This window comes from Pseudomonas sp. PGPPP1 (genome assembly GCF_002255865.1).
GTDB classification, from domain to species: Bacteria; Pseudomonadota; Gammaproteobacteria; order Pseudomonadales; family Pseudomonadaceae; genus Aquipseudomonas; species Aquipseudomonas cremoris.
In genome coordinates this window covers 111,084-168,754 of the sequence record NZ_NKIG01000003.1, presented here as the reverse complement: position 1 = coordinate 168,754, position 57,671 = coordinate 111,084, and the positions used below count along the sequence as shown (strand labels likewise).

Here is a 57,671-nt window from a genome sequence, read left to right as displayed (position 1 = left end):
CCAAGACACTGTTGACCGCGCGCAACAATGAAACCCAGGTTGTCTCCGGGCTTATCCGCACCGCAGACGTCGATGAAGGATCGGGTTTGCCGTGGTTGAGCCAGATCCCGTGGCTCGGCAATAAGCTGTTCGGCACCAATCAAAATACCCAACAGAAAACCGAGATCATCCTGCTGCTGACACCCAGGATCGAACGTAACCTGGACCTGCCGATCTCGCAGATCAGCACGTTCCACAGTGGTACCGAGGCGCGGAGTTCGACGGAGGGCATGATCCTGCGGGACACCACCGAGAAAATGATCCTCAAACCCCTAGGCGGTGATCCGACACCGGCGATACCGCCGCCGATGCAGCAGCCGGATGCCAACTGGGCACCACTGCCGCCGCCGTTGCCGGACTTGGTGCCTAAGCCCGCGCCGCCACCCCAGACACAATGAAGATCAAGTGTGGGAGCTGGCTTGCCTGCGATAGCGGAAGCGGAGGGTCAGCTTGCACAGCCTTAGCTGATACACCGCTATCGCAGGCAAGCCAGCTCCCACAGGACTACGGGGCGTTTTCAAGTCAGCGCACCACGCCCTCTTCCACCAACAACTTGAGAATCGCCTGCGCCCCCTCCTCCGGGCTCACACCCTTGAGCACTTGCCCACCGCCACCGCTGGCCTTGGCCGTCGCGGCTTTCATCCGATCCGCGCCGCTCTTGGCCTTGATCACCTTCAACCGCTTGGGCCGAGGCTTGGCCGGTTGCAGCACGGCGCCGGTGAACAACTCATCCTCTTCAATCACAACCTCATGCGCCGCCAACTCACCGCGTTGCGCCGGGCCGTAGGCGCTCTGCCTTGGCTTGGGCGCGGCATTGTCCACCGTCGCCAGAAACGGCAAGCGCACCTTCAAGCGCCGGCGTTGACCACGCGGCAACGCTTGCAGCACATGGGCCACGCCGCCGTCGATGGACTCCACCTGCGCCAGCCCGACGATCAGCGGCCAGCCCAATTGCTCGGCGAGCAAGAACGGCAACATGCCCGAACCTTCGCCGGTTTCCGCCTGGCTGCCAGTCAGCACCACGTGGGCGCCGGCTTCGCGCAGATAATCACCGAGTACCGGCAACGCATCGCTGCCCGCCGGTTGTTCCAGTACGTGCAGTTGCGGCAAACCCATGCCCAGATAACTGCGCAGGGTCGGTTCATTTATGTTGCCAGCATGCAGCACCTGCAACTTATCCCCAGCCAGTTGCAAACCCAGCTCCACCGCGCGCGCATCCTGCTCGGCACGGCGCGGGCGCCCGGAAGTTGGGTGGGCGCCGATGGACACCAGGCTGATGACATTCGTGGTCATGGTCATATCCTCAGGCCGCATCGCGCTTGGCGCCGTTGCGGTAGGTTTCCACCGCCGCGATCAAGGCTTGCAGAATCGCGGCGCTTTCGCCGATCACCGACAGGTCGGCACGCTTGATCATGTCGCAGCCAGGGTCCAGGTTGATCGCCACCACCTTGTCGCAGGCACCGATGCCTTGCAGGTGCTGGATCGCCCCGGAAATACCCACGGCCACATACACCCGCGCCGTGACCCAGGTGCCGCTGGCACCGACCTGGCGATCACGGGCCATGAAGCCGTCGTCCACCGCCACTCGCGAGGCGCCTTCTGTGGCGCCGAGGGCGGCGGCGGTCTGGTGGAACAACGCCCAGTCCTTCACGCCGTTGCCGCCGGAGAAAATGAATTCCGCTTCGGCCATCGGGATTGCCGCCGGGTCTACCGCCACCGCACCGAGATCCTCGATACGCGGCAAGCTGCGCGCCAGGGCTGTGGACAACTCCACGGGCAGCACTTCGTGACGGGTTTCGCTGACCGGCTCGGCGCATTCGGCGGCGGCCAGGATCAAGCGTGGCAGAGGGCGAGCCAAGTCTTCCTGGCCCGCGCCAGCGCGACCGATACACTCGTCACCCTTGATTTGCCAGACACGCGTGGCCGGACGCTCTTTGAGGCTGGCAGCAAAACGCCGTCCCAGCTCACCGCCACCGCTGCGACTGTCCGGCAGCAACCAGTGGCGCGGGTTGAACTGGTTATCCACAGCGCGCAAACCTTGCACGCGTTGCTCTGGTGAATAACCGTCGAACTCGTGGCCGTCCAGCACCAGTAGCCGGTCGACGCCAGCGGTGGCAAACGCGCTCTCCTTGTGTTCGCCAAACACCACCGCCAACACCGCACCGTCGCTGCCCGCCAACTGGCGAGCCAGGCCGAGCAAGTCGCGGTCGTGGCTGCTCAAGCGGCCACCGACCATGTCCGGCACCACGTTGATGTAGAACGCAGGGGCTGCAAGCTGATGCAACGGCAGCAAGACTTCCACCGCCGCCGTACGCTTGGCCGCGCCACCTTGCTGAGCGCCACTGCGGTCGATGCGCTTGATGCCATTGGGGCCGATAAAACCGACACCATGTACGTTCTTGCGTATGACGCCGTTAGGCCCCATCCAACTGTGTTGTACCGGCTGCATCGCCGCGTGCAGCGGGTGCAGACGGTTGCGGGCGATCCATTCGGCCCGTGGGTCGCGGCGGATAATGTCGCTCATCAGTGCACCTCCGCAGGTTCGCGTTTCAACGGGGCTTTGGCCGGCGGGGCGTCTTCCAGCAAGGCGTCGGCCACCAGTTCGGCGATGTCCTTGATCAACGGGCGCGGTTCGACCACGCCTTCGAGCATCGCCGTACATTGCGGGCAACCCACCGCCACCAGCTCAGCGCCGGTTTCGCGGATGTCTTCCATGCGCATGTCCGGAATACGTTGCTTGCCGGGTATGTCAGTGATCGGCGCACCGCCACCGCCACCGCAGCAGCGCGAACGGAAGCCCGAGCGTTGCATCTCCTTGACCTCGATACCCAGCGCCCGCAGCACTTGGCGCGGCGCCTCGTATTCGCCGTTGTAGCGGCCCAGGTAGCACGGGTCGTGATAGGTCACGCTGTTGCCCTTGTGCTGGCCCAGGTTCAGCGCGCCCTCGTCGATCAGCTCGGCCATGAAGGTGCTGTGGTGCTGCACGAGGTAGTTGCCGTTGAAGGCGCCGTATTCGTTTTTCAGCACATGGAAACTGTGCGGGTCGCAGGTGACGATGCGCTTGAAGCTGTACTTGGCCAGGGTCTGGATATTGCGCGAGGCCAGCAACTGGAATGTCGCTTCATCGCCCAGGCGGCGGGCCACGTCACCGCTGTCGCGTTCTTCCAGGCCGAGCACGGCGAAGTCGACACCGGCAGCCTTGAGCACTTTGACGAACGCACGCAGGGTGCGTTGGTTGCGCATGTCGAAGGCACCGTCGCCGACCCAGAACAGTACGTCGCAGCTGCCCTTTTCGCTGAGCAACGGCAGGTTCAGATCCGCCGCCCAGTTCAACCGGCCACCGGGTGCGAAGCCGCCAGGGTTGTCGGTGGCGATCAGGTTTTCGAGGACTTCGGCGCCCTTGTTCGGGGTGGCGCCTTTTTCCAGGGTGAGGTGGCGGCGCATGTCGACGATGGCGTCCACGTGCTCGATCATCATCGGGCATTCTTCGACACAGGCGCGGCAGGTGGTGCACGACCATAGGGTCTCGGCGTCCACCAAACCATTGACGATGGGTTGATGCGGATTGCCGCTGTGTTCGCCAATCGCTTTGCCTGGATAGGGGCTACCGGCGAACTTGGCGTCAGTGCCGCCGGCCAAGCCGACGACCATGTCCTGGATCAGCTTTTTAGGATTCAGCGGCTGGCCTGCAGCAAACGCAGGGCACGCGGCCTCGCACTTGCCGCATTGCACGCAGGCGTCAAAACCGAGCAGTTGGTTCCAGGTGAAATCCTTGGGTTTTTCTACGCCCAGCGGTGCGGTTTTGTCGCTGAGATCCAGCGGCTTCAAACCGGTGGAACGGCCACCCCCAAAGCGTTCGGCGCGGCGGTGCCAGGCCAGGTGCAGGGCACCGGCGAAGGCATGTTTCATCGGACCGCCCCAGGTCATGCCGAAGAACATCTCGGACACACCCCACAACACGCCGACACTGAGCAATGCAGCCAGCAGCCAGCCGCCGAAGTCCTCCGGCAGAATTCCGGCCACCGGCAAGGTCACCAGGAAGAAGCTCACCGAAAACGCCATCAGGCTTTTCGGCAGGCGCATCCACGGGCCTTTGGACAGCCGCGCCGGCGGGTTACGACGGCGCAGGTAGACGAAGGTGGCACCGACAAACATCAGCACCGAAGCCAGCAGCAAGGCATAGCCGAGGATGCGGTTATGCAGGCCGAAACCGTGTACCAGGATCGCCAGCAACGCCGACAGCACAAAGCCCAAGGCCGTGGCCACGTGGGTGTTGGCGATGTATTTGTCGCGGGCGACCACGTGGTGCAAGTCGACCATGTAGCGCTTGGGCATGGCCAACAGGCCGCCCAGCAGGTCGACCTTGGATGCACGGCCACGGCGCCACATGTTCACCCGGCGCAGGGCGCCGAGGACGGCAAGGCCCAGGGCGGCAAACAGCAGGATGGGAAGAAGGGTGTTCAGCATGGTGAAGCTCCCAAAGACCTCGGGTCTTGCACGGGTTCATGTTGTGGTAAAGAGCTTGTCTGTAGTGAGCGGGCTTGCCCCGCGCTGGGTGGCGAAGCCGCCCTAAAACCAGGTACCTCGGTTTATCTGAAACCCCGCGGCGTCTAGTTTGGGGTGGCTTCGCCACCCAGCGCGGGGCAAGCCCGCTCACTACAGTTACAACCTCCCATCACAGGGATGCAGGCAAGCCGTCAGAAATCCTTGCAAAGGCGCAGGGCGTCGTAGATCGCAGCGTGGGTATTACGCTGCGCCACGCAGTCGCCGATGCGGAACAGCAAGTAGCCATCCCCCGCCTCGCTCAGGCACGGTTGCGGCTTGATCGCGAACAAGGCTTCAACGTCGATCTGGCCCTTGTTGCGCGAACCCTCCTTGAGTGCGTAGTAGATGGCTTCGTCAGGACGCACGCCGTTCTCGACCACCACCTGATCCACCACCCGCTCCTCTTTGGCGCCGGTGTATTCGTTCTCCAGCACCGCCACCAGCTTGTCGCCTTCGCGGTAGACCTTTTCCAGCATCATGTCGCCGGTCATGATCACTTCCTTGGGGTACATGCTGCGGTAGTAAGTCGGGAACGACGTACCGCCGATGGCCACGCCGGGCTTGATGTCGTCGGTGACGATCTCCACCTGGCTGCCTTTGTCCGCCAGGAAATCCGCCACCGACATACCGGTGAATTCGCAAATGGTGTCGTACACCAGCACGTTCTTGCCCGGCGCTACCTTGCCGTCGAGCACGTCCCAACTGCTGACCACCAGGCCTTCAGCCGCGCCCCAGTGTTCGTTTTGCTCGATGAACGGATGCCCACCCACTGCCAACACGACCACGTCCGGACGCAGGTCCTGGATGGTGTCGGCGTCAGCGGCGACACCCAGTCGCAGGTCGACTTTCAGGCGTGCCAGCTCCAACTGGAACCAGCGCGTGATCCCGGCGATCTGGTCGCGTTGCGGTGCCTTCGACGCGGTGGTGATTTGCCCGCCGATAAACTCTTTCTTTTCGAACAGGGTCACGTCGTGGCCGCGCTCGGCCGCCACGCGTGCTGCCTCCATCCCGGCTGGGCCTGCGCCCACCACCACGACTTTGCGCTTGGGACCGGTGGATTTTTCGATGATGTGCGGCACGCCCATGTATTCACGGGAGGTCGCGGCGTTCTGGATGCACAGCACATCCAGCCCCTGGTACTGGCGGTCGATGCAGTAGTTGGCGCCGACGCATTGCTTGATCTGGTCGATCTGGCCCATCTTGATCTTGGCGATCAGGTGCGGGTCGGCGATGTGCGCACGGGTCATGCCGACCATGTCCACATAACCGCCTTCCAGAATGCGCGTGGCCTGGTTCGGGTCCTTGATGTTCTGCGCGTGCAGCACCGGAACCTTGACCACTTCCTTGATGCCCGCCGCCAGGTGCAGGAACGGCTCCGGCGGGTAGCTCATGTTCGGGATCACGTTGGCCAGGGTGTTGTGGGTATCGCAACCCGAGCCCACCACGCCGATGAAATCGAGCATGCCGGTGTCGTCGTAGTACTTGGCGATCTGCTTCATGTCCTCGTGGGACAGGCCGTCCGGGTGGAACTCGTCACCGCACAGGCGCATGCCTACGCAGAAATCGTCACCGACTTCGGCGCGCACGGCCTTCAATACTTCCAGGCCGAACTTCATGCGGCCTTCAAAGGTGCCGCCCCATTCGTCAGTACGCTTGTTGACCCGTGGGCTCCAGAACTGGTCGATCATGTGCTGGTGCACGGCGGACAGCTCCACGCCGTCCAGGCCACCGGCCTTGGCGCGCCGTGCGGCCTGGGCGTAGTTGCCGATCACGCGCCAGATCTCTTCCGGCTCGATGGTCTTGCAGGTAGCACGGTGCACCGGCTCACGCACGCCAGACGGCGACATCAGCGTTGGCCAGTTGAAACCGTCCCAACGCGAGCGACGGCCCATGTGGGTAATCTGGATCATGATCTTGGCGCCATGCTTGTGCATGGCGTCGGCCAGGTTCTGGAAGTGCGGGATGATGCGGTCGGTGGACAGGTTCACCGAGCTCCACCATTCCTGCGGGCTGTCGATGGCCACCACCGAGGAACCGCCACAGATTGCCAGGCCGATACCGCCCTTGGCTTTCTCTTCGTAATACTGAACATAGCGCTCAGTGGTCATGCCGCCGTCGGTGGCATACACCTCGGCGTGAGCGGTACTGAGCACGCGGTTGCGGATGGTCAGTTTGCCGATCTGGATCGGCGCAAACATTGCTTCGAAAGCCATGGCACGGTCCTCGGCTTACAACGGCTTGACGGTGAACAAACCGTCATCGTGGCCCTCTTCGGAGCCTCCGTAGACTTGTTCGGCGACGGTGCGGATCTTGCTGCCGCGGGCTTCGAGAATCTGGTCCATGGCGCCGGCAAACCAGCCGGTGAACATGTAGTCCACTTTGCGCCCGACCTTGCCGTACACGTAGACAAACGCCGAGTGCTCCAGCTTGACGCTGCAGGTGCCTTTGTCGAGGTCGATGTCCTGGATCTTGAACAAGCCCCAGCCGCGTTGCGACAGGCGTTTCATGTAGTGCTCGAACACCGCAACGCCTTCAAGGCCGTGGCATTCAGCTTCTTTTTCACACCAGTGCCAGGCGGACTTGTAGCCGGCCTTGTAGAGGATCTCGGCGTAGGCGTCGGCGCCCAGCACTTCTTCAATCCCGATGTGGTTGTTGACGAAGAAATGGCGCGGCACGTACAGCATCGGCAGGGCGTCGGAGGTCCAGACACCGGTCTCGCTGTCGACTTCGATAGGTAATTGCGGGGCGATCTTGGCCATGGAAACTTAACTCCAGAAAATTTGTTGTAGTGATAGTCCGCAGTAATGCGGTGGCTTATTCGCCCCAGACGTCCTTGAGGACGTTCACCCAGTTCTCGCCCATGATCTTGCGCACCACGCGCTCGCTGTGGCCGCGCTTGAGCAGGGTCTCGGTGAGGTTGGGGAACTCGCCCACGGTGCGGATGCCCAGTGGGTTGATGATCTTGCCGAAGCTGGTCAGGCGGCGGGCGTAGCCCTTGTCATGGGTCAGCATTTCGAAGAAATCCTGGCCATGGCCCTGGGTAAAGTCGGTACCAATGCCGATCGCGTCTTCGCCGACGATGTTCATGGTGTATTCGATGGCTTCGGCGTAATCGTCGATGGTCGAATCGATACCTTTGGCCAGGAATGGCGCAAACATGGTCACGCCGACAAAACCGCCGTGGTCCGCAATAAACTTAAGCTCTTCATCGGATTTGTTACGCGGGTGCTCTTTAAGCCCGGACGGCAGGCAGTGGGAGTAGCACACCGGTTTTTTCGATTCGAGGATGACTTCTTCGCTGGTCTTGGAACCGACGTGGGACAGGTCGCACATGATGCCAACGCGGTTCATCTCGGCGACGATCTCACGGCCAAAACCCGACAGGCCGCCGTCGCGCTCGTAGCAACCGGTACCGACCAGGTTCTGGGTGTTGTAGCACATCTGCACCACGCCCACGCCGAGCTGCTTGAAGATCTCGACGTAGCCCAGTTGGTCCTCAAACGCATGGGCGTTCTGGAAGCCGAAGATGATGCCGGTCTTGCCTTGTTCCTTGGCTTTGCGGATGTCGGCGGTGGTTTTCACCGGGATCACCAGGTCGCTGTTTTCACGGATCAGGGTCTGGCTGGCCACGATGTTATTGATAGTGGCCTGGAACCCTTCCCACACCGACACGGTGCAGTTGGCAGCGGTGAGGCCACCTTTGCGCATGTCCTCGAACAGGTCGCGGTTCCACTTGGCAATGATCAGCCCGTCGATAACGATGCTGTCGGCGTGCAATTCGGCTGGGCTCATCAGGCGTCCCCTTATTGGCGATTCATGCGCCGAATCGTCTGCCGGCGCTTTGGGGCCAGCATATGCCCAGGGGCAACCCGAGCCGGGTGCAAAAACGACAGGGGAATTGCCGAAAGCGTCAATCCGCGACAAAGGGCATCAAGACACGTCTGACTCGCGGCTGTTCTTTGTCTTACGCTTGAGCCAGAATTCCGCATCACCTGATATGAGACGGCGCAATGAAATCGATTTTCCTGGCTTTGGCACTCATCGCAACCACCGCGCACGCGGCCGAAGACACCGACAGCACGCCGTGCGATGGCATTGAAAACGACAAGCAAACCCTGGAATGCGCCACTTACAACAGAACCACCGCCGAGCAACTGCTCAAAGATAACTATCAAGGCCTGCTGGAACGCACGGCCTCGACCTACGGCAGCGACAAGACCAAGCTCGCCGACATTACCGCTCGTCTGAAGGATGCCCAGCAGAAATGGGAAAAATTGCGCGACGCCGACTGCGCCGTAGACACCTTCCCAGCGGTGAATGGCACCAAGGCGTATGCGATTGCGCAGAATGACTGCCTGGCGCGGATGAGTGATGAGCGGTCGGAGTTTTTGGAGTCGATTGGCCAGGAATAAGCGACAATCCACGCCACTTTCTTTCTGAACCAAGGCCATTCATGACTATTTGCGGCATCGAAATCAAAGGCAGCGAAGCCATCATCGCTGTCGCCTCCCTGGACAACCAGGCGCTGAGCCACGTCGCCCTGGTCACCAAGAAAATCGCCCTGGACGATGACGATGAAGCAGCCAACGTCAAAGCCTTTGCCGCCCAGGTGAAGGCGTTTGTGCAAGCCAACGCCATCGAACGCATCGCCATCAAGAAACGCAGCAAAAAGGGCGAGTTCGCCGGCGGCCCAACCACGTTCAAGATTGAAGGCGTGTTTCAGTTGCTCGACGGTGTGGAGGTGACGCTGCTGTCGCCGCAGACGATCAATGCGCAGAACAAGAAGCACAACTTTGAGCTGCCGGCGACACTGAACAAGTATCAGCATGAGGCTTACAAAGCGGCATGCTCGGCCCTGCTAAAAAAATAAGCCACACCGAGTATCCAGTGTGGGAGCTGGCTTGCCTGCGATAGCATTCTTTCAGCCAACATATTCGGTGCCTGACACACCGCTATCGCAGGCAAGCCAGCTCCCACATTTGATCTGTGTCGCTCTCGAAATGCGGGTTCAAACCACCTCCCGTCGCCGGTCCTCCCGCGGACACTTCGCAAATCTCGCCCGGTAACTGCGGGTGAAATACGACGGCGACTCAAACCCGCAGGCAATGCTCACCTCCAGCACGCTCAGGTCGCTCTGGCGCAACAACTGTCGGGCTTTTTCCAGGCGCAGGCCGAGGTAGAAGTTGCTCGGGGTGTCGTTCAGGTGCAGGCGAAACAAGCGTTCCAACTGGCGGCGCGTGACTTTGATCGCTTCGGCCAGGGCCAGGGTGGTCAGGGGCGGCTCGGTGTGTTGTTCCATTTCGCCGATCACTTGCACCAATTTTTTGTTGTTGATGCCGTAGCGCGTGGCGATCTGCATGCGCTGGTGGTCTTTGCGTGGGCGGATGCGGCCGAGTACGAATTGTTCGGAAACCTGGATCGCAAGCTCAGGGCCGTGGGCCTGGGCGATCAGGTCGAGCATCAGGTCGATGGAGGCGGTGCCGCCGGCGCAGGTGATGCGGCGGCGGTCAATCTCGAAGAGTTCCTGGGTCACCGTGAGGTGCGGATAGGACTCCTTGAACGCATCGATGGCTTCCCAATGCAGGGTAAGCCTGTGGCCATCGAGCAATCCGGCTTCGGCAAGGACGCAGGCGCCGGTGTCGATGGCGCCGAGGGTGACGCCGTCGTGATCAAGGCGGCGCAGCCAGTGTTCCAGCGCCGGCGTGGCGAACTGCAAAGGCTCAAAGCCTGCGACCACCAATAATGTCGCGCCCTTTTTCAGCGGTTCCAACGCCGCATCGGCGTTGACCGACATGCCATTGCTCGCCAATACCGCGCCGCCATCGGCACTCAGCACATGCCAGCGGTACAACTCGCCACGAAAGCGGTTGGCCACCCGCAGCGGCTCAAGGGCGGAGATAAAGCCAATGGCCGAGAAGCCCGGCATCAGCAAAAAATAGAAATCCTGGGACATGGTGGCGCTCTCGTCAGGCGGGCAGCGTGGCACTGTGATACTCCCGTTCTCGGGTGGATTCAAGGGGGCAGGTCGCTGCAGTGCAAAAGCGGGTCGCCGCCGTGCGTTTTGTCACCCTCCAAGCTGCGTAACGTGGGGCCACGGTGCACAAAGACGCCGGAAACCACAATAACGACCTGCCGAGGGAACCACCATGAACCGACTGATCAGCCGCTGTGTGCTCGCACTCAGCGCCAGCGCCATTTTGAGCACAAACGTACTGGCCGCCGACGCGGCGTCTTGCCAGAACGTGCGCATGGGCGTGGTGAACTGGACCGACGTGATCGCCACCAGCGCCATGACCCAAGTGTTGCTCGACGGCCTCGGCTATAAGACCAAACAGACTAGCGCGTCCCAGCAAATCATCTTCGCCGGCATCCGCGACCAGCGCCTGGACTTGTTCCTCGGCTACTGGAACCCGCTGATGACCCAGACCATCACCCCGTTTGTCGATGCCAAGCAAGTCAAGGTCCTCGACAAACCGAGCCTGGAAGACGCGCGCGCCACCCTCGCCGTGCCGACTTACCTGGCGGACAAGGGCCTGAAAACCTTCGCCGATATCGCCAAGTTCGAAAAAGAGCTGGGCGGCAAGATCTATGGCATCGAGCCGGGCTCGGGCGCCAATACCCAGATCAAGGCGATGATCGCCAAGAACCAGTTCGGCCTGGGCAAGTTCCAGCTGGTCGAGTCCAGCGAAGCCGGCATGCTGGCCGCCGTTGACCGAGCCGTGCGCCGCAAGGAAGCCGTGGTGTTCTTCGGCTGGGCGCCGCACCCGATGAACGTCAACGTCGCCATGACCTACCTCACCGGCAGCGACGACGCCCTGGGCCCGAACGAAGGCATGGCCACCGTGTGGAGCGTGACCGCGCCGAACTACGCCGAGCAGTGCCCTAACGTGCACAAACTGCTGACCAACCTGACCTTCACCGCCGCCGATGAGAGCCGGATGATGCAGCCGCTGCTGGATCACAAGGACGCTATCGAGTCCGCCAAGCAGTGGCTCAAGGATCACCCACAAGACCAGCAGCGCTGGCTGGAAGGCGTGACCACCTTCGACGGCAAACCGGCTGCGGCCAACCTGCAACTGACCAGCAAATAACCTGATTCGAACCACCGTTTCGCAGTCGCTCCTGGCTGCGAACGGCACCCCTACGCCCGCCTGTAAGGAACCGCCTCATGAACCACGACGTCATCATCACCTGCGCACTCACCGGTGCTGGCGACACGACCAGCCGAAGCCCACACGTGCCGGTCACTCCCAAACAAATCGCCGCCGCTGCGGTAGAAGCCGCCAACGCCGGCGCCACCGTTGTGCACTGCCATGTACGCGACCCGCAAACCGGCAAGTTCAGCCGTGACGTCGCGCTGTACCGCGAAGTGATGGAGCGCATTCGCGAAGCCGACATCGACATCATCGTCAACCTCACCGCCGGCATGGGCGGCGACCTGGAGATCGGTGGCGGCGAAAACCCAATGGAGTTCGGCCCCAACACCGACTTGGTCGGCCCGCTGACCCGCCTGGCTCACGTCGAAGAATTACTGCCGGAAATCTGCACGCTGGATTGCGGCACTCTGAACTTCGGTGATGGCGACACCATTTACGTGTCCACCCCGGCCCAACTGCGTGCTGGCGCCAAGCGCATCCAGGAGCTGGGCGTGAAAGCCGAGCTGGAGATCTTCGACACCGGCCACCTGTGGTTTGCCAAGCAGATGATCAAGGAAGGCCTGCTGGACGACCCGCTGTTCCAACTGTGCCTGGGCATCCCATGGGGCGCACCGGCCGACACCACCACCATGAAAGCCATGGTCGACAACCTGCCAGCCGACGCCGTGTGGGCCGGGTTCGGCATCGGCCGCATGCAAATGCCAATGGCGGCGCAAGCAGTGCTGCTGGGCGGCAACGTGCGGGTGGGGCTGGAAGATAACTTGTGGCTGGACAAGGGCGTGCTGGCAACCAACGGGCAGTTGGTGGAACGCGCCAGTGAAATCCTCAGCCGCTTGGGTGCACGGGTCATGACCCCGGCTGAGGGGCGCATCAAGATGGGCCTGACTAAACGCGGATAAACATGTGGGAGCGGGCTTGCCCGCGATTGCGGTACACCCGCCACTGAATACATCACTGGTACACCGCTATCGCAGGCAAGCCAGCTCCCACATTTAGATTGGCTTCCACATTGAATCACTGAACCCCTTAGGAATGTCGCCATGAGCTTTATCACCGAAATCAAAACCTTCGCCGCCCTGGGCAGCGGTGTCATCGGCAGCGGCTGGGTATCCCGCGCCTTGGCCCACGGCCTGGATGTCGTCGCCTGGGACCCCGCGCCCGGTGCTGAAGCTGCCCTGCGCAAACGCGTCGCCAACGCCTGGGGCGCGCTGGAAAAACAAGGCCTGGCACCCGGTGCCTCCCAGGACCGCCTGCGCTTTGTCGCCACCATTGAAGAGTGCGTGAAAGACGCGGATTTCATCCAGGAAAGCGCTCCGGAACGCCTGGAGTTGAAACTGGAACTGCACAGCAAGATCAGCGCAGCGGCCAAGCCGAATGCGTTGATTGGCTCGAGCACCTCGGGCCTGTTGCCGAGTGAGTTCTACGAGGGCTCGACCCACCCTGAGCGCTGCGTGGTCGGCCACCCGTTCAACCCGGTTTACCTGCTGCCATTGGTGGAAGTCGTGGGCGGCAAGAACACCGCGCCAGAAGCCATTCAGGCAGCAATCAAGGTGTATGAATCCCTTGGCATGCGCCCGTTGCATGTACGCAAGGAAGTCCCTGGTTTTATTGCCGACCGCCTGCTGGAAGCGCTGTGGCGTGAGGCGCTGCACCTGGTGAACGACGGCGTGGCAACCACCGGTGAAATTGACGACGCCATCCGCTTTGGCGCAGGCCTGCGCTGGTCGTTCATGGGCACATTCCTGACCTACACCCTGGCGGGTGGGGATGCGGGCATGCGGCACTTCATGGCGCAATTTGGCCCGGCGTTGCAGCTGCCGTGGACCTACCTGCCGGCACCGGAGCTGACTGACAAGCTGATTGACGATGTGGTCGATGGCACCAGCGATCAACTGGGCACACACAGCATTTCGGCGCTGGAGCGCTATCGTGATGATTGCCTGCTGGCGGTGCTGGAGGCGGTGAAGACCACCAAGGCAAAACACGGTATGGCCTTCGCTGAATAACCGCTGTTGATCCCTGTGGGAGCTGGCTTGCCTGCGATAGCGATGCAAGATGCACTACCTCTAACGCAGGCAAGCCAGCTTCCACATTTTTAACCGAGTACTGACCATGCCTGCACTGACGACCTACACCACAGCCATCCAACCCGACTGGGTGGACTACAACGGCCACCTGCGCGATGCGTTCTACCTGCTGATCTTCAGCTACGCCACCGACGCCTTGATGGACACCCTCGGCCTCGACAGTGAGAACCGCGAAGCCAGCGGCCATTCACTGTTCACCCTGGAGCTGCACCTGAATTACCTGCACGAGGTAAAACTGGGTGCCGAAGTCGAGGTGCGCACTCAACTGATCGACCATGACGCCAAGCGCCTGCACCTCTACCACAGCCTGCATCTGGTGGGCGATGAAAAGGAGCTGGCGGGCAATGAGCAAATGCTGTTGCACGTTGATCTCGCTGGCCCGCAAGCAGCCCCGTTCACCGAGGCGACCCTGCAACGCCTCACCGCCATCACTGCCGAGCAAACCGACCTGCCGCGCCCTGCCCTGCTCGGCCGCGTCATCGGCATAAAAAAAGCCCCGATCAAGCCGTGACAGGATCGGGGCAGAGTGCTTTGTGTGAGCCTGACATCCCGAGGGTGACCAAACCTTCAAGTTGCTTGCTTAGGCTTCAGTGTGCCCATTACCGCCGTCGGTAAATGGCCCGAAAACGACATGCTCATAGCCATCTGAGGCATCCACGCAATCTGCCCTTGCCGACCCGTTGAGTGGCTACCAGAATCCCAGTCAAACCCCGCTCCCTTCACCAGGATAAACGTCATGATGCATGCGGATTTGATTGACCAGGATGACCTGCTGAGCCAACTGCGCTCGCTGGGTTTCGAGGTGTCCAGCGGTGCCACCGCCGAGCAGGCTTGCGAGTGCGCTGTACGCGGTTTGAGCGCGGCGCGGGCCAAGGCGCTCAAGGGCATGGTTGAACAGATGTACACCGGTAGCGCGACGATTTTGCCGGCTGTGCGTCAGGCGATCGACAAGCAGTTGTTGCCGGCTTTGGTGCAGTTCAAGCAGAACTCTGGGGCCTGATAGACCACTATCGCAGGCAAGCCAGCTCCCACATTTTGATGGGTGAACACCGGCCAATTGTGGGAGCTGGCTTGCCTGCGATGAGGGCCACTCGGTCTACAGCCTTACACTGGCAAATGTCGACTCATTGCGCGCCTGGCTCAACGCCGACAACGGCCCCGACAACGGTGACAACACCAGTGCCTGCGGAATCGGCATCATCGCCACCTGCTGCGTGGTATTGGAGCCCACACGCTCATCGCGCGGCGGAATGCCGAAGTATTCGCGGTAGCACTTGGAGAAGTGCGGCGTGGACACAAACCCGCACACCGACGCCACTTCAATGATCGACATCGGCGTTTGCTTGAGCAACTGCCGTGCACGGATCAGGCGCAGCTTGAGGTAGTAGCGCGACGGCGAGCAGTGCAGGTATTTCTGGAACAACCGCTCCAGTTGGCGACGCGACACGGCGACGTACACCGCCAGTTCGTCCAGGTCGATCGGCTCTTCCAGATTGGCCTCCATCAGCGCGACGATTTCCTGCAGCTTCGGCTGGTTGGTGCCGAGCATGTGCTTGAGCGGCACACGCTGGTGATCCTGTTCGTTGCGGATGCGTTCGTACACGAACATCTCGGAGATCGCCGCCGACAGTTCACGCCCGTGATCGCGGCTGATCAGGTGCAGCATCATGTCCAGCGGCGCGGTGCCACCGGAGCTGGTGAAACGGTTACGGTCAAGGGTAAACAGGCGGGTGCTCATGGCCACGCGCGGGAAGGCTTCCTGCATCGACGCCAGGCATTCCCAGTGCACGCTGCAATCAAAGCCGTCCAGCAAACCGGCGCAGGCCAGGGCCCAACTGCCGGTGCACACAGCGCCCAAACGGCGGGATTGACGCGCCTGGCTTTGCAGCCACGACACATGCTCACGGGTCACAGTCCGTTGGATACCCACGCCACCGCAGACGATCACGGTGTCCAGGGCCGGGGCTTTGTGCATGGAGGCATCGGGGGTGATTTGCAGACCGTCGCTGGCCCACACCTGGTTGCCGTCGACACTCAGGGTTGTCCAGCGATACAACTCGCGGCCGGACAGCTGATTGGCCATGCGCAGCGGTTCGACTGCGGAGGCCAGGGAAATCAGCGTGAAATTGTCCAGCAGCAAAAAGCCGATGGATTGAGGCGCACGGTTCTGGGGTTGGGCCCCGGAGTTGAACGACGTCATCGCGGTATCTCCTCACACAAAGCGGGTGATGGCCTCAGGCGAGGCTCTTGTTATTGCGCTCTTCATCCCAGCAAGGCGAGAGGCTTTGAAATTGATAGAGCAAATGCCATGCCTAAAATTGAATGGCCGTCCAATAACTCCTAAAAACGACCTTATGACGCGTCTATATAAGCCCGCGCGGGAAGTACGGGATATGCCTGGAAATGGACGTAGGAACAGCCCCACTCAAGGGGTGTGAGCAGATCGGTAGCACTTGTGGGAAGGCGCTTTGGGGGCGTAGGAGAAGTCTGTCACCGCTGGCACAGGTGACGGGTGGTTGGGCGGGAAATCGTTCGCAAGCTACTTATCTATTTGCGACGCGCCAAAAGGTGGCGCGTTTGGGTTGGGGTGTTCACTTTATGAGCAGTGTTGTCTGGACCATTGCTATCGCAGGCAAGCCAGCTCCCACAGTTGGAATGCTTTCCCCTGTGGGAGCTGGCTTGCCTGCGATGGCAGTGTCACTGACTCAACACTCAACGGCGCTAACCGCCAACCCACCCCGCGATGTCTCTTTGTACTTGTCGTGCATATCCGCGCCGGTATCGCGCATGGTGCGGATTACCCGGTCCAGGGAGATGAAATGCTGACCATCACCGCGTAGCGCCATCTGCGCCGCGTTGATCGCCTTCACCGCCGCAATCGCGTTGCGCTCGATGCACGGCACTTGCACCAACCCGCCCACCGGGTCGCAGGTGAGACCCAGGTTATGCTCCAAGCCGATCTCGGCGGCATTGCACAGTTGTTCCGGCGTGGCGCCAAGGATCTCGGCCAAGCCGGCAGCGGCCATGGCGCAGGCCGAACCCACTTCACCCTGGCAGCCGACTTCGGCACCGGAGATAGAGGCGTTCTTCTTGCACAGGATGCCCACCGCTGCTGCGCCGAGCAGGTAGTCGACGACATTGGCTTCGGTGACTTCTTCGCTGAACTTCATGAAGTAATGCAGCACCGCCGGAATAATCCCCGCAGCACCGTTGGTAGGCGCTGTGACCATGCGCCCACCCGCGGCGTTTTCTTCGTTGACCGCCAGGGCGAACAGGTTGACCCATTCCATGGCGCTCAAGGTCGAGCCGATCACATTGGGTTTGTTCAGTTCCTGCAAGCTGCGATGCAACTTGGCGGCGCGGCGCCTTACATTCAGGCCGCCGGGCAGGATGCCTTCGTGCTTGAGGCCCTGTTCCACGCAGTCTTGCATGGCGTGCCAAAGCTTCATCAGGCCGCTGCGGATTTCCTCTTCGCTGCGCCAGACCTTTTCATTGGCCAGCATCAACTCGGCGACGCGCAGGTTGTGGGTCTTGCACAACTGCAGCAGCTCTACCGCGCTGGAAAAATCATAGGGCAATACGGTGCGGTCCATATCGGCCACGCCGCTTTGCGCCTGGGCTTCATCCACCACAAAACCACCGCCCACCGAATAGTAGGTGTCGCGGTGCAGTTCGCCGTTATCGTCGAACACCACCAGGGTCATCGCATTGGGGTGAAACGGCAGGTTTTCGTCGAGCAGACGCATGTCCCGTGCCCATACAAACGGCACCGGCAAACGCCCATCCAACAGCAATGTGTCGGTCTCGCGCAGCGTGTGAATACGCAGGCCGATTTGTGACGGATCGATTGCGTCCGGCCACTCGCCCATCAGGCCCATGATGGTCGCAGTGTCGCTGCCGTGACCGATGCCGGTGGCCGACAGCGAGCCGTAAAGCTGAACTTCGACGCGCCGCACTTGTTCCAACAACTCACGCTCACGTAAACCTTGAACGAACAACGCCGCGGCGCGCATGGGGCCGACGGTGTGAGAACTCGAAGGCCCGATGCCGATCTTGAACAGGTCGAAAACGCTGATAGCCATTGCGGTAGAACTCCTCGATAAGCACGGCCAGGCTTGAACGAGGTGCTACGCTCAGATCGCCCAGATGGCGGCATCATCAGCCTTTTATCAGCCATCACGGCGTCTCACACCGACGCAACCATGCTCACTAACGCCGCTGCCGTACGAACGGGCGTTTTGGCCGTTTTTAGCGGTGCAGATGGGTAAAAACTGCAGTTTTGCCTTTGGAAAAATCTGTAAGCGACGTCACCGACACTGGATACGACCATCCCTGTACTGGATACGACGCCCCCTGTAGGCGTCAGATTTTCACTGGTACATGATCAGTCTCGACTCGTTTGCAAGGCACCGTGCCAGAGCTGTCGTCGCACACTCCAACCGCAACACTTATAAAGCGCGGCGAATGCCGCCAGAAAAAACACAGGAGTCTACCCCTATGAAAGGTTCACCCTCGTTGTTGTTGGCCGCCATGCTGAGTCTGCCAGTCCTGGCGAACGCTGCAGAACCGGCACAATGTCAGACCGTCAACTTCTCCGATGTCGGCTGGACCGACATCACCGTCACTACCGCGACCACCAGCGAAGTCCTCAAGGGCCTGGGCTACAAGCCACGCACCACGATGATTTCGGTACCGGTGACTTACAAGTCCCTGGCCGACGGCAAGAACATGGACATCTTCCTCGGCAACTGGATGCCGACCATGGAAAACGACATCAAGCAGTACCGTGATGCCGGCACCGTGGAAACCGTGCGCGCCAACCTGGAGAACGCCAAGTACACCCTGGCGGTCCCTGAAGCGCTGTACAACAAAGGCCTTAAAGACTTCGCCGATATCGCGAAATTCAAGGACGAACTCGGCGGCAAGATCTACGGTATCGAGCCGGGTAACGACGGCAACCGCACCATCCAGACTCTCATCGACAAAGACGCCTTCGGCCTGAAAACCGCTGGCTTCAAGGTGGTCGAATCCAGCGAAGCCGGGATGCTCTCGCAGGTGGAACGCGCCTCCAAACGCGACCAGGCCATCGTGTTCCTCGGCTGGGAACCGCACCCGATGAACACCCGCTTCAAGATGAAGTACCTGACCGGGGGTGACGATTCGTTTGGCCCCAACTACGGCCAGGCCACCATCTATACCAACGTGCGCAAGGGCTACACGCAAGAGTGCAGCAACGTTGGCCAACTGCTGAAAAACCTGTCGTTCACCCTGAACATGGAAAGCACCCTGATGGGTAAGGTCCTGGACGACAAACAGAAGCCTGACGTCGCCGCCAAGGCGTGGCTCAAGGCCAACCCGCAAGTGCTCGACACCTGGCTCGCCGGTGTCACCACCGTTGATGGCAAACCTGGACTGGACGCCGTAAAAGCCTACCTCGCCAAGTAATCCGTTGTCCCCGGGGCGGTGCGCTGCCCCGGGATGTTTTCCCTCTTCGCATGTGGACATTCACTACCATGCTGACTGAACAGAAAATCCCACTAGGCCAGTACATCGCTGCCTTCGTCGAATGGTTGACCCAACACGGCGCCAACTACTTCGACGCAATCGCATCGACCCTGGAAACGATGATCCACGGCGTGACGTTCGCGCTGACCTGGTTCAATCCGCTGGCATTGATCGGTCTGATTGCGCTGCTGGCTCACTTTATTCAACGCAAATGGGGCCTGACCGTGTTTGTCATCGCCTCCTTCCTGCTGATCCTGAACCTGGGGTACTGGCAGGAAACCATGGAGACCCTGGCGCAAGTGCTGTTCGCCACCCTGGTCTGCGTGGTCATCGGTGTGCCGCTGGGCATTGTTGCCGCGCACAAACCGTTGTTCTACACCATGATGCGGCCGGTGCTCGATCTGATGCAGACCGTACCGACCTTCGTCTACCTCATCCCTACCCTGACCCTCTTCGGGCTGGGTGTGGTGCCTGGGTTGATTTCCACGGTGGTGTTCGCGATTGCCGCGCCGATCCGCCTGACCTACCTGGGTATCCGAGACGTTCCCCAAGAGCTGCTCGACGCCGGCAAAGCCTTCGGCTGCTCGCGCCGTCAGTTGCTCTCGCGCATTGAACTGCCCCACGCCATGCCGAGCATCGCTGCCGGTATTACCCAATGCATCATGCTGTCGCTGTCGATGGTGGTGATCGCGGCCCTGGTGGGCGCCGACGGCCTCGGTAAACCCGTGGTCAACGCGCTCAACACCGCTGACATTGCCCTGGGCTTTGAAGCGGGCCTGGCAATCGTCTTGCTGGCCATCATGCTCGACCGCATCTGCAAACAACCCGACGCCAAAGTAGGGGGTGATGCATGAGCATTATCCGATTCGACAAGGTCGACGTGATCTTCTCCAAAGACCCACGCGAAGCGCTCAAGCTGCTGGACCAGGGCATGAGCCGTAACGAGATCCTGAAAAAAACCGGGCAGATTGTCGGCGTTGAAAAAGCCAGCCTGGATATCGAGAAAGGCGAGATCTGCGTGCTGATGGGCCTGTCGGGCTCCGGCAAGTCGAGCTTGCTGCGTTGCATCAACGGTCTCAACACCGTCAGCCGTGGGCAGCTGTTTGTGGAGCATGAAGGTCGCCAGATCGACATCGCGTCCTGCACGCCCGCCGAGCTGAAAATGATGCGCACCAAGCGTATCGCCATGGTGTTCCAGAAGTTCGCCCTGATGCCGTGGCTGACGGTGCGCGAAAACATCAGCTTCGGCCTGGAGATGCAGGGCCGCCCGGAGAAAGACCGCCGCAAGCTGGTGGATGAAAAGCTTGAGCTGGTGGGCCTGACCCAATGGCGTAACAAGAAGCCCGACGAGCTGTCCGGCGGCATGCAGCAGCGTGTCGGCCTGGCCCGTGCGCTGGCGATGGACGCCGACATTTTGCTGATGGACGAACCCTTCTCGGCCCTCGACCCGCTGATCCGCCAAGGCCTGCAGGACGAGTTGCTGGAACTGCAACGCAAGCTGAGCAAGACCATCGTTTTCGTGAGCCACGACCTTGATGAAGCCCTCAAGCTGGGCAGCCGAATCGCAATCATGAAAGACGGCAAGATCATCCAGTACAGCGTGCCGGAAGAGATCGTGCTGAACCCGGCGGACGACTACGTGCGCACCTTCGTCGCCCACACCAACCCGCTGAACGTACTGTGCGGTCGCAGCCTGATGCGCACCCTGGACAACTGCAAGCGCGTCAACGGTTCGGTGTGCCTGGACCCAGGTGGCGACTCGTGGCTGGACCTGGCCGAAGGCAACACCATCAAGGGTGCTCGCCAGAATGGCGCAGTGATGAACTTGCAGAACTGGGCACCGGGACAAGCGGTGGAAGGTTTGGGCCGGTTACCGACGCTGGTGGATTCGAATATCGGCATGCGTGATGCGTTGCAGATTCGGTATCACACCGGGAATAAGTTGGTGTTGCATGACAACAACCAGGTGGTGGGGATCTTGGGAGACAGTGAGCTTTACCACGCCCTGCTAGGCAAAAACCTGGGCTAGCCACAAACCCCACTGGAGAAACGGGGTCCAGGTGGGAGCTGGCTTGCCTGCGATAGCTGTAGTGAATTCACCAAAGCTATCGCAGGCAAGCCAGCTCCCACATTTGGTCTCTATTTTGACAGTGAGGAAAGCGGCGCCAGTGAGGGCGCCGCTTGCTTCAACTATCAGCTATAGACCCGGCCAAGGAGCTGCCGATGGCTTTCAAACTGATCGAGCACGTCCCGGGTGATCTGTTCCTGGGCAAAGCCCATCAGGTCGTATTCCTGAGGACCGTTGTGCAGGTAGACCTCGGCCCGGTAGTAACGGGTGCGCTCTTCCTCGGGCAGGTCAGTCGGTGCCGACGAGTAAGCATCCAGGCTCACTTCGTAGACAAACGGGTTGCCCTCTTCCATCTCGATGCGCACACCGATGCAGCGCTTGGATTTACCGAGCAAGGTCTGCACTTCCAGCCCCTGGTCACGCAGCGCAACAGCCGCCTCTTCCAACGCCGGCGTTACGTGCTTGTCCATGAAACGCTGCACCGTGCCCTGGCTCGGTTGCAGGTCCAGCGCGGTCAAGCGCTCGCTGAAACCACGACGGCCACGCTCGGCCAGTTGCGCCTGCTCCTGTTCGATGGCCACGTCTTGGCGCATCGCCTTGTGCAAACCGAACATGAAGAAGATCAACACCACCGAGAACGGCAGCCCCGCCAGCACCACCATGGTTTGCATGGCTTCGAAGTTGCCGGCAAACAGCAGGCCGATGGTCACCAGGGTGATCACCGCCGACCAGAAGATCCGCAGCCAGTGCGGCGCATCTTCGTCCACGTTGCCGCCTTTGCAGGAAAGATTGGCCATCATCACCGCGCCGGAATCCGCCGGGGTCAGGAACAGCACGAAGCCCACAAAGATCGACACGCCGATGACGATTTTCGACGCCGGGTAATGCTCAAGCAGTTGGTAGATGGCCATCGACGGCTGTTCCAGCGCCGTCTTGCCCAACTCCACCGCACCGTGGTTGAGCACCAGGTCCAGGGCAGAGTTGCCGAAGATCGACAGCCACGCCAGGGTGAAGCCCAGCGGAATCAACAACACGCCCGCCACCAGTTCACGCACGGTGCGACCACGGGAAATACGCGCGATGAACATGCCCACGAATGGGGCCCAGGAAATCCACCACGCCCAGTAGAACAGGGTCCACAGGCCCATCCAGCGTTCGGTCTTGTCGGCGTCGCCTTCGTACACATACAGGTCGAAAGTTTTCAGCACGATCCCGTTGAGGTAGTCACCGGTGTTCTGCACCAAGCCGTTGAGCAAATGCAGGGTCGGGCCAAACAGCAGCACAAAGATCAGCAGGCCGCTGAACAGCACGATGTTGAGGTTGGACAGACGGCGAATGCCGTTCTCCACACCCGACACGGCGGCGATGGTCGCCACGGTGCTCATCACGATGATCACGATCAGCAGGTTGGTGTTGCTGTGCTCCATGCCGAACAGGTTTTCAAGCCCGGACGACACTTGCATCGAACCAATCCCCAGGTTCGTCACCAGACCCAGCAGCGTCACGAACATGCCAAAACCGTCCACCGCGTGGCCGGCCGCGCCTTTCACCCAACGCTCGCCCACCAGCGGGTACAGCGCCGAACGCAAGGCCAGCGGCTGGTTATGGCGGTACGCAAAGTACGCCACGGCCAGGCCGACCAGGGCGTAGATCGCCCAGCCGTGCAGGCCCCAGTGCAGGAAGGTCAGTTGCAGCGCCTGGCGGGCGGCGCCATTGCTGGCGGGTGCGCCTTCAGGCGGGTTGAAGTAGTGGTCCAACGGCTCCGATGCACCGAAGTACAGCAGCGAGATGCCGATGCCCGACGAGAACAGCATGCCGGCCCAGGCGCCGTAGCTGAAGTCCGGGGTGTCGTCCTTGCTGCCCAGTTTCAGCTTGCCGTACGAGGAAAACGCCAGGCCCACCACGAACACGAGGTAGGCGGCGATGACCACCATGTAGTACCAGCCGAAGCTTTTCGAAAGCCACGCCTGTGCGACGCCGAGCATGCGCCCGGCCTCCTGCGGGGCGATGATCAGAATGGCAGTCAACAACAGAATCAACGCGGTGGAGGTGTAGAACACCCAACCGTTGACCCGCACCTTTTCTGGCGGGGTCTTTATAAGAGAGGCAGAACTCATGGCGCAGATGCTCCGGGCAGTGCGAGAGAGAAACACAAGGCAGCGGTTATCCCGGGACATCGCTTTATGGGCAGGCGACGGACGGGTGTTATAAAGACACCCCGAAAAACCTTGCCCCCCTACCGAACCAGTAGATAGGGCGTTTCAAGGGTTTTTGCAGGTGTCATTTGTCGCGGCTCCCAGGTAGGAAACATCTGTAGGCAGCGACCATTTGTCGCAGATCTTATTCTTTGTTGATTGAACGTTCAATCAAAACAAAATAGACTGGCCATCAAGCCGACGGACGTTCATCGCCTGTCGGCAGGCCTAAGGAGAGGTGCTACATGCCCAAGGTCGGTATGCAACCCATACGCCGCCAGCAATTGATCGAGGCCACTTTGACGGCCATCGATCAGGTCGGAATGGGAGATGCCAGCATTGCGCTGATCGCCCGTTTGGCCGGCGTCTCGAACGGCATCATCAGTCACTACTTTCAGGACAAGAACGGCCTGATCGCAGCGACCATGCGGTACTTGATGAATGTGCTGATCGAGAACGTCCACGAACGCAGGCTGGCCCTTACGGACGACAGCCCACGTGCGCACCTTCAGGTGATCATCGAGGGCAACTTCGACGCCAGCCAGGTCAACGGCCCGGCTATGAAAACCTGGCTGGCCTTCTGGGCCACCAGCATGCATCACCCGTCATTGCACCGGTTGCAGCGGATCAACGATCAACGTCTGTATTCCAACCTGTGCTGCCAGTTCCGCCGAGTGCTGCCGCTGCCGCACGCACGCAAAGCAGCCCGAGGCCTGGCGGCCCTGATCGACGGTTTATGGTTGCGCGGCGCCCTGTCGGGAGACGCTTTCGACACGGCACAGGCGCAACGGATCGCTTACGAATACATGGATTTCCAATTGGCCAAGCAGGTGAGTTAGAGCACACATAACCGCTCAACCCCTGAACTGCTGTCGCTCAGTGTTGCCACACCCTTATGGCCCACTGTTCGGCGGTTAACGCCAACCACTTATGCACTTGCGAGGACTTTATGGCCCGTTTCGACCTGCAAAAACTCTACATTGACGGCGGCTACAGCGACGCTGGCAGCGATGCCACTTTCGACGCCATCAACCCGGCTAACGGTGAAGTTCTCGCCCAAGTGCAACGTGCTACTAAAGAAGACGTTGAACGCGCCGTGGTCAGCGCCGAAAAAGGCCAGAAAATCTGGGCCGCCATGACCGCCATGGAGCGTTCGCGCATCCTGCGTCGTGCCGTCGACATCCTGCGCGAGCGCAACGATGAACTGGCCGCCCTGGAAACCCTGGACACCGGCAAGTCGTTCTCCGAAACCAAATACGTCGACATCGTCACCGGCGCCGACGTGCTGGAATACTACGCAGGCCTGGTGCCAGCCATCGAAGGCGAGCAGATCCCACTGCGCGACACGTCGTTCGTCTACACCCGCCGCGAGCCGCTGGGCGTTGTCGCCGGTATCGGCGCATGGAACTACCCGATCCAGATCGCCCTGTGGAAATCCGCGCCAGCCCTGGCCGCCGGTAACGCAATGATCTTCAAGCCAAGCGAAGTCACCTCGCTGACCACCCTGAAACTGGCCGAGATCTACACCGAAGCCGGCGTACCGGCTGGCGTGTTCAACGTATTGACCGGCAGTGGCCGTGAAGTTGGCACCTGGCTGACCGAGCACCCGCGCATCGAGAAAGTCTCGTTCACTGGCGGCACCGACACCGGCAAGAAAGTCATGGCCAGCGCGTCGAGCTCTTCGCTCAAAGACGTGACCATGGAACTGGGCGGCAAGTCCCCGCTGATCATCTTCGACGACGCCGACCTGGATCGCGCCGCCGACACCGCGATGATGGCCAACTTCTACAGCTCCGGCCAGGTCTGCACCAACGGCACCCGCGTGTTCGTGCCCAAGCACCTGCAAGCGGCGTTCGAAGCCAAGATCGTTGAGCGTGTTGCGCGCATTCGCGTGGGCAACCCAGAAGATGAAAACACCAACTTCGGCCCGCTGGTCAGCTTTGCCCACATGGAAAGCGTGCTGGGCTACATCGCCAAGGGCAAAGAGCAAGGCGCACGCCTGCTGTGCGGCGGCGACCGTCTGACCGATGGCGACTTCGCCAAAGGCGCCTTCGTGGCCCCAACGGTGTTCACCGACTGCACCGACGACATGGTCATCGTGCGTGAAGAGATCTTCGGCCCAGTGATGAGCATCCTCACCTACGAGACCGAAGAAGAAGTGATCCGCCGCGCCAACGACACCGACTTCGGCCTGGCCGCAGGTCTTGTGACCAAGGACCTGAACCGCGCCCACCGCGTGATTCATCAGCTGGAAGCGGGTATCTGCTGGATCAACGCCTGGGGCGAGTCCGACGCGAAGATGCCGGTCGGTGGCTACAAGCAATCGGGTGTGGGCCGTGAGAACGGCATCAGCTCGCTGAACAACTTCACCCGCATCAAATCGGTACAGGTTGAGCTGGGCGATTACGCCTCGGTGTTCTAACACCCCGAGCCCTGTATTGCCTGTGAGTGCCCTATCGCAGGCAAGCCAGCTCCCACATTTGGAATGCATTCCCCTGTGGGAGCCGGGCTTGCCCGCGATGAGGCCCGACCTGACCATCTCAAAAGAGGGTGCATCCAATGTCCCAAGAATACGACTACATCATTGTGGGTGCCGGCTCCGCCGGTAACACCCTGGCGACCCGTCTGACCGAAGACGAAGGCGTCACCGTTTTGCTGCTGGAAGCCGGTGGCCCCGACTACCGTTTCGACTTCCGCACTCAAATGCCAGCCGCCCTGGCCTTCCCACTGCAAGGCCGCCGCTACAACTGGGCCTACGAGACCGATCCAGAGCCACACATGGACGGCCGCCGTATGGAATGTGGTCGCGGCAAGGGCCTGGGTGGCTCTTCCCTGATCAACGGCATGTGCTACATCCGTGGCAACGCGATGGACTACGACGGCTGGGCAAAACTGCCAGGCCTGGAAGACTGGACCTACCTGGACTGCCTGCCGTATTTCCGCAAAGCCGAAACCCGCGACATCGGCCCGAACGATTGGCACGGTGGCGATGGCCCGGTCAGCGTGACCACGCCAAAAGCGGGCAACAACCCACTGTTCCACGCCATGGTTGAAGCCGGCGTGCAGGCCGGTTACCCGCGCACTGTCGACTTGAACGGCTACCAGCAAGAAGGTTTCGGCCCGATGGACCGTACCGTCACGCCTAAAGGCCGTCGCGCCAGCACCGCGCGCGGGTACCTGGACACCGCCAAGAAGCGCTCCACGCTAACCATCGTCACCCACGCCCTCAGCGACAAAGTGCTGTTTGAAGGCAAGCGCGCCGTGGGCGTGCGTTACCTGATCGGCGCGGCCGAAGAGCGCGTTGAAGCCCGTGCACGTAAAGAAGTGATCGTGTGCAGCGGCGCAATCGGTTCGCCGCAGTTGCTGCAACGCTCCGGCGTCGGCCCGGCCCCACTGCTGGAAAGCCTCGATATCCCGGTGGTCCACGACCTGCCCGGCGTCGGCGAAAACCTGCAGGACCACCTTGAGCTGTACCTGCAATACGCCTGCACCCAACCGGTGTCGTTGTACCCGTCGCTGCTCTGGTACAACCAGCCGGCCATTGGTGCCGAATGGCTGTTCAACGGCACCGGCATTGGCGCCAGCAACCAGTTCGAAGCGGGCGGTTTTATCCGTACCCGTGAAGAATTCGAATGGCCGAACATCCAGTACCACTTCTTGCCGGTCGCGATTAACTACAACGGCAGCAACGGTGTGAAAGAGCACGGTTTCCAAGCGCACATGGGCTCCATGCGCTCGCCGAGCCGTGGTCGCATCCAGCTCAAGTCGAAGAACCCAAGGGATTACCCGAGCATCCTCTTCAACTACATGGCCACCGAGCAAGACTGGCAGGAATTCCGCGACGGCATCCGCCTGACCCGTGAAATCATGCAGCAGCCGGCACTGGACCAATACCGTGGCCGTGAAATCAGCCCAGGTATTGAAGTGCAAACCGATGAGCAGCTGGACACGTTCATCCGCGAGCACGCCGAAACCGCGTTCCACCCGTCCTGCTCGTGCAAGATGGGCACCGACGACATGGCGGTCGTGGACGGCGAAGGCCGCGTGCATGGCATGCAAGGTCTGCGCGTTGTGGATGCGTCGATCATGCCGATCATCACCACCGGCAACCTGAACGCGCCAACGATCATGATCGCCGAGAAAATCGCCGACAAGATCCGTGGCCGCCAGCCACTGCCGCGCAGCACTGCCGACTACTACGTGGCAGGCGATGCGCCGGTGCGTGGCAAGCCGATGCGTGAAGTGGGTCCAACTGCACAGTAACTGATACACCGCGGTGCCCCTATCGCAGGCAAGCCAGCTCCCACAGTTGACCGAGTTCGTCTGAACAACTCGATCACCTGTGGGAGCCGGGCTTGCCCGCGATGAGGCCCGACCCGACACCACAAAACCACCCGCCTACACTTTCCTTGATCAGCTCCCAGCCCAGGCCTACTCTGTCCGCCTGCCCGCGACGAGCCGCCCACAAGGAAGGCCCCATGTTCGATCACCACGCCACACTCAAACAACACTTCGCAGCCCTGCGCACCCGCGCCGAGTTCTTCTCGCTGCGTTACGTGCGCGAATCCGGCCAGTACCTGGCCGTGCGCAAGAACGTCGCCGAACCACCCCACCTGAACCACGACGAAGGCGCCATGCTCACCGTGCGTCTCAACGGTGTGGAAACCTACGCCGCGACCAACGACATTTCCCTGGCCGGCCTGCAAGCCGCCCTTGAGCGTGCCGAGCAGCAAGCTCGATTGATCAAGCCCCATGCCCTGCTGGACCTGCGCGACCAATACGTGTCCAGCGATGTGGCCGACTACCTGTCGCCTGAACTCGATCAGCCCTTCCCGTCCCTGAGCGACTGCTACCAATTGCTCGGCAGCGAGTCGGCCGCAGTGCCCAAGGACGAGCGCCTGGTCAATTGGGAAGTCAGCCTCGGCCTGACCCACGTCGAACAGATCTACCTCAACAGTGCCGGCGCCGAATTGCGCCAGGCCCAGCGCTTTGTGTTCCCTGGCGTCAATGTCACCGCCTACGACGGCAATGACAGCCAGACCCGCACCCTCGGCGGCAGCAACTTTGGCCAGCAGGGCGGCGTTGATGTGATCAACCGCTTCGGCCTGGTGGGCGCCGCGCCGCGCATCGCCGATGAAGCCCTGCAACTGCTGCTCGCGCCAAACACGCCTAACGGCCCGCGCGACCTGTTGTTGATGCCCGACCAGATGATCCTGCAGATCCATGAGTCCATCGGCCACCCGCTGGAGTTGGACCGCATCCTGGGTGACGAGCGCAACTACGCCGGCACCAGTTTCGTGAAGGCCAGCGACTTCGGTCACCTGCAATACGGCTCGCCGTTGCTCAACGTGACCTTCGACCCGGACATCCCCGAACAGCTCGCCAGCTACGGCCATGACGACGATGGCACCGCCGCCAGTAAGCAGTTCCTGATCCGCGAGGGGCTGTTGCTCAAGCCGCTGGGCGGTGCGCTGTCGCAATACCGTTCGGGCATGAGCGGCGTGGCCAACAGCCGCGCCAGCAGTTGGAACCGCGCGCCCATCGACCGCATGGCCAACCTGAATATCGAAGCCGGCGACAAGAGCCTGGCGCAGCTGATTGGCGGTATCGAAAGCGGCATCCTGATGTCGACCAACCGGTCGTGGTCCATCGACGATGCACGCAATAAATTCCAGTTCGGTTGCGAGTGGGGCCAATTGATTGAAAACGGCGAGCTGAAAGGCGTGGTGAAAAACCCCAACTACCGGGCGATTTCCGCGCAGTTCTGGCGCAACCTCAGCGCGGTCGGCGACGCCAGCACCTTCAAGGTATTGGGCACGCCGAACTGCGGCAAAGGCGAACCCAACCAGGTGATCCGCGTGGGCCATGCCTCGCCGGCCTGTGTGTTCAGCAACGTTGATGTGTTTGGGGGAGATGCCTGATGAACAATTTCAAGGCATTGGTTGAATGGCTCAAGCAGGCCGTCACCGACAGTGAACAATTCCACTTGGGCTATGCGGACGAGTCGTCCGAGTTTGTGCGCTTCAACCACGCCAAGGTGCGCCAGGCCGGCCAAGTGCAGCAGGCCAGCCTCAATCTGAAACTGATCAATGATGGCCGCCATGCCGACCTGGGCATCACCCTGGCCGGCGAACCGGAACTGGATCGCCAGCGTCTCGCCGACGGCCTGCAACAGTTGCGCGAAACTCTGCCATTGCTGCCGCAGGATCCTTATCTGCTGTTGAACCACAACGCCTGGCAAAGCAACAACGAACAGGCGCAGCCGTTGCCGGAACTGGCCCAGGTGCTGGAAGACATCAGCCAGGCCGCAGACGGTGTGGACCTGGTGGGTTTCTATGCCGCCGGCCCCATCAGCCGGGGTTTTGCCAGTTCATCAGGCGCCTTTGGCTGGCACCAGGCCAATAGCTTCAACTTCGATTTCAGCCTGTTCCATGCCAACGGCGAGGCGGTCAAGGCCAGCTATGCCGGGCACACCTGGGACAGTGTCGAATTTGCCGCACGCTTCCAGCAGGCCCGCGAGCAGTTGGCATTCCTCGGGCGTCCGCTGCACACACTGGCGCCCGGGCAATACCGGGCCTACCTCGCCCCGGCTGCGATGGAAGAAATCATCAGCATCATCACCTGGGGCGGTTTCTCCGCCCAGGCCATCGCCAGCAAAGGCAGCTCGCTGCAAAAACTGTATGCGGGCGAACAGTCCTTGAGCCCGCTGGTGACAGTGAACGAGCAGGTCAGCGGCTCCCTGAGTGAAGCGTTTTCCAGCGAAGGCTACCCACGCGGCGACGTCACGTTGATCAATGCGGGACGTGCCGAGGGCGAGTTGATCAACTCCCGCAGCGCTGCCGAATACGGCTTGAGCACCAACGGCGCCAGCAGCGACGAGTCGCCCAGTGCCCTGCAGATGGCGGCCGGCAGCCTGGCGCAAGCCGATATCCTCAAGCAGTTGGGCACCGGGTTGTATATCAGCAACCTGTGGTACCTGAACTACTCCGACCTGCCTGCGGCGCGCCTCACCGGCATGACACGCTTTGCCACGTTCTGGGTGGAAGACGGTGAAATCAAGGCGCCGGTGAGTACCATGCGCTTTGATGACAGTGTGTACAGCCTGCTGGGATCGCAGTTGGAAGCGCTGACGGCGGAGCGGGAATTGTTGTTGTCGGCCAGTACGTATGGGCAGCGCAATACGTCGTCCAACCTGTTGCCAGGGGCCTTGGTCAAACGCCTGACCCTGACGTTGTAAATGCAAAACCCCTGTGGGAGCAGGCTTGCTCGCTCCCACATTGTTTTGTGGTGTTTTCTGACTTCTCGTTAAACCCCATTCCTACCGCCAATTCCCATCTCCCGCCCGTTCCCTCGCCCTCAGTTGTCCCCCGCAAAAAACCTCGCTATAACGGTTAGTGGCATACCGCCACCCCACAGGAAGTGAGCGTTGACATGAACCAGGGAAGTTTCGTCATACAAAAGCTGTTCAAGCACTACAACGTTCACGTCGAGCAACTGGGCAACGATCCGCAAAAAGATACGGTGCTGATGGTCAACGGCGCGCTGTCCACCACCCGCTCCTTCGCCCGTACCAGCAAGTGCCTGGCCGAGCATTTCAATGTGCTGTTGTTCGACCTGCCCTTCTCGGGCTACTCCCGTGAGCACAACACCGACCTCGACCTGGTGACCAAGGACGACGAGGTGCAGATCCTGCGCGCGCTGGTGGAGCGCTTTGAGGTCAACCATCTGGTGTCGGCTTCCTGGGGCGGCATCTCCACGCTGCTGACCCTGGCCCACAACCCACCGTCGATCAAAAGTTCAGTGGTGATGGCGCTGGCACCGAGCCTCAACCAGGCCATGCTCGATTATGTGGAACGCGTGCGCGTGCTGATCGAGGCCGATGACAAGTCCGCCGTCGGCCATTTGCTCAATGACACGGTGGGCAAATTCCTGTCGGCACCGCTCAAGCGTAATAACCATCGCCACCTGTCGACCATGGCCACCACCGAATACCGCCAGGCGCGCTTTCATATCCATCAGGTGCTGGCCCTTGGCGATGGCAATTACCTGCCGGCGCTCCGGCAGATCGAAACACCGGTGCATTTTCTCAACGGTGCACTGGACGAATACACCCCCGCCGCCGACGCCGAGTTGTTCAAGCAATATGTGGGGCGCAGCAGCTTTGCAGTGGCCGAGCACACCGGCCACTTGCTCGACCTCGAATCTTCCGAGGCCGCCGTGGCGGTGCACCGCGCCTTGCTGGATTTCCTGGTGGGAAAAGGCGCGACGGATGGCGCATAATCGCCGACACATAGCCTGCTAACAAAAAGGGTTTTCTATGCCGAATCGCGTCCCGCTCGATGCCAAGACCGCCCGCTGGCTCCCCTGGGTGGTCGCGATTGCCTTCTTCATGCAGTCGCTCGATGGGACGATTCTGAACACGGCACTGCCGGCCATGGCCCGGGACCTCGCCGAAAACCCATTGCGCATGCAAGGCGTGGTGATCGCCTACATGCTCACCGTCGCCTTGCTCATTCCGGCATCGGGCTGGGTGGCCGACCGCTTCGGCACTAAACGAATCTTCTTTGGCGCAATCATGCTGTTCAGCATCGGCTCGTTGCTGTGTGCGCTGTCCAGCAGCTTGACCATGCTGGTGGGCGCACGGGTGATCCAGGGCCTGGGCGGCGCATTGATGCTGCCGGTCGGCAGGCTCGTGGTACTGCGCGCGTATCCCCGCTCCGAACTGGTGCGGATCATGGGCTTCATTACCATCCCCGGCCTGCTCGGCCCATTGCTCGGCCCGACCATGGGCGGCTGGATGGTGCAATACCTGACCTGGCACTGGATCTTCCTGATCAACCTGCCGGTGGGCATGATCGGCTGCTACGCCGTGTGGAAATTCATCCCCGACCTGCGCGGCAGCGAGCGCACCCGCTTTGATAGCGTGGGGTTCTTGCTATTTGGCGCGGCGATGGTGCTGATCACCATCGCCATGGAAGGCCTGGGCGAACTGCACCTGCCGCACCTGCGGGTGATGTTGCTGCTGTTCGGCGGGCTGGCGTGCCTGGCGGCGTATTGGCTGCGCGCCGGGCATATCGATAACCCGCTGTTTTCGCCGGTGCTGTTCAAGACCCGCACCTTTGCCGTGGGCATCCTTGGCAACCTGTTTGCGCGCCTGGGCAGCGGCGCGTTGCCGTTCCTGGTGCCGCTGCTGTTGCAGGTGGCGCTGGGTTATTCGCCGTCGGAAGCCGGGATGAGCATGCTGCCGCTGGCGGCGGCGGCGATGTTTGCCAAGTCCATCGCGCGCCCATTGATCGAGCGTTTGGGCTACCGCATCGTGCTGACCGGCAACACCCTGGCACTGGGCATCATGCTGGCGAGCATGGGCCTGGTCAGCGAACACACGCCTTACCCACTGTTGCTGGGCATGCTGGCGATATTGGGAGCAATCAACTCCCTGCAATTCACCGCAATGAACACCGTCACCCTGATCGACCTGGACGACGCCCAGGCCAGCAGCGGCAACAGTTTGCTGTCGGTGGTGGCGCAATTGTCCCTGAGCCTTGGGGTGGCTTGCGCCGGCGCGTTGCTCGGTGGATTCACCGCAGAAACCGGTAACGATGGCGTGGAAAGCGTGCTGGGCGCCTTCCAGCTGACCTTCCTGACCGTGGGCATCATGGCGATGCTGGCGGCGGCGATCTTCCTGCAATTGTCGCCAACCGACGGCAAACGGGTGATCAACCGCGAGCACGATATCGAGCATTAACAGGCTTCCCGTCTAGAACTTGCAGGGAAATTCCTGCGGGACTGGTACACTGCGCAACATTTTGTTTTGCAGAGCCAGTCCCGTGACTTCCATCGCCACCGCTTTTAATACTTTGCCCCTGTCCGCCGCCATGCTGGCTAACCTCGACTCGCTGGGTTATGTCGAGATGACGCAGATCCAGGCGCAAAGCTTGCCGGTGATCCTCAAGGGGCTGGACCTGATTGCCCAGGCCAAGACCGGCAGCGGCAAGACTGCCGCCTTCGGCATCGGCCTGTTGAACCCGATCAACCCGCGCTACTTCGGCTGCCAGGCCCTGGTGATGTGCCCGACCCGTGAGCTGGCCGACCAGGTCGCCAAGGAAATCCGTCGCCTGGCGCGCGCCGAAGACAACATCAAGGTGTTGACCCTGTGCGGCGGCGTGTCCCTCGGCCCGCAGATCGCCTCGCTGGAACACGGCGCCCACGTGATCGTCGGCACTCCGGGCCGTATCCAGCAGCACCTGCGCAAGGGCTCGCTGGTACTGGACGGCTTGAACACGCTGATCCTCGACGAAGCCGACCGCATGCTCGACATGGGCTTCTACGACGCCATCGAAGACATCATCAGCAAGACCCCTCCGCGCCGCCAAACCTTGCTGTTTTCGGCCACCTACCCGGTGAGCATCAAGCAGCTGGCTTCAAAATTCATGCGCGCACCGCAGCAAGTGAAGGCCGAAGCGTTCCACTCCGACGACCAGATCGAGCAGCGGTTCTTCGAGATCTCGCCGGAAGAACGCATGGACGCCGTCACCAAGGTGCTGGCGCACTTCCGCCCGGCGTCTTGCGTGGCGTTCTGCTTTACCAAGCAGCAAGTGCAGGAAACCGTGGATCACCTGACGTCCAAGGGCATCTCTGCCGTTGGCCTGCACGGCGACCTGGAACAGCGCGACCGCGACCAGGTGCTGGCGATGTTCGCCAACCGCAGTACGTCGGTGCTGGTAGCGACCGACGTGGCCGCCCGTGGTTTGGACATTGACTCGCTGGACATGGTGATCAACGTCGAACTGGCCCGCGATTCGGAAATTCACATCCACCGTGTGGGCCGTACGGGCCGTGCCGGCGAAACCGGCATCGCCATCAGCCTGGTTGCCCCGTCCGAAGCCCACCGCGCCCAAGCCATCGAGCAACTGCAGAAGTCGCCGTTGAACTGGGACCAACTGGACAACCTCAAGCCGCAAAGCGGTGGTCCGTTGCTGCCACAGATGAGCACCCTGTGCATCGCTGCTGGCCGTAAAGACAAAGTACGTCCGGGTGACATCCTCGGTGCACTGACCGGTGAAGCCGGGATCCCCGGGGCCCAGGTTGGCAAGATCGCGATCTTTGACTTCCAGGCGTTTGTGGCCGTTGAGCGTGGCATCGCCAAGCAGGCGTTGCAGCGTTTGAATGACGGCAAGATCAAGGGCCGTTCGTTGCGCGTGCGGATCCTGTAAGAACACTGCGTTCCAATTGAAGGAACCGAATCAATGTGGGAGCTGGCTTGCCTGCGATAGCGATGGTGAATTCACTGCCGCTATCGCAGGCAAGCCAGCTCCCACATTTGATTGCATTTCATATTAAGTTTTTGTGAGGACTTTGCTGTGCGCTCGACCGAAGTTGTGATCATTGGCGCCGGCGCCGCAGGCTTGATGTGCGCACTGACCGCCGCCGGGCGTGGGCGCAAGGTGATGTTGATCGACCATGCGAACAAGGCCGGCAAGAAGATCCTGATGTCCGGCGGTGGCCGCTGCAATTTCACCAACATGTACACCGAGCCGGCCAACTTCCTCTCGCACAACGCGCACTTCTGCAAGTCCGCCCTGGCCCGTTATACCCAGTGGGACTTTATCGGGCTGGTGGCCAAGCACGGCGTGCCGTACCACGAGAAGAAGCTCGGCCAGCTGTTCTGCGACAACAAGTCCAGTGACATCCTCGGCATGCTGCTCGACGAGTGCATCCAGGTTGGCGTGAGCATGCACTTGGACACCTCGATCCAAGAGATCGCCAAGGTCGACAGCGGCTACCAATTGCAAACCACCTTGGGCGAACTGCGCTGTGAATCCTTGGTGATCGCCACCGGCGGCCTGTCGATTCCAACACTGGGCGCCACCGGGTTTGGTTACCAGGTTGCCAAGCAATTCGGGCATGAACTGCTGCCGACCCGCGCCGGGCTGGTGCCGTTCACCATTACCGACCAGCTCAAGGAGTTGTGCGGCGAACTGTCTGGCACCTCAGTGGATTGCCTGGTCAGCTGCAACGACCAGAGCTTTCGCGAGAACATCCTGTTTACCCACCGTGGCCTCAGTGGCCCGGCGATTTTGCAGATCTCGTCGTATTGGGAGCCCGGCGACACGGTGGAGATCAACCTGCTGCCCGACCATGACGCGCACACCTGGTTGCAACAGCAACAGGCCGAGCGTCCCAACAGCGAGCTGAAAACCCTGCTGGGCGAGATCTTCACCAAAAAGATGGCCAACCTGCTGGCCGAGACCTGGTTTGTGTCCAAGCCGATGAAGCAGTACACCCATGCAGAAATTGCCGATATCGCGCAAAAACTCGGCAGCTGGCAGTTGGTGCCGGCGGGCACTGAGGGCTACCGCACGGCCGAGGTGACGCTGGGTGGGGTGGACACGCGCGAGGTGTCGTCCAAGACCATGGAGTCACTGAAAAGCCCAGGGTTGTACTTTATCGGCGAAGTGTTGGATGTGACCGGTCACCTGGGCGGGTTCAACTTCCAGTGGGCGTGGGCGTCGGGCTACGCCGCGGCGCAATACGCCTGACTGAGGAATGTACTCGGTCAAACTGTGGGAGCTGGCTTGCCTGCGATAGCAATGGTGAATTCACCGCCGCTATCGCAGGCAAGCCAGCTCCCACATTGGTTTTGTGGTGCGCTTGGGAATAATTTGCCAGCAGATGTGATCACCACCCTTGCCGTGACGTCACTGATGGCTCAATTTAGCGGCATCGTCCCGGAAGACTCCAGACTTCATGTCATCGACCTCGTTCAAGCAGTCCATGCGGCGCCTGTGGGCGCTGGATAAATTCAGTTACAGCGTTCGGGTATTCATCGCCCTCACCGGCAGCATGGCGCTGTGCTGGTATCAAGATGAAATGACCCTGCTGATCCCGCTGTTCCTGGGGATTATCGCCAGTGCCCTGGCCGAGACCGATGACAGTTGGCAAGGCCGCCTTAATGCGCTCGCCGTGACGCTGGTGTGTTTCAGCATCGCCGCGCTGTCGGTGGAGCTGCTGTTCCCTTATCCGTGGATCTTCGCGATTGCCCTGGCCTTGGCCACGTTCGGCCTGACCATGCTCGGCGCCCTCGGCGAACGCTATGGCGCGATTGCGTCGGCGACGCTGATTCTGTCGGTGTACACCATGATCGGCGTGGACCAGCGCGGCGGTGCGGTCTCGGATTTCTGGCATGAGCCCCTGCTGCTGGTGGCCGGCGCCGCCTGGTATGGCGCGCTTTCCGTGCTGTGGCAGGCGCTGTTTTCCAACCAGCCGGTGCAACAAAGCCTGGCGCGGCTGTTCCGGGAACTGGGGCGTTACCTCAAGCTCAAGTCGTCATTGTTCGAACCGATCCGCCAACTGGATGTGGAAGCCCGCCGCCTGGAACTGGCCCAGCAAAATGGCCGTGTGGTGGCCGCGCTGAACGCCGCGAAGGAAATCATTCTGCACCGCGTGGGCAACGGTCGACCGGGGTCGAAGGTCAGTCGCTACCTCAAGCTGTACTTTCTCGCCCAAGACATCCACGAACGCGCCAGCTCCTCCCACTACCCTTACAACGCGCTGGCTGAAGCGTTCTTCCACAGCGACGTGCTGTTCCGCTGCCAACGCCTGCTGCGCCAGCAGGGCAAGGCCTGCCAGACCCTGGCCGAGTCGATCCAGCTGCGCCAGCCGTTCATCTACGACGACAGCTTCGCGGAGGCCTTGGGCGACCTTAACGCCTCTCTCGAACACCTGCGCATTCAAAGCAACCCGGCCTGGCGCGGCCTGCTGCGTTCGCTGCGTGCCCTGGCGGCCAACCTGTCCACCCTGGACCGCCTGCTCAGCGACGCCAGCAACCCCGACTCACTGGCCGATGCCGCCGACAGCAACCTGTTGGATCGCGCCCCGCGCAATCTGAAGGAGATGTGGACGCGCCTGCGCACCCAGATGACGCCGACCTCCTTGCTGTTCCGTCATGCCTTGCGCCTGTCCCTGGCACTGACCGTCGGCTACGGCATGCTGCATGCGATCCATGCGTCCCAGGGTTATTGGATCATTCTTACCACGCTGTTCGTGTGCCAGCCCAACTATGGCGCCACGCGGCGCAAGCTCGGCCAGCGGATCATCGGCACGGCCATCGGCCTTACGGTGGCTTGGGCGCTGTTCGACCTGTTCCCAAGCCCGCTGGTGCAATCGATGTTCGCCATCGCCGCGGGCCTGGTGTTCTTTATCAACCGCACCACCCGCTACACCCTGGCCACAGCGGCAATCACGTTGATGGTGCTGTTCTGCTTCAACCAGGTGGGCGACGGCTACGGGCTGTTCCTGCCGCGCCTGTTCGATACCTTGCTCGGCAGCCTGATCGCCGGCCTGGCGGTGTTCCTGTTCCTGCCGGACTGGCAAGGTCGACGCCTGAACAAAGTGCTGGCCAACACCCTGACCTGCAACAGCATCTACTTGCGCCAAATCATGCAGCAATACGCCGCCGGCAAGAGCGACGACTTGGCCTATCGACTGGCCCGACGCAACGCGCACAACGCCGATGCCGCGCTGTCGACCACCCTGGCGAATATGCTGATGGAACCGGGGCACTTCCGTAAGGAGGCCGATGTGGGCTTCCGCTTTCTGGTGTTGTCGCACACGTTGCTCAGTTACTTGTCGGGGCTCGGCGCGCACCGTGAGACCCAGTTGCCGGCCGAAGTGCGCGAGCATTTGATCGAGGGGGCCGGCAATACGCTGGCGGCGAGCATCGATGAAATCGCCACCGGGTTGGCCAACAAGCAGCCGATTGCGATCCAGAGTGATGCCGAGGAAGCGCTGGCGGCGGACCTGGAGCAGATGCCGGACGAGATCGATGAGGGGCAACGGTTGGTGCAGACACAGTTGGCGTTGATTTGCCGGCAGTTGGGGCCGTTGCGGACGTTGGCTGCGCACCTGATCAAGGAAACTGGCGAGGCTTAGATCGCTATCGCAGGCAAGCCAGCTCCCACAGTTTTGATTTGTGAACACAGTCAAATGTGGGAGCGGGCTTGCTCGCGAAGAGGCCCTTCCAGACGCTACATCCCATGCTGCCTCATCAACCGCGCATAACTGCCATCGACCTTCATCTTGGCAATTTCCCGGTCAAAACCTGCAACGATCTGCTCATGCTCGGGGTTCTTCAGGCTCACCAGGATATGCAGGCTGTTTTCACTCAACGGCTTGGGTAAAAACTCCACCGCATTGCGCACCCGCGCCGATTCGCGCGACAGGTAGTAGCGCGCCACGTACTCGTCCTCTACCGTCAGCCGCACCCGCTGCGCCGCCAACATGCGTACGGCCATGGCAAAGTTGTGCACCGGGACTTTCTGTAGCTGTGCATCCGAATCGAACGCCGCCGAATAGGCGTAACCACGCACCACTGCAATGGGGTAGCCGTGCAGTTGCTCCAGGTTCTGGAAGTCGATGCTGTCGTCGCGACGCTTCATGAAGCGCACACGGTTGAGCAAGTATTCGCCGGAGAACTGCCCCAGCTGCGTGCGGGCATCGTCGTACCAGGCGTTGACCAGCACGTCATAACGCCCATCACCCACGCCCATCAACGCCCTCGCCCAAGGCACCTGTTCAAAATCACTGGCATAGCCCGCACGCGCCAGGGCCGTACTGACGATATCGGTCGCCAAGCCACCATTGATCAACGTGGCATCGGTAAACGGTGGCCACGCATCCGCCACCAGGCGCAAGCGCTGGGCGAACACTGGCTGGGAAAACAGCAACACTCCAATCAAAGCAACGGCACGAGAAAATCGCGGCATGCTTACGGTCCTTGGCGGGCACTGAGGATCTAACAGTAGTTGAAGATTACACAAAGAAACGCAGGGCGAACGCATTCAATGATGGCAAATTGATTTCACTCACAAAAATAGCCGATTTAGACACAAACCGCTGCCGCGCTTACTATCCGAAGCAGACATTAATAAGAGAACTCACCATGACAGTCGAATGGGTCTGCAAACATCACACTGACCTCGGCAAGGAGCAGCTGTACGCCATCCTGCGCCTGCGGGGCGAAGTGTTCGTCGTTGAGCAGAAATGTGTGTATCAGGACATCGACGGGCAGGACCTGGACGGCGACACCCACCACCTGATGGCCTGGCAGGATGACCAGCTGGTGGCTTACCTGCGCCTGCTGGACCCGGAGTTCCAGGGCGGTGATGTGGTGATCGGCCGCGTGATCGTGGCACCCGTGGCGCGAGGCACTGGCCTTGGGCACCAGATGATGGAAGAGACCCTTCGGCAGATTGAGGAAATCTGGCCTGAAACCCCGATTTTCCTGTCGGCCCAAGCGCATTTGCAGGGGTATTACGGGCGGTATGGGTTTGTGGTGGCGGGGGAGGAATACCTTGAGGATGATATTCCGCACATAGGTATGCGCCGGGTCTGAGGGCCTCTTCGCAGGCAAGCCAGCTCCCACACTGACTGCATTCGCATAGCTAGACTTGTGAACACAGTCAGTGTGGGAGCTGGCTTGCCTGCGATGGCATTAGACCAACCCACACAGGTCTCAGGGATACCCCAACACCTGCTTCACCGAAGCCAGGTTAGCCTCGATCCACCCCCGGTCAATCGCCCCCCAACTGCGAATCCGATAGTGCCCCGCATGATTGCGCGCACCGTCTTCCTGTTCAAACTCACACACGATATCCAAGTCCGCCAACGCGGCAATCGTGTCCTGCGCCGTACGCCGGGGCATGCCGGTGGCGTCGGTCAGCGCCGGTACATTGCTGGCCTGCCCGCTGTCGATCAAATACGCCACATACAGGCGACGGTAGAAACTGCTTTTGGTCTTGCTCACTTCCATGGTCAATCGCCTTGTGCGGTCAGGGCTTGCCCTGCAGGTCGCGATACGTGAGGTACACCCGCAGGTCGAATTCCACCTGATGGTAGCCCGGCATCATGTATTCACAGAGTTTGTAGAACGCCTTGTTGTGGTCCGATTCCTTGAAGTGCGCCAGTTCGTGTACCACGATCATGCGCAGAAACTCCGGCGCCGCTTCCTTGAACAACGCGGCGATGCGAATCTCTTTCTTGGACTTGAGGTTACCGCCCTGCACGCGGGAAATCGTGGTGTGCAGGCCCAGGGCGCGGTGGGTCAGGTCCAGCCGGTTGTCGAACAGCACCTTGTCGATGGCCGGGGCGTTGCGCAGGTGTTCCTGCTTCAAGGCCAAGGCGTAGGCGTACAAGGCCTTGTCGCTCTGCACGGCGTGACGTTCGGGGTAACGTTGTTCCAGGTAGGCACCCAACTGGTCCTTGGCGATCAGTTGGCGCACTTGCTCTTGAAGGGCAGCGGGATAGGCCTGGAGGTATTTCAGTGCGGTCATGGGTTCTGCAACAGGGTTCGAATGGCCGCCAGTGTAGCGAATTCAACGTAACCGAGGGTGCGACCAGCCGGCGACTTCCTCGGCCATCAACGGTTGCGCCGCCCATGCCCCCTGGATAAACACGCAGCCATTGGCCTTGAGCCACTGGGCTTGCTCGTGGTTTTCCACACCCTCGGCCACCACCAACACATCAAAATGCCCACATAACTGGATAATGCTGCGGGCGAATGCGGCGTCCCGTGCCGAGCCCGGCAGGCGCGCAACCAATTGCGGGTCAAGCTTGAGGGTGTCGAATGCCAGGTCGCGCAGATGGGACAGGGAACAACTGCCCGAACCAAAGTCATCCAGGGCGATGCGTACCCCGATCTGGCGCAGCAGCTTGAGCTGCTTGGCGGACTCTTCCAGATTGCTCATCAAACTGTCTTCACTGATTTCCACTTCCAACTGCCGCCCTTGTAGCCCATGTCGGTCCAGTACCTGCTGCAGTTGGTTGGCCAGGTTGGGCATGTTGAACTGGTTGCTGCTCAGGCTCACGCTCAGCACCAGCTCATCATCGAACGTGGTTTGCCAGGCCTGGCGTTGCGCGCCGACCTGTTGGTAGATCCAGGCGCTCAACTGGCTGATCAGCCGCGCTTCTTCCAGCAACGGCAAAAACAATCCCGGCGGCACGTCGCCCACGCTGGGATGTTGCCAGCGCAACAGCGCCTCGACCCCGCGCAAACGACCGTCCTCCAGTGACACCTGAGGCTGATAGACCAGGCTGAAATCCTTGTTTTGAATCGCCGTGCGTACGCTGTCTTCCAGCATCAGCCGGGAACGGGCGCGGCCGTTCATTTCCTGGTCGTAATAGCGATACTGCTGACGCCCCGCGCGCTTTGCTTCGTACATGGCGATGTCAGCCGCGCGCAGCAGGCCATTCAAATCCGAGCCACAGTCAGGGAAGGTCGCAATACCGATGCTGACGCCGAGCATCACGTCCAGGCCATCGACCTGTTGGCAGATCGACACCCTTTCGATCAGTTTTTCCGCAATTTTCGCCGCTTGCTCCGGGAACTCCAGCTCCAGCAGCGCGGTGAACTCATCACCGCCCATGCGCCCAAGAATGTCGTAGGAGCGCAGGCAGCCCTGCAGTTGCTCCGACACCCAGCGCAGCACCCGGTCACCGGCGTCATGCCCCAGGGAGTCGTTGACCCGCTTGAAACCGTCAAGGTCCAGGTAGAGCAACACCAACGACTGATCGCCGCGCTCACCGCGCAGCAAACTGTTCTCGACCGCTTGATAGAAGCCGCGTCGGTTAAGCAGCCCGGTCAACGGGTCGGTAACCGCCTGGAACTCCAGTTGCTGGTGCAGGTGGCGCACCTCGGACATGTCCAGCACGGTGACGACCATGGCCCTCTGCTCGGCAGGCAATGGCGCACAGGACAAGGCCACCGGCACTTGCTGGCCACGGCCAGTGCGCAGGATCGCGTCGTGTAGGCGCCAGGTTTCTCCCTTGCGGTAACCGGCGTACATCTGCGACTCGGGCCAGGAGGGCACATGGGGTTTTTGTAGGAAGTTGAGGAAGTCCTGGCCCTGCAGCTCATCCATCGTGGCATTGAGCAGGCGCGAAATCGCCGGGTTGGCGTACTGGATCACGCCCTCCTGCCCCACCACCAGAATGCCTTCGGCGGCGTTGTCCAGCACCGAGGCATTGAAGGCGCGAGCGGACTCCAGGTCCAGGCTCAGGCGCTGCAAGGCCCGGCGATTGCGCTGGTGTTCCAGCAACGCCTGGACTTTGGGCTTGAGGATATGCGGGTCAAACGGTTTGAACAGGTAGTCGATCGCGCCGCTGGCATAGCCTTCGAGCACTGCGGCGGCGGATTGCGCATTGGCGCTGAGGAAGATGATCGGCGTCATCCGCGTGCGCTGGCTGCCGCGCATCAGGCGGGCTACTTCAAAGCCGTCCATGACGGGCATCTTGACGTCCAGCAGCACCAGGTCGACTTCATGCACCAACAACAGTTCAAGCGCTTCCAGGCCAGAGCTGGCGGTGATCACCTGCCAGTCTTCCCGCTGCAAAAGTGCGCGCATGCTGATGAGGTTTTCCGGATAGTCATCGACCACCAAAAGAACCGAACTGCTATCGCCGTGTTGTGGAGCGCATTCCATGCTACTTATCTTCCTTGGGAGCTACTCCGGTCAATTCTGACAGAAAACCCGGACAAACTCTGAGGCCTCACTCTAGCCTCGGTTCCGAAAAATCAGAAGTGAACTGGGTGTCATCATGACGCCAAAGTTCGGGAAGCCGACTAACGGTCAGTCGCTGGAGGCCCCGGTCCGTGGGAAACATGGCATTTTGGCATTCATTTGGCGCCAATAAATTGCCAGCAAATGTTTAACAAGCAAGCGAGCACCGCCTATAAAGAAGCTGTCTGGCCTGCGGGCCAAAGTCTTCACCCCCAGTAAAAGGCACCTGCCATGATCGACCTCTCCACCTGGAACCTAAGCATTCCTGTCGGCTCACCGCCGGCGACCATCGACACCCCGAAACTGCTTAGCGGCTTCAAGGACCAATATTTCCAGGCCGAAGGCAGCAACGTGCAATTCTGGACCCCCGTCACCGGCACTCGCACCGAAAACGCTATCTACCCCCGCAGCGAACTGCGCGAAACCTACGCCGATGGCCGCCTGCGCAACTGGACCTACCCCGATGCCAACAACTTCCTGCGCGCCACTTTGGCCGTCAACCAGGTGCCGTCCAGCGGCAAAATCGTTATCGGCCAGATTCACGCGTACGACAGTCAAAAACCGCTGATCAAGTTGGAATACCAATTCAAGGAGAAGACCCAGACCGGCAATATCGTTGCCAAGGTGCGCATGCGCCCGGACGAAGACGAAGGCCGCACGATCATCGTCGCCTCCAACGTGCCGCTGGAGAAGAGCTTCACCTATGTCATTAATCTCAATAAGGCCGGGCTGCTTAGCGTGTACGCGGCGGATGGCGAGTGGAACGAACGCATCGGTGCCGCGTGGGGGGCCAAGCCGCTGTACTTCAAGGCTGGCGCGTACGTGCAGGACAACAGCGGCAACAGCAAGGAAGGCGCGCGGGTGACGTTTGCCAAGCTGGATATTGACCACGACTGACCGCTGATTCGCTTCAGCCCCCTCTCCCACGACGCTTTAGGACAGAACCGCGACCAGGGTATCGACTTTCTTGTAGGACGATCCGAGTATGGCGCCGCGCTAGCGCACAGCCCTCGATAAGAAAAGTCATGGAGACTGCTCAAATGCCCTTCTCTCGTTCCCTGCTCGCCCTGTCCATGGGCCTGGTTCTGCTGCACAACCCAACCTTCGCCGCCCCGCCACTGTCGATGACCGACGGGGTGGCGCAAGTGCACACCCAGGACAGCAACGCCTGGGTCGAAATCAGCAAAGCTGCGTTCGAACACAACATCCGTACCCTGCAAGCCACCCTCGCCGACAAGTCGAAAATCTGCGCCGTCCTCAAGGCGGATGCCTACGGCCATGGCATCGGCTTGCTGATGCCTTCGATCATTCAACTGGGCGTGCCCTGTGTCGGCGTCGCCAGTAACGAAGAAATCCGCGTAGTGCGCGAAAGCGGCTTCAAAGGCCAACTGATCCGCGTACGCACCGCCGCCTTGAGTGAGCTGGAAGCCGCACTGCCATACAACGTCGAAGAACTGGTGGGCAACCTCGACTTCGCCGTACGCGCCAGCCTCATCGCCGAGCAGCACGGCCGCCCGCTGGTGGTGCACCTGGGCTTGAACTCCAGCGGCATGAGCCGTAACGGCGTGGAAATGACCACTGCACAAGGCCGTCGCGATGCCGTCGCCATCACCAAGGTGCCGAACCTGGAAGTGAAGGCGATCATGACCCACTTCGCCGTCGAAGACGCCGCCGATGTACGCGCCGGGCTCAAGGCCTTCAACGAACAGGCGCAATGGTTGATCAACGTCGCCCAACTGGACCGCAGCAAGATCACCCTGCACGCGGCCAATTCCTTCGCCACCCTGGAAGTGCCGGAAGCACGCCTGGACATGGTCCGCCCCGGCGGCCTGCTGTTTGGCGATACCGTGCCGACCTTTACCGAATACAAACGCGTGATGCAGTTCAAGTCCCACGTGGCCTCGGTGAACAGCTATCCAAAGGGCAACACGGTTGGCTACGACCGCACCTACACCCTGGCGCGGGACTCAAAGCTGGCGAACATCACCGTGGGTTACTCCGACGGCTATCGCCGCGCGTTCACCAACAAAGGCATCGTGCTGATCAACGGGCACCGCGTGCCGGTGGTGGGCAAGGTGTCGATGAACACGTTGATGGTGGACGTGACCGATGTGCCCACGGTGAAGAGTGGGGATGAGGTGGTGTTGTTTGGCAAGCAGGGGAAAGTGGAGACCACGCAGGCGGAAGTTGAGGACGTCAACGGGGCGCTGCTGGCGGATCTGTATACGGTATGGGGTAACTCGAATCCGAAAGTACTGGTGGATAAGTAATCGGCCACAAAAAAGCCCGCATCACTGCGGGCTTCTCTTGAACGCTTGAGGGCTTAGTTGACCTTAGCGTTCAACTCACCTTTCAGGTAACGCTGGTACATCGCTTCCAGCGAGATCGGCTTGATCTTCGAACCATTACCGGCAGTACCAAAGGCTTCGTAGCGAGCGATACACACATCACGCATCGCAGTCACAGTCGCGCCGAAGAACTTACGTGGGTCGAACTCGCTCGGGTTGGTGGCCATCAGGCGACGCATCGCACCGGTGGACGCCAGGCGCAGGTCGGTGTCGATGTTGACCTTGCGCACGCCGTGCTTGATGCCTTCGACGATTTCTTCAACCGGTACGCCGTAGGTTTCTTTGATGTCGCCGCCGTACTGGTTGATGATCGCCAGCCACTCTTGCGGGACCGAGGAAGAACCGTGCATCACCAGGTGGGTGTTCGGGATGCGTTTGTGGATTTCCTTGATGCGGTCGATAGCCAGCACGTCGCCGGTAGGCGGCTTGGTGAACTTGTAGGCGCCGTGGCTGGTGCCGATGGCGATGGCCAGGGCGTCAACTTGGGTCTTTTTCACGAAGTCAGCGGCTTCTTCCGGGTCGGTCAGCATCTGGCTGTGATCCAACACGCCTTCGGCACCGATGCCGTCTTCTTCGCCAGCCATGCCGGTTTCCAGCGACCCCAGGCAGCCCAGCTCGCCTTCAACCGATACACCGCAGGCGTGGGCCAGGGCGACGGTTTGTTGGGTAACGCGCACGTTGTATTCGTAGTCGGTTGGGGTCTTGCCGTCTTCGCCGAGGGAGCCGTCCATCATCACCGAGCTGAAACCCAGTTGGATGGAGCGCTGGCACACGTCAGGGCTGGTGCCGTGGTCCTGGTGCATGCACACCGGGATGTGCGGGAATTCTTCGATCGCGGCGAGGATCAGGTGACGCAGGAACGGTGCGCCAGCGTATTTGCGGGCACCGGCCGAAGCCTGGACGATCACGGGGGAGTCGGTCTTGTCAGCGGCTTCCATGATGGCGCGCATCTGCTCAAGGTTGTTGACGTTAAAGGCTGGGACGCCGTAGCCGTACTCGGCTGCGTGGTCCAGCATTTGACGCATGCTGATAAGTGCCATTGTGTTGTCTCTCCCGGTCGAGGGTCGTTAATCGTGCAAGCCTGCCGTAGCGGCGGCTGCTATTCAAGTTATTGCAGGTCAGGGTTTGCATGCCTGGCGTGCTGAATCGTTATTGCTGTCAGGCTTACTGAGCTTTGCAGCCGCGCCCAATCAAATCGTCGGTGGCAACCCAGTAAACCAGGCCTTCCTCACCTTTTGTGTGAAACGCCAATTGGTCGTTGGCGTACAGCACGCCCGAGGCGGCGACGTCTTGTTTGAGGCGGTAAACCTGATCCGAACCGCCGAGGCGTACATCCACCTCGGATTTGGCCTGGTTGGCAAAGCGCCAGTTGACCTCGGCCTTGCTGTCGCAGGTCCAGGTGGTCCACTTGTCCGCAGGCTCAGCCTTGCTACTGAACATGTTCATGCTGCTGCAACCGGCCAACAGGGCCAGTGATACCAGGGCGATAAGGCCTTTCATTGCCAATCCTCGTGTTGATCAGACCCGTCAAGGACAACCCTGTTCCTGACCGTTGGGCGCGGCGTCGTATTTCTCCAACCGCTCATTGCCGATGCGCTTGTTGATCACCGGCATGGTCTCGGCTTGCCAGTCGGCCTGGTAACAGCTTTTTTTCTGCGCGGCCCCCGGCGTTCCCGCCTCAGGCTTGGCGCTGGGCGTGCTACCGCAGCCGGCCAACAGGCCCGCTGCGATCACCAATGCCAACGACTTGATCATGGGAATGCTCCTTTTCCGGATCACGAACCTTAACCTTTGGCTCGGGTTTCCAGCACTTCTACAGCAGGCAAGACTTTGCCCTCGACGAATTCGAGGAACGCGCCGCCACCGGTAGAAATGTAGGAGATCTGATCGGCCACGCCATATTTATCGATGGCAGCCAAGGTGTCGCCACCGCCAGCAATCGAGAATGCCGAGCTTTCAGCAATGGCCTTGGCCAGCACTTTGGTGCCGTTGCCGAACTGGTCGAACTCGAACACGCCAACCGGACCGTTCCACAGGATGGTCTGGGAGGCTTTCAGCAGTTCGGCGAAGTTGGCAGCAGTTTGTGGGCCAATGTCCAAAATCATGTCGTCAGCAGCCACATCAGCGATCAGCTTGACGGTCGCCTCAGCGCTTTCAGCGAATTCCTTGGCGACCACCACGTCTACCGGCAACGGCACGCTGACCTTGGCGGCGATGGCACGGGCGGTGTCCAGCAGGTCTGGCTCGTACAGCGACTTGCCCACCGGGTGACCGGCAGCGGCCAGGAAGGTGTTGGCAATGCCACCGCCGACGATCAGTTGGTTGCAGATCTGGCTCAGGCTGTTGAGCACGTCCAGCTTGGTGGAGACCTTGGAGCCGGCAACGATGGCAGCCATCGGTTGGGCCGGCGCGCCCAGGGCCTTGCCCAGTGCATCCAGTTCGGCGGCCAACAGTGGGCCAGCGGCAGCGACCTTGGCGAACTTGGCCACGCCGTGGGTCGAACCTTCGGCGCGGTGGGCGGTGCCAAAGGCGTCCATCACGAACACGTCGCACAGCGCAGCGTATTGCTGGGCCAGTTCGTCGCTGTTCTTTTTCTCGCCCTTGTTGAAGCGCACGTTTTCGAACAGCACGATGTCGCCAGCCGCAACGGAGACGCCACCCAGGTAGTCAGCCACCAGCGGCACGTCGCGGCCCAGGGCCTTGCTGAGGTAGTCGGCTACAGGCTTGAGGCTGTTTTCGGCGGAGAACTCACCTTCGGTCGGACGACCCAGGTGGGAGCAGACCATCACGGCCGCGCCTTTTTCCAGGGCCAGCTTGATGGTCGGCAGCGAGGCCAGGATTCGCGCATCGCTGGTGACAACACCGTCCTTGACTGGGACGTTGAGGTCTTCGCGGATCAGTACGCGCTTACCTTGCAGATCGAGGTCGGTCATCTTCAACACGGTCATGGGTCGCAGTTCCTGAATTACTGTTGAGGTTGTTTAGAGGCGATGTGCAGATAATGTTCCGCAACATCCAGCATGCGGTTGGCAAAACCCCATTCGTTGTCGAACCAGGCCAGGATGTTCACCAGCCTCGGGCCGGAAACGCGTGTCTGGCTGGCATCGACTATCGCCGAATGCGGGTCGTGGTTGAAATCACAACTGGCGTGGGGCAACTCGGTGTAGGCCAACAGGCCTTTGAGCGGGCCACTGGTGGCGGCGTCGCGCAGGATCCGGTTGACCTCCGTCGCATCGGTATCGCTGACGGTTTGCATGGTGATGTCCAGGCAAGACACGTTCACCGTCGGCACCCGTACGGCTTTGGCCTGGATTCGCCCGGCAAGTTCCGGCAACAGGCGCTCGATGCCGCGCGCCAAGCCTGTGGACACCGGAATCACTGACTGGAACGCCGAACGCGTACGGCGCAGGTCTTCGTGGTGATAGGCGTCGATCACCGGCTGGTCGTTCATGGCCGAGTGGATGGTAGTGATCGACACGTAATCCAGGCCGATCGCCTGATCCAGCAGGTGCAACAGCGGCACGCTGCAGTTGGTGGTGCAGGAGGCGTTGGACACCAACAGCTCATCACCGGTCAGGCAATCCTGGTTGATGCCATAGACGATGGTGGCGTCGACATCCGCCTCGCTGGCCATCGGCTGGGAAAACAGTACACGTGGCGCGCCGGCATCAAGGAAACGCTGGCCATCGGCACGGGTGTGATAGACACCGGAACATTCCAGCACCAGGTCAACGCCCAATGCTTTCCAGTCGATGCCTTCGGGGGTAGCACTGCGTAACACCTTCACGCAGTTGCCATTGATATGCAGACAGTCGTCCTCGACCCGCACTTCGCCTGGAAAGCGGCCGTGGGTGGAGTCGAAGCGTGTCAGGTATTCGATGCTGGCCATGTCAGCCAGATCGTTGATCGCGACAATTTCAAACCCGGCCGCCGCCCCTCGCTCGAACAGAGCACGCAAGACGCAACGACCAATGCGGCCGTAGCCGTTGAGTGCAACTTTGTAGGGACGCGGTTGAGGCATGGGGTTCTCGATTACCTTGGGTAAAGGGGTGAATGTGCCGCCGCCTTCGCGAGCAAGCCCGCTCCCACATTTAGACCGCGATCTAATGTGGGAGCGGGCTTGCTCGCGAAGGCGTCAGTACAGCCACCCCAATTTACAGCCTTAGTCTTCCAGCAGCTCTTCAGCCTGACCCAGGATGTTGTCCAGGGTGAAACCGAATTCTTCGAACAACGCTGGCGCCGGCGCCGACTCACCGTAGGTGGTCATGCCGATCACGCGGCCTTCCAGGCCCACGTACTTGTACCAGTAGTCGGCGTGAGCCGCTTCGATAGCGATACGTGCGCTGACCTGCAACGGCAATACCGATTGCTTGTAGCCGGCGTCCTGGGCGTCGAACACGCTGGTGCACGGGATCGACACCACGCGAACCTTGCGGCCTTGTTCGGTGAGCTTGTCGTACGCCTGAACGGTCAGGCCCACTTCGGAACCGGTGGAGATCAGGATCAGCTCCGGCTCGCCGTCGCAGTCCTTCAACACGTAGCCACCACGGCTGATGTCGGCGATCTGCGCGTCGGTACGCACTTGGTGCTGCAGGTTCTGACGCGAGAAGATCAGCGCCGAAGGGCCGTCTTTACGCTCGATGGCGTGCTTCCAGGCCACGGCGGATTCCACCGCGTCGGCTGGGCGCCAGGTGTCCAGGTTCGGCGTGGTGCGCAGGCTGGTCAGTTGCTCGACCGGCTGGTGCGTCGGGCCGTCTTCGCCCAGGCCGATGGAGTCGTGGGTGTATACATGGATCACACGCTTCTTCATCAGCGCCGCCATGCGTACGGCGTTACGGGCGTATTCCATGAACATCAGGAAAGTCGCGCCGTAAGGCACCAGGCCGCCGTGCAGGGACACGCCGTTCATGATGGCGCTCATGCCGAACTCACGTACGCCGTAGTACATGTAGTTGCCGCTGGCGTCTTCGGCCGTTACGCCTTTGCAGCCTTTCCACAGGGTCAGGTTGGAACCGGCCAGGTCAGCCGAACCGCCGAGCAACTCAGGCAACAGAGGGCCAAAGGCGTTCAGGGTGTTCTGGCTGGCTTTGCGGCTGGCGATGGTTTCGCCCTTGGCAGCGACTTCGGCGATGAACTCGTCGGCCTTGGCCGAGAAGTCCAGCGGCAGGTCACCGTTCAGACGGCTCATCAATTCGATGGCCAGCGCAGGGAACTCAGCGGAGTAGGCATTGAAGCGCTCGTCCCACTCGCCTTCGACGGCGCGGCCTTTTTCCTTGGCATCCCACTCGGCGTAGATGTCGGCCGGGATTTCGAACGGGCCGTGGTTCCACTTCAGCGCAGCACGGGTCAGGGCGATTTCCGCGTCGCCCAGGGGGGCGCCGTGGCAGTCTTCTTTACCTTGCTTGTTCGGCGAACCGAAACCGATGGTGGTCTTGCAGCAGATCAGGGTCGGCTGCTCGCTTTTGCGGGCGGTGTCGATGGCGGTCTTGATCTCTTCCGGATCGTGGCCGTCGACATTGCGGATCACCTGCCAGTTGTAGGCTTCGAAACGCTTAGGGGTGTCATCGGTGAACCAGCCTTCGACTTCGCCGTCGATGGAGATGCCGTTGTCATCGTAGAACGCAATCAGCTTGCCTAGGCCCAGGGTACCGGCCAGGGAAGCGACTTCGTGGGAAATGCCTTCCATCATGCAGCCATCACCCAGGAATACGTAGGTGTGGTGATCGACGATGTTGTGGCCAGGGCGGTTGAACTGTGCGCCCAGGACTTTTTCTGCCAGTGCGAAGCCAACAGCATTCGCCAGGCCTTGGCCCAGGGGACCGGTGGTGGTCTCGACGCCTGGGGTGTAGCCGAATTCCGGGTGGCCCGGCGTGCGGCTGTGCAGCTGACGGAAGCTTTTCAGATCGTCGATGGTGACGTCGTAGCCGGTCAGGTGCAGCAGCGAATAAATCAGCATCGAGCCATGGCCGTTGGACAGCACGAAGCGGTCACGGTCGGCGAACGATGGATTGCTCGGGTTGTGTTTCAGGTAGTCACGCCAAAGTACTTCGGCGATATCCGCCATGCCCATCGGGGCACCGGGATGGCCGCTGTTGGCTTTTTGCACGGCATCCATGCTGAGGGCACGAATGGCGTTGGCACGCTCACGACGGCTGGGCATCGCTGATCTCCTGGGGTTTGCTGAAAAGAAACGGAAAAAAGGACCGGCATTTTCCCTCAGCCACCGCCTGCGGGCAATGACAGATAGTCACTTGAGGGTGTTTTTCCTGCGCTTTGGGCGCCATTCCCTTGCAGAAACCGGCCACTCATTCGTCTAAAGGTTATAGCGGCGGCTTATAACCGCCACTTATCGATCAATATCAAAACTTTTTGATATTGCCCTTGCAGGGATTTAAACCCGTCTCTAGACTGCTGGCCCTATGAATCTACCCATGCCCTCCCTGCGCCCCGACGACGGCGATGAACTGGCAGCCTTGTGCAAGGCCGCTGGCGATCCGTTGCGTCTGAACGTATTGCGCGCACTGGCCAACGATTCCTTCGGCGTACTGGAGCTGGCGCAGATCTTCGCCATCGGCCAGTCCGGCATGAGCCACCATTTGAAAGTATTGGCCCAGGCCGACCTGGTGGCCACTCGCCGCGAAGGTAATGCGATTTTTTACCGTCGCGCCCTGCCCCACACCGATCTGCTGGGCGGCAAGCTGCACGCTGCCTTGCTCGAGGAAGTGGACGGCCTGAGCCTGCCGACTGACGTGCAGTCGCGTATCGGCCAGGTCCACGGGCAACGTGCTGCGGCGAGCCAGGACTTTTTCGCACGGGTCGCCGAGAAGTTTCGCGCCCAGCAGGACCTGATCGCCGGGCTGGCCCAATACCGCGACAGCGTACTGGCGATGCTGGACAAGCTGAGCTTCAGTGATGAGGCCACCGCGCTGGAAGTCGGCCCTGGGGATGGCGGTTTCCTGCCGGAACTGGCACGGCGCTTTCACCAGGTCACGGCGCTGGATAACAGCCCGGCAATGCTCGAACTGGCACGCCAACTATGCGAGCGCGAAGCACTGGGCAATGTCAGCCTGCAGTTGGCTGACGCGCTCAGTGGCACACCGATCAAGGCCGACTGCGTGGTGCTGAACATGGTCTTGCACCATTTCGCCGCCCCCGCTGACGCCCTCAAGCAAATGGCCGGGTTGCTGCATCCCGGCGGTAGCCTGTTGGTTACGGATTTATGCAGCCACAACCAGAATTGGGCCAGGGAGGCCTGCGGTGATCTTTGGTTGGGCTTTGAACAGGACGATCTGGCCCGTTGGGCCACCGCTGCGGGACTCGTTCCCGGGGAAAGCCTCTATGTAGGTTTACGTAATGGTTTCCAGATCCAGGTCCGCCATTTTCAGCGACCGGCTGGCGACACTCACCATCGGTAAATATCAGGAAAACATCGAGATGAGCGAATACTCCCTTTTCACCTCCGAGTCCGTGTCTGAAGGGCATCCGGACAAAATCGCCGACCAGATTTCTGACGCGGTGCTGGACGCCATCATTGCTGAAGACAAGCACGCCCGTGTGGCCTGCGAGACTCTGGTGAAAACCGGTGTAGCAATCATCGCTGGCGAAGTGACCACCACCGCCTGGGTTGACCTGGAGCAGATCGTTCGTGACGTGATCACCGACATCGGCTACACCAGCTCCGACGTCGGCTTCGACGGCGCGACCTGCGGCGTGATGAACATCATCGGCAAGCAGTCCCCGGACATCAACCAGGGTGTCGACCGCGCCAAGCCAGAAGACCAGGGCGCCGGCGACCAGGGCCTGATGTTCGGCTACGCCAGCAACGAAACCGACGTGCTGATGCCGGCACCGATCACCTTCTCGCACCAACTGGTGCAACGTCAGGCCGAAGCCCGCAAAAGCGGCCAACTGCCTTGGCTGCGCCCGGATGCCAAGTCCCAGGTGACCTGCCGTTATGAAGGCGGCAAGGTGGTGGGTATCGACGCCGTTGTACTGTCGACCCAGCACAACCCGGACGTTTCCTACGCTGACCTGCGTGAAGGCGTGATGGAGCTGATCGTCAAGCACGTGTTGCCTGCCGAACTGCTGACCAAGGACACCCAGTTCCACATCAACCCGACTGGCCAGTTCATCATTGGTGGCCCGGTGGGCGACTGCGGCCTGACCGGTCGCAAGATCATCGTCGACAGCTACGGCGGCATGGCCCGTCACGGCGGCGGCGCGTTCTCGGGTAAAGACCCATCCAAGGTTGACCGTTCGGCGGCCTACGCCGGTCGTTACGTGGCCAAGAACATCGTCGCGGCCGGCCTGGCCGAGCGTTGCGAGATCCAGGTTTCCTACGCTATCGGTGTAGCCCAGCCTACGTCGATCTCGCTGAATACCTTTGGCACCGGCAAGATCAGCGATGACAAGATCGTAAAGCTGGTGCGTGAGATCTTCGACCTGCGCCCTTACGCGATCACCACCATGCTCGACCTGCTGCACCCGATGTACCAGGAAACTGCAGCCTACGGCCACTTCGGTCGTACTCCAGCGCAGAAGACTGTCGGCGACGACACCTTCACCACGTTCACTTGGGAAAAAACCGACCGCGCCAACGACCTGCGCGTCGCTGCCGGCCTGTAATACCGCGCAATACCCAAAGCCCCGCCAGGTTCGCCCGGCGGGGCTTTTTATTGCCGGGAGATTCGCGGCGACATTCACATTTTTTGGATCCAAACCTTGCAGGCCAAATGATGGCCCACTAGAATCCGCGCCCTCTCGGGCCTTAGACCTTACTTGGATATTGCATTGCGCCTGCCCGGGAGCCATAAGCGCGCAAGCAATCGAACATTGAGGTTTTTCATGCGCATCTCCACGCTCGCCCCTGCCGCTCTTCTGCTCAGCCTGTTCACCCTGCCGGCTCACGCCGGTATCGACCTGAGTGCAGTAAGTGGCGCCCTGACCTCCCAACTGGGTGGCGGCGACTCCGGCGACTGCCAGCAGCACGCCAAAGACCTGCAAGCCAAGATCGATGCAGCCGAAGCCAAGAAAGACACCTTGTCCGTCAAGGCTTTCAAAGCAGCACAGGACCAGGTCAACAAAGGCTGTGACAAATTAGCTGAAACCCAAGCCAAAGCCGACGCCAAGCAACAAACACAGGAAGCAAAGGCTGATAAGCCTGACCCAGTCAAAGCCCTGGGCGGTCTGTTCAAGTAAGTAGAAACACCCGGTAAAAAGCCCCGCACTGTCGGGGCTTTTTTGTGTCCGTGTGGATCATTTAGGCTTGGCGCCCCTTCCGAGCAAGGATGCTCATGATGCGTCGATTAATCGCTCTTTTACTCAGTGTCCTCCCCTTCTGGGCGCAGGCCGAAAACTGCCCCGATGAGGCCCATACGCTAGTCGAAAGCTTGGCCACGCAAATCAGCCAGTGGGATGACAGTTACCACCGACTCGGCCAATCCCCCGTCAGCGATGAACTCTACGACCAGGCTCGCCAGCGCCTGGCGCATTGGCGCCAGTGCTTCTCCCAACCCACCGCGACACCCGACAACCCCCTCGCCTCCTCAAGGGGCACCCTTCGGCATCCGGTCGCCCATACCGGCCTGGAAAAACTGCTGGATGAGCAGGCGGTCGAGGCCTGGCTGGGTACTCGCCGGGATGTCTGGGTCCAACCCAAAGTAGACGGCGTTGCCGTGACCCTGGTGTATCGCCAGGGCCGGTTGAACCAGGTCATCAGCCGTGGCGATGGCATGCTCGGCCAGGACTGGTCCACTTCCGCGCGCAAGATCCCCGGCATTGTCCAGCAGTTGCCGGAGCCCATCGACCTGGTACTGCAAGGCGAACTCTACTGGCGCCTTATTGACCATGTGCAATCGGCACACGGCGGGCTCAATACTCGCAGCAAGGTAGCCGGGCTGATGAACCGCCGAGCATTGAGCGAAACCGATGCAGCCGGCATCGGCCTGTTCGTCTGGGCCTGGCCGGATGGAACAGCCTCGTTCACCGAATACCTTGCGACACTGGCACGCTGGGGCTTCAGCGACAGTCAGCGTTACAGCCATCCCATTCAACACGTCAGCGAAGCCGCGCACTGGCGCACCTACTGGTACAACCACCCGCTGCCCTTCGCCAGCGATGGAATAGTGCTGCACCAGGCGCAGCGTGCACCCGCCGGGCGCTGGCAGGTCAGCGCGCCGTATTGGGCTGCCGCCTGGAAGTACCCAGCCACCAAAGCGCTTGCTCTGGTGCGTGAGGTTCAATTCAAGATCGGCCGGACCGGGCGCATCACGCCGGTCCTGGAGTTGGAACCGGTACGGCTGGACGACAGACAGATCAGCCGCGTCAGCACTGGCTCCTTGCAACGCTGGCAAGCGCTGGATATACGCCCCGGCGATCAAGTGTCCATCAGCCTGGCAGGCCAAGTCATTCCCCGGCTGGACCAGGTGATTCTGCGCAACGCGACTCGGGTAGAGATGCCCGTACCCAAGCCCGGCGACTTTCACGCCCTGAGCTGCTGGCAGTTGGACCCCGGCTGCGAAGAGCAATTGCTCGCCCGGCTCACCTGGCTGAGCAGCAACCAGGGGCTGGCCTTGCCGCATATAGGTCGCGAGACCTGGAACGTATTGATCCAGGCCGGTCTAATCGCAAGCTTTCTCGATTGGTTAACCCTGGATACGGCAGAGCTTGCTAACATTGACGGCTTGGGTGATCGCAGCCGTGCGCGGGTACTCGACAGCCTCCAGAGCGCACGACAACGGCCCTTCGCACAATGGCTCAAAGCCCTGGGTGTACCGCCTGCGGCACGTTACAACCTGGAAGGTGACTGGCAGACGCTGGTTGCCAGAGACACCAAAGCCTGGCTGGCCATCGATGGCATCGGCCCGGGCCGTGCGGCGCAATTGCGCGCCTTCTTTCGCGACCCGCAGGTTCAGGCCTTGGCTGAAACACTACGCGTGGCCGGTATCGACGGGTTTTGAACCCAGCCCGGCCATAAGACTGCGACCTTGGAGCCCCACATGAAATTTCTAGCCCCTTTTGCCCTGCTGACCGTCGCAAGCTTCATGGCCACGCCGTTGTTGGCTGCCGAGGAAGCACCAGAGCTCACCGGCTGCGCCGCCAAACGCCAAGCCATCAGCACCCAGATCGAACAAGCCAAGGCTCACGGCAATGCTGAACAACAAGCCGGCCTGGAAAAAGCCCTGAGCGAAGTGACCGCCAATTGCACCGATGCATCCTTGCGCAAAGAGCGCGAAAACAAAGTGCTCGACGCCAAGCACGAGGTCAGCCGTCGTCAGGCCGACCTCGACAAGGCCATGAAAAAAGGCGACGCGGACAAGATCAACAAGCGTAAGGAAAAGCTCGCCCAGTCACGCAAAGAACTGCAAGACGCCGTGGAAGACCTCGACAAGTAAAACCGGTCAGTGGTCCCGAAACTGTTTATGGCAGGCCGTGCAGGCATCTTCGACCTTCTGCACGGCCGGCCCAAGATTACTGGCCTTGTAAGGCTGAACCTGGCTTGCGACCACCAATTCACCGGTGGCCGTTTCCAGGTTGCGGGCCAGTTCCTGGAAGCGTGCCTGTTGCTGCCAAACGTCATCCTTGGCGCTGGTGTGGTCTTCTTCACGCACGCTCGGGAAATGTTTCCACGGTTCATGGGACAACGCATCCAGCTTGACTGCGCCGTCGGCGAACTTCGCGCCGTCGAAGGGAATGCGCCCGCGCAACATGCCGCCCAGGTCTTCGCCGGTCTTGAGCATCTGCTTGAAGATCGCCTTGCGCTGGCCCAGGGGCGAATTCGGATCAACGCCGCCACAGGCGGACAGTGTCAGGCAGGCCAGCAATACAACGGTCAGTCTTTTAAAAGTCATGGTGGCTTCGAGGTCACGGGAAACGGCGGCCAGTATCCTCGCCCCGCCCGCAAAGACCAATAGCCCTATTAATAATAAGGGTTGCCCAAAAGCGCTGCGGCGCGGGCAATCGCGTCAGGAATTTCGTGTATGAATGTCACTTCAAAACGCTGGAGCCTTGGGTTGGCGTGGGCTCTACCGATGATTGCACTGCTAGCCGGTTGCGATGCGGGTAAAGAGCCAGCCAAAGATGAAACTTCAAAGCCTCACGCCGTCGCCACCTATGTCAGCGCCCCCTGGGAAGCCCTGCCCGCCGTGTCCGACAGCGACTTGCTCGCCGGTT

Annotated in this window: 51 protein-coding genes (2 of these 51 cut by a window edge); 30 read left to right on the top strand and 21 right to left on the bottom strand. The window is 60.9% G+C overall.

What is annotated here, in order from left to right; genetic code table 11:
• Positions 1–437: the 3' end of a secretin GspD/PilQ domain-containing protein gene (locus CFE47_RS07165; RefSeq protein ID WP_286836082.1), read on the top strand. 1,489 nt of this gene lie to the left of the window's left edge; only the last 437 of its 1,926 coding nucleotides appear in the window; its start codon lies off the left edge, out of view; its stop codon occupies positions 435–437.
• 124 nt (positions 438–561) lie between these two features.
• Here CFE47_RS07165 and etfB read toward each other — a convergent pair whose 3' ends face one another.
• The 6 genes from etfB to CFE47_RS07135 form a co-directional block, all read right to left on the bottom strand.
• Positions 562–1,332, bottom strand: a complete 771-nt coding sequence (gene etfB, locus CFE47_RS07160) for an electron transfer flavoprotein subunit beta (protein WP_286836081.1) — start codon at positions 1,330–1,332, stop codon at positions 562–564.
• 10 nt (positions 1,333–1,342) lie between these two features.
• Positions 1,343–2,563, bottom strand: coding sequence for an electron transfer flavoprotein subunit alpha (gene etfA / locus CFE47_RS07155; RefSeq protein ID WP_286836080.1), 1,221 nt, complete (start codon positions 2,561–2,563; stop codon positions 1,343–1,345).
• A complete protein-coding gene (gene dgcB / locus CFE47_RS07150; protein WP_286836079.1) occupies positions 2,563–4,506 on the bottom strand; it encodes a dimethylglycine demethylation protein DgcB in 1,944 nt (647 codons plus the stop codon). The genes etfA and dgcB overlap by 1 nt, the downstream gene beginning before the upstream one ends.
• Positions 4,507–4,736: 230 nt before the next feature.
• On the bottom strand, positions 4,737–6,797 hold the full coding sequence (dgcA, locus tag CFE47_RS07145; RefSeq protein ID WP_185709213.1) for a dimethylglycine demethylation protein DgcA: 2,061 nt from the start codon (positions 6,795–6,797) through the stop codon (positions 4,737–4,739).
• 15 nt (positions 6,798–6,812) lie between these two features.
• Complete coding sequence (locus tag CFE47_RS07140; RefSeq protein ID WP_038848876.1) at positions 6,813–7,343, bottom strand: DUF5943 domain-containing protein; 531 nt, start codon at positions 7,341–7,343, stop codon at positions 6,813–6,815.
• A gap of 55 nt (positions 7,344–7,398) precedes the next feature.
• Positions 7,399–8,376: a dipeptidase gene (locus tag CFE47_RS07135; RefSeq protein ID WP_053258385.1), complete on the bottom strand. Its 978-nt coding sequence runs from the start codon at positions 8,374–8,376 to the stop codon at positions 7,399–7,401.
• A gap of 218 nt (positions 8,377–8,594) precedes the next feature.
• On the opposite strand from CFE47_RS07135, the gene CFE47_RS07130 reads away from it, so the two are divergent.
• On the top strand, positions 8,595–8,996 hold the full coding sequence (locus tag CFE47_RS07130) for a lysozyme inhibitor LprI family protein (RefSeq protein ID WP_286836078.1): 402 nt from the start codon (positions 8,595–8,597) through the stop codon (positions 8,994–8,996).
• Positions 8,997–9,037: 41 nt separating this feature from the next.
• On the top strand, positions 9,038–9,454 hold the full coding sequence (locus tag CFE47_RS07125; protein WP_286836077.1) for a DUF3010 family protein: 417 nt from the start codon (positions 9,038–9,040) through the stop codon (positions 9,452–9,454).
• A 138-nt stretch (positions 9,455–9,592) separates the two neighbouring features.
• Here CFE47_RS07125 and CFE47_RS07120 read toward each other — a convergent pair whose 3' ends face one another.
• On the bottom strand, positions 9,593–10,537 hold the full coding sequence (locus tag CFE47_RS07120; protein WP_286836076.1) for a GlxA family transcriptional regulator: 945 nt from the start codon (positions 10,535–10,537) through the stop codon (positions 9,593–9,595).
• Positions 10,538–10,730: 193 nt separating this feature from the next.
• Here CFE47_RS07120 and CFE47_RS07115 point away from each other — a divergent pair, with 193 nt between their 5' ends.
• From CFE47_RS07115 to CFE47_RS07095, 5 genes are all read left to right on the top strand, one after another.
• Entirely contained in the window at positions 10,731–11,675 is a 945-nt protein-coding gene (locus CFE47_RS07115; protein WP_286836075.1) for a choline ABC transporter substrate-binding protein, read from the top strand.
• 77 nt (positions 11,676–11,752) lie between these two features.
• The gene (gene cdhC / locus CFE47_RS07110) at positions 11,753–12,640 is read left to right on the top strand and encodes a 3-dehydrocarnitine:acetyl-CoA trimethylamine transferase CdhC (RefSeq protein ID WP_286836074.1); all 888 of its coding nucleotides are present in this window, start codon (positions 11,753–11,755) and stop codon (positions 12,638–12,640) included.
• A 141-nt stretch (positions 12,641–12,781) separates the two neighbouring features.
• The gene (locus CFE47_RS07105) at positions 12,782–13,747 is read left to right on the top strand and encodes an L-carnitine dehydrogenase (RefSeq protein WP_286836073.1); all 966 of its coding nucleotides are present in this window, start codon (positions 12,782–12,784) and stop codon (positions 13,745–13,747) included.
• 106 nt (positions 13,748–13,853) lie between these two features.
• Positions 13,854–14,339 (top strand): thioesterase family protein, encoded by a 486-nt coding sequence (locus tag CFE47_RS07100; protein WP_286836072.1) that lies wholly within the window; start codon positions 13,854–13,856, stop codon positions 14,337–14,339.
• A gap of 225 nt (positions 14,340–14,564) precedes the next feature.
• Entirely contained in the window at positions 14,565–14,828 is a 264-nt protein-coding gene (locus tag CFE47_RS07095) for a hypothetical protein (RefSeq protein WP_105697784.1), read from the top strand.
• Between the two features lie 96 nt (positions 14,829–14,924).
• Here the strand turns inward: CFE47_RS07095 and gbdR are convergent, their stop codons facing one another.
• Positions 14,925–16,028, bottom strand: a complete 1,104-nt coding sequence (gbdR, locus tag CFE47_RS07090; protein WP_003216915.1) for a choline metabolism transcriptional regulator GbdR — start codon at positions 16,026–16,028, stop codon at positions 14,925–14,927.
• A 505-nt stretch (positions 16,029–16,533) separates the two neighbouring features.
• Entirely contained in the window at positions 16,534–17,910 is a 1,377-nt protein-coding gene (locus tag CFE47_RS07085; RefSeq protein ID WP_185709204.1) for an L-serine ammonia-lyase, read from the bottom strand.
• A 415-nt stretch (positions 17,911–18,325) separates the two neighbouring features.
• Here CFE47_RS07085 and CFE47_RS07080 point away from each other — a divergent pair, with 415 nt between their 5' ends.
• The 3 genes from CFE47_RS07080 to choV all read left to right on the top strand — a co-directional run bounded on the left by CFE47_RS07080 (position 18,326) and on the right by choV (position 21,362).
• Positions 18,326–19,273 carry a choline ABC transporter substrate-binding protein gene (locus CFE47_RS07080; protein WP_185709203.1) on the top strand — a complete coding sequence of 316 codons (948 nt, stop codon included), beginning with the start codon at positions 18,326–18,328 and terminating at the stop codon, positions 19,271–19,273.
• 68 nt (positions 19,274–19,341) lie between these two features.
• Positions 19,342–20,187 (top strand): choline ABC transporter permease subunit, encoded by an 846-nt coding sequence (choW, locus tag CFE47_RS07075; RefSeq protein ID WP_017735985.1) that lies wholly within the window; start codon positions 19,342–19,344, stop codon positions 20,185–20,187.
• Positions 20,184–21,362: a choline ABC transporter ATP-binding protein gene (choV, locus tag CFE47_RS07070; protein WP_058426626.1), complete on the top strand. Its 1,179-nt coding sequence runs from the start codon at positions 20,184–20,186 to the stop codon at positions 21,360–21,362. The genes choW and choV overlap by 4 nt, the downstream gene beginning before the upstream one ends.
• 164 nt (positions 21,363–21,526) lie before the next feature.
• On the opposite strand, the gene CFE47_RS07065 is transcribed toward choV, so the two are convergent.
• Entirely contained in the window at positions 21,527–23,461 is a 1,935-nt protein-coding gene (locus CFE47_RS07065) for a BCCT family transporter (RefSeq protein WP_286836148.1), read from the bottom strand.
• 380 nt (positions 23,462–23,841) lie between these two features.
• Between CFE47_RS07065 and betI the strand changes: the two genes are divergently transcribed.
• The 10 genes from betI to yccS all read left to right on the top strand — a co-directional run bounded on the left by betI (position 23,842) and on the right by yccS (position 38,527).
• Positions 23,842–24,435 (top strand): transcriptional regulator BetI, encoded by a 594-nt coding sequence (gene betI, locus CFE47_RS07060; RefSeq protein WP_185709201.1) that lies wholly within the window; start codon positions 23,842–23,844, stop codon positions 24,433–24,435.
• Positions 24,436–24,545: 110 nt separating this feature from the next.
• On the top strand, positions 24,546–26,018 hold the full coding sequence (gene betB / locus CFE47_RS07055; RefSeq protein ID WP_122729546.1) for a betaine-aldehyde dehydrogenase: 1,473 nt from the start codon (positions 24,546–24,548) through the stop codon (positions 26,016–26,018).
• A gap of 137 nt (positions 26,019–26,155) precedes the next feature.
• Positions 26,156–27,859 (top strand): choline dehydrogenase, encoded by a 1,704-nt coding sequence (gene betA / locus CFE47_RS07050; RefSeq protein ID WP_286836071.1) that lies wholly within the window; start codon positions 26,156–26,158, stop codon positions 27,857–27,859.
• 215 nt (positions 27,860–28,074) lie between these two features.
• Positions 28,075–29,517, top strand: a complete 1,443-nt coding sequence (locus CFE47_RS07045; protein ID WP_286836070.1) for a TldD/PmbA family protein — start codon at positions 28,075–28,077, stop codon at positions 29,515–29,517.
• The gene (locus CFE47_RS07040; protein ID WP_286836069.1) at positions 29,517–30,833 is read left to right on the top strand and encodes a TldD/PmbA family protein; all 1,317 of its coding nucleotides are present in this window, start codon (positions 29,517–29,519) and stop codon (positions 30,831–30,833) included. Before CFE47_RS07045 ends, CFE47_RS07040 begins: the two co-directional genes overlap by 1 nt.
• Positions 30,834–31,027: 194 nt before the next feature.
• Positions 31,028–31,876: an alpha/beta fold hydrolase gene (locus CFE47_RS07035; protein WP_286836068.1), complete on the top strand. Its 849-nt coding sequence runs from the start codon at positions 31,028–31,030 to the stop codon at positions 31,874–31,876.
• A 37-nt stretch (positions 31,877–31,913) separates the two neighbouring features.
• A complete protein-coding gene (gene mdtD, locus CFE47_RS07030) occupies positions 31,914–33,341 on the top strand; it encodes a multidrug transporter subunit MdtD (protein ID WP_286836067.1) in 1,428 nt (475 codons plus the stop codon).
• Positions 33,342–33,471: 130 nt separating this feature from the next.
• Positions 33,472–34,809: an ATP-dependent RNA helicase DbpA gene (gene dbpA / locus CFE47_RS07025; protein ID WP_233081520.1), complete on the top strand. Its 1,338-nt coding sequence runs from the start codon at positions 33,472–33,474 to the stop codon at positions 34,807–34,809.
• 147 nt (positions 34,810–34,956) lie between these two features.
• Positions 34,957–36,135, top strand: a complete 1,179-nt coding sequence (locus CFE47_RS07020) for a BaiN/RdsA family NAD(P)/FAD-dependent oxidoreductase (RefSeq protein WP_286836066.1) — start codon at positions 34,957–34,959, stop codon at positions 36,133–36,135.
• 208 nt (positions 36,136–36,343) lie between these two features.
• Positions 36,344–38,527, top strand: a complete 2,184-nt coding sequence (yccS, locus tag CFE47_RS07015; protein ID WP_185709193.1) for a YccS family putative transporter — start codon at positions 36,344–36,346, stop codon at positions 38,525–38,527.
• 95 nt (positions 38,528–38,622) lie between these two features.
• Here yccS and CFE47_RS07010 read toward each other — a convergent pair whose 3' ends face one another.
• Positions 38,623–39,360, bottom strand: a complete 738-nt coding sequence (locus CFE47_RS07010) for a substrate-binding periplasmic protein (protein WP_286836065.1) — start codon at positions 39,358–39,360, stop codon at positions 38,623–38,625.
• Positions 39,361–39,536: 176 nt separating this feature from the next.
• Here CFE47_RS07010 and CFE47_RS07005 point away from each other — a divergent pair, with 176 nt between their 5' ends.
• A complete protein-coding gene (locus tag CFE47_RS07005; protein ID WP_286836064.1) occupies positions 39,537–39,989 on the top strand; it encodes a GNAT family N-acetyltransferase in 453 nt (150 codons plus the stop codon).
• A 120-nt stretch (positions 39,990–40,109) separates the two neighbouring features.
• Here CFE47_RS07005 and CFE47_RS07000 read toward each other — a convergent pair whose 3' ends face one another.
• Genes CFE47_RS07000 through CFE47_RS06990 form a run of 3 tightly spaced genes read right to left on the bottom strand, consistent with a single transcriptional unit; the run spans position 40,110 to position 43,074 of the window.
• Positions 40,110–40,406 carry a winged helix-turn-helix domain-containing protein gene (locus CFE47_RS07000; protein ID WP_185709190.1) on the bottom strand — a complete coding sequence of 99 codons (297 nt, stop codon included), beginning with the start codon at positions 40,404–40,406 and terminating at the stop codon, positions 40,110–40,112.
• Between the two features lie 19 nt (positions 40,407–40,425).
• Entirely contained in the window at positions 40,426–40,926 is a 501-nt protein-coding gene (locus CFE47_RS06995; protein WP_010207148.1) for a M48 metallopeptidase family protein, read from the bottom strand.
• 42 nt (positions 40,927–40,968) lie between these two features.
• Positions 40,969–43,074: a putative bifunctional diguanylate cyclase/phosphodiesterase gene (locus CFE47_RS06990; RefSeq protein WP_286836063.1), complete on the bottom strand. Its 2,106-nt coding sequence runs from the start codon at positions 43,072–43,074 to the stop codon at positions 40,969–40,971.
• A gap of 309 nt (positions 43,075–43,383) precedes the next feature.
• Between CFE47_RS06990 and CFE47_RS06985 the strand changes: the two genes are divergently transcribed.
• Both CFE47_RS06985 and alr read left to right on the top strand, forming a co-directional pair.
• Positions 43,384–44,049, top strand: coding sequence for a polysaccharide lyase family 7 protein (locus tag CFE47_RS06985; RefSeq protein ID WP_185709188.1), 666 nt, complete (start codon positions 43,384–43,386; stop codon positions 44,047–44,049).
• A gap of 143 nt (positions 44,050–44,192) precedes the next feature.
• Positions 44,193–45,422: an alanine racemase gene (gene alr, locus CFE47_RS06980; RefSeq protein WP_286836062.1), complete on the top strand. Its 1,230-nt coding sequence runs from the start codon at positions 44,193–44,195 to the stop codon at positions 45,420–45,422.
• 53 nt (positions 45,423–45,475) lie between these two features.
• On the opposite strand, the gene fba is transcribed toward alr, so the two are convergent.
• The 6 genes from fba to tkt form a co-directional block, all read right to left on the bottom strand.
• The gene (gene fba, locus CFE47_RS06975) at positions 45,476–46,540 is read right to left on the bottom strand and encodes a class II fructose-bisphosphate aldolase (RefSeq protein ID WP_122488823.1); all 1,065 of its coding nucleotides are present in this window, start codon (positions 46,538–46,540) and stop codon (positions 45,476–45,478) included.
• A gap of 124 nt (positions 46,541–46,664) precedes the next feature.
• Positions 46,665–47,000, bottom strand: coding sequence for an MliC family protein (locus CFE47_RS06970; RefSeq protein ID WP_286836061.1), 336 nt, complete (start codon positions 46,998–47,000; stop codon positions 46,665–46,667).
• Positions 47,001–47,027: 27 nt separating this feature from the next.
• Positions 47,028–47,255 carry a hypothetical protein gene (locus CFE47_RS06965; RefSeq protein WP_185709185.1) on the bottom strand — a complete coding sequence of 76 codons (228 nt, stop codon included), beginning with the start codon at positions 47,253–47,255 and terminating at the stop codon, positions 47,028–47,030.
• Between the two features lie 29 nt (positions 47,256–47,284).
• A complete protein-coding gene (locus CFE47_RS06960; protein ID WP_286836060.1) occupies positions 47,285–48,448 on the bottom strand; it encodes a phosphoglycerate kinase in 1,164 nt (387 codons plus the stop codon).
• Positions 48,449–48,465: 17 nt separating this feature from the next.
• Entirely contained in the window at positions 48,466–49,521 is a 1,056-nt protein-coding gene (epd, locus tag CFE47_RS06955; RefSeq protein ID WP_185709183.1) for an erythrose-4-phosphate dehydrogenase, read from the bottom strand.
• 141 nt (positions 49,522–49,662) lie between these two features.
• A complete protein-coding gene (tkt, locus tag CFE47_RS06950) occupies positions 49,663–51,660 on the bottom strand; it encodes a transketolase (protein ID WP_286836059.1) in 1,998 nt (665 codons plus the stop codon).
• A gap of 259 nt (positions 51,661–51,919) precedes the next feature.
• On the opposite strand from tkt, the gene CFE47_RS06945 reads away from it, so the two are divergent.
• The 5 genes from CFE47_RS06945 (at position 51,920) to CFE47_RS06925 (ending at position 56,893) form a co-directional block, all read left to right on the top strand.
• Positions 51,920–52,915: an ArsR/SmtB family transcription factor gene (locus CFE47_RS06945; RefSeq protein ID WP_286836058.1), complete on the top strand. Its 996-nt coding sequence runs from the start codon at positions 51,920–51,922 to the stop codon at positions 52,913–52,915.
• 19 nt (positions 52,916–52,934) lie between these two features.
• Entirely contained in the window at positions 52,935–54,125 is a 1,191-nt protein-coding gene (gene metK / locus CFE47_RS06940; RefSeq protein WP_286836057.1) for a methionine adenosyltransferase, read from the top strand.
• Between the two features lie 219 nt (positions 54,126–54,344).
• Positions 54,345–54,698: a hypothetical protein gene (locus CFE47_RS06935; protein ID WP_185709179.1), complete on the top strand. Its 354-nt coding sequence runs from the start codon at positions 54,345–54,347 to the stop codon at positions 54,696–54,698.
• A 95-nt stretch (positions 54,699–54,793) separates the two neighbouring features.
• Positions 54,794–56,458 (top strand): NAD-dependent DNA ligase LigB, encoded by a 1,665-nt coding sequence (gene ligB / locus CFE47_RS06930; protein ID WP_286836056.1) that lies wholly within the window; start codon positions 54,794–54,796, stop codon positions 56,456–56,458.
• A 39-nt stretch (positions 56,459–56,497) separates the two neighbouring features.
• The gene (locus tag CFE47_RS06925) at positions 56,498–56,893 is read left to right on the top strand and encodes a DUF1090 domain-containing protein (RefSeq protein WP_286836055.1); all 396 of its coding nucleotides are present in this window, start codon (positions 56,498–56,500) and stop codon (positions 56,891–56,893) included.
• Between the two features lie 6 nt (positions 56,894–56,899).
• Here CFE47_RS06925 and CFE47_RS06920 read toward each other — a convergent pair whose 3' ends face one another.
• Entirely contained in the window at positions 56,900–57,349 is a 450-nt protein-coding gene (locus CFE47_RS06920) for a c-type cytochrome (RefSeq protein ID WP_185709176.1), read from the bottom strand.
• Between the two features lie 129 nt (positions 57,350–57,478).
• Between CFE47_RS06920 and mltA the strand changes: the two genes are divergently transcribed.
• Positions 57,479–57,671, top strand: partial view of a murein transglycosylase A gene (mltA, locus tag CFE47_RS06915; RefSeq protein ID WP_286836054.1) — the 5' portion only. Its footprint extends 992 nt past the window's final position; only the first 193 of its 1,185 coding nucleotides appear in the window; it begins with the start codon at positions 57,479–57,481; its stop codon lies beyond the right edge, outside the window.

Excerpts from the sequence above, each read along its gene's own strand:
- CFE47_RS06925 (WP_286836055.1), top strand. The coding sequence starts at position 56,498 with ATGAAATTTCTAGCCCCTTTTGCCCTGCTGACCGTCGCAAGCTTCATG.
- etfA (WP_286836080.1), bottom strand. The coding sequence starts at position 2,563 with ATGAGCGACATTATCCGCCGCGACCCACGGGCCGAATGGATCGCCCGC.
- choV (WP_058426626.1), top strand. The coding sequence starts at position 20,184 with ATGAGCATTATCCGATTCGACAAGGTCGACGTGATCTTCTCCAAAGAC.
- CFE47_RS07105 (WP_286836073.1), top strand. The coding sequence starts at position 12,782 with ATGAGCTTTATCACCGAAATCAAAACCTTCGCCGCCCTGGGCAGCGGT.
- CFE47_RS07045 (WP_286836070.1), top strand. The coding sequence starts at position 28,075 with ATGTTCGATCACCACGCCACACTCAAACAACACTTCGCAGCCCTGCGC.
- CFE47_RS06990 (WP_286836063.1), bottom strand. The coding sequence starts at position 43,074 with ATGGAATGCGCTCCACAACACGGCGATAGCAGTTCGGTTCTTTTGGTG.
- CFE47_RS07135 (WP_053258385.1), bottom strand. The coding sequence starts at position 8,376 with ATGAGCCCAGCCGAATTGCACGCCGACAGCATCGTTATCGACGGGCTG.
- CFE47_RS07035 (WP_286836068.1), top strand. The coding sequence starts at position 31,028 with ATGAACCAGGGAAGTTTCGTCATACAAAAGCTGTTCAAGCACTACAAC.
- betB (WP_122729546.1), top strand. The coding sequence starts at position 24,546 with ATGGCCCGTTTCGACCTGCAAAAACTCTACATTGACGGCGGCTACAGC.
- fba (WP_122488823.1), bottom strand. The coding sequence starts at position 46,540 with ATGGCACTTATCAGCATGCGTCAAATGCTGGACCACGCAGCCGAGTAC.
- CFE47_RS06965 (WP_185709185.1), bottom strand. The coding sequence starts at position 47,255 with ATGATCAAGTCGTTGGCATTGGTGATCGCAGCGGGCCTGTTGGCCGGC.
- CFE47_RS06995 (WP_010207148.1), bottom strand. The coding sequence starts at position 40,926 with ATGACCGCACTGAAATACCTCCAGGCCTATCCCGCTGCCCTTCAAGAG.
- yccS (WP_185709193.1), top strand. The coding sequence starts at position 36,344 with ATGTCATCGACCTCGTTCAAGCAGTCCATGCGGCGCCTGTGGGCGCTG.
- CFE47_RS07130 (WP_286836078.1), top strand. The coding sequence starts at position 8,595 with ATGAAATCGATTTTCCTGGCTTTGGCACTCATCGCAACCACCGCGCAC.
- CFE47_RS07085 (WP_185709204.1), bottom strand. The coding sequence starts at position 17,910 with ATGGCTATCAGCGTTTTCGACCTGTTCAAGATCGGCATCGGGCCTTCG.
- CFE47_RS07120 (WP_286836076.1), bottom strand. The coding sequence starts at position 10,537 with ATGTCCCAGGATTTCTATTTTTTGCTGATGCCGGGCTTCTCGGCCATT.
- CFE47_RS07005 (WP_286836064.1), top strand. The coding sequence starts at position 39,537 with ATGACAGTCGAATGGGTCTGCAAACATCACACTGACCTCGGCAAGGAG.
- dgcB (WP_286836079.1), bottom strand. The coding sequence starts at position 4,506 with ATGCTGAACACCCTTCTTCCCATCCTGCTGTTTGCCGCCCTGGGCCTT.
- CFE47_RS07000 (WP_185709190.1), bottom strand. The coding sequence starts at position 40,406 with ATGGAAGTGAGCAAGACCAAAAGCAGTTTCTACCGTCGCCTGTATGTG.
- CFE47_RS07125 (WP_286836077.1), top strand. The coding sequence starts at position 9,038 with ATGACTATTTGCGGCATCGAAATCAAAGGCAGCGAAGCCATCATCGCT.
- dgcA (WP_185709213.1), bottom strand. The coding sequence starts at position 6,797 with ATGGCTTTCGAAGCAATGTTTGCGCCGATCCAGATCGGCAAACTGACC.
- etfB (WP_286836081.1), bottom strand. The coding sequence starts at position 1,332 with ATGACCACGAATGTCATCAGCCTGGTGTCCATCGGCGCCCACCCAACT.
- CFE47_RS07010 (WP_286836065.1), bottom strand. The coding sequence starts at position 39,360 with ATGCCGCGATTTTCTCGTGCCGTTGCTTTGATTGGAGTGTTGCTGTTT.
- tkt (WP_286836059.1), bottom strand. The coding sequence starts at position 51,660 with ATGCCCAGCCGTCGTGAGCGTGCCAACGCCATTCGTGCCCTCAGCATG.
- epd (WP_185709183.1), bottom strand. The coding sequence starts at position 49,521 with ATGCCTCAACCGCGTCCCTACAAAGTTGCACTCAACGGCTACGGCCGC.
- metK (WP_286836057.1), top strand. The coding sequence starts at position 52,935 with ATGAGCGAATACTCCCTTTTCACCTCCGAGTCCGTGTCTGAAGGGCAT.
- gbdR (WP_003216915.1), bottom strand. The coding sequence starts at position 16,028 with ATGACGTCGTTCAACTCCGGGGCCCAACCCCAGAACCGTGCGCCTCAA.
- dbpA (WP_233081520.1), top strand. The coding sequence starts at position 33,472 with ATGCTGGCTAACCTCGACTCGCTGGGTTATGTCGAGATGACGCAGATC.
- CFE47_RS07040 (WP_286836069.1), top strand. The coding sequence starts at position 29,517 with ATGAACAATTTCAAGGCATTGGTTGAATGGCTCAAGCAGGCCGTCACC.
- ligB (WP_286836056.1), top strand. The coding sequence starts at position 54,794 with ATGATGCGTCGATTAATCGCTCTTTTACTCAGTGTCCTCCCCTTCTGG.
- CFE47_RS07080 (WP_185709203.1), top strand. The coding sequence starts at position 18,326 with ATGAAAGGTTCACCCTCGTTGTTGTTGGCCGCCATGCTGAGTCTGCCA.
- CFE47_RS06970 (WP_286836061.1), bottom strand. The coding sequence starts at position 47,000 with ATGAAAGGCCTTATCGCCCTGGTATCACTGGCCCTGTTGGCCGGTTGC.
- CFE47_RS06945 (WP_286836058.1), top strand. The coding sequence starts at position 51,920 with ATGAATCTACCCATGCCCTCCCTGCGCCCCGACGACGGCGATGAACTG.
- CFE47_RS07095 (WP_105697784.1), top strand. The coding sequence starts at position 14,565 with ATGATGCATGCGGATTTGATTGACCAGGATGACCTGCTGAGCCAACTG.
- betA (WP_286836071.1), top strand. The coding sequence starts at position 26,156 with ATGTCCCAAGAATACGACTACATCATTGTGGGTGCCGGCTCCGCCGGT.
- choW (WP_017735985.1), top strand. The coding sequence starts at position 19,342 with ATGCTGACTGAACAGAAAATCCCACTAGGCCAGTACATCGCTGCCTTC.
- CFE47_RS07140 (WP_038848876.1), bottom strand. The coding sequence starts at position 7,343 with ATGGCCAAGATCGCCCCGCAATTACCTATCGAAGTCGACAGCGAGACC.
- CFE47_RS06935 (WP_185709179.1), top strand. The coding sequence starts at position 54,345 with ATGCGCATCTCCACGCTCGCCCCTGCCGCTCTTCTGCTCAGCCTGTTC.
- CFE47_RS07100 (WP_286836072.1), top strand. The coding sequence starts at position 13,854 with ATGCCTGCACTGACGACCTACACCACAGCCATCCAACCCGACTGGGTG.
- betI (WP_185709201.1), top strand. The coding sequence starts at position 23,842 with ATGCCCAAGGTCGGTATGCAACCCATACGCCGCCAGCAATTGATCGAG.
- cdhC (WP_286836074.1), top strand. The coding sequence starts at position 11,753 with ATGAACCACGACGTCATCATCACCTGCGCACTCACCGGTGCTGGCGAC.
- mdtD (WP_286836067.1), top strand. The coding sequence starts at position 31,914 with ATGCCGAATCGCGTCCCGCTCGATGCCAAGACCGCCCGCTGGCTCCCC.
- CFE47_RS06920 (WP_185709176.1), bottom strand. The coding sequence starts at position 57,349 with ATGACTTTTAAAAGACTGACCGTTGTATTGCTGGCCTGCCTGACACTG.
- CFE47_RS07115 (WP_286836075.1), top strand. The coding sequence starts at position 10,731 with ATGAACCGACTGATCAGCCGCTGTGTGCTCGCACTCAGCGCCAGCGCC.
- alr (WP_286836062.1), top strand. The coding sequence starts at position 44,193 with ATGCCCTTCTCTCGTTCCCTGCTCGCCCTGTCCATGGGCCTGGTTCTG.
- CFE47_RS06960 (WP_286836060.1), bottom strand. The coding sequence starts at position 48,448 with ATGACCGTGTTGAAGATGACCGACCTCGATCTGCAAGGTAAGCGCGTA.
- CFE47_RS06985 (WP_185709188.1), top strand. The coding sequence starts at position 43,384 with ATGATCGACCTCTCCACCTGGAACCTAAGCATTCCTGTCGGCTCACCG.